This window comes from Magnetospirillum sp. 15-1, assembly GCF_900184795.1.
In the GTDB taxonomy this organism is placed as follows: Bacteria; Pseudomonadota; Alphaproteobacteria; order Rhodospirillales; family Magnetospirillaceae; genus Phaeospirillum.
Genome location: NZ_FXXN01000022.1, coordinates 1 through 56931, shown reverse-complemented (window position 1 = coordinate 56931; position 56931 = coordinate 1). Strand labels below are relative to the sequence as shown.

56 protein-coding genes (1 of these 56 only partly in view) are annotated in these 56931 nt (G+C 60.1%); 19 read left to right on the top strand and 37 right to left on the bottom strand.

Annotation, left to right across the window (positions count from 1 at the left end; genetic code table 11):
* Together CP958_RS26915 and CP958_RS08315 are read left to right on the top strand one after the other, a co-directional pair.
* Nucleotides 1-53 carry the end of an NAD(P)/FAD-dependent oxidoreductase gene (locus tag CP958_RS26915; protein ID WP_096701512.1) on the top strand. Its footprint begins 1015 nt before the window's first position, so the window shows 53 of its 1068 coding nt (coding positions 1016-1068); the start codon falls outside the window, past its left edge; the stop codon is at nucleotides 51-53.
* A 12-nt stretch (nucleotides 54-65) separates the two neighbouring features.
* Nucleotides 66-254 (top strand): YfhL family 4Fe-4S dicluster ferredoxin, encoded by a 189-nt coding sequence (locus CP958_RS08315; protein ID WP_096701511.1) that lies wholly within the window; start codon nucleotides 66-68, stop codon nucleotides 252-254.
* A gap of 28 nt (nucleotides 255-282) precedes the next feature.
* On the opposite strand, the gene CP958_RS08310 is transcribed toward CP958_RS08315, so the two are convergent.
* The 13 genes from CP958_RS08310 to CP958_RS08250 form a co-directional block, all read right to left on the bottom strand.
* Nucleotides 283-1260 (bottom strand): LysR family transcriptional regulator, encoded by a 978-nt coding sequence (locus CP958_RS08310; RefSeq protein WP_096701510.1) that lies wholly within the window; start codon nucleotides 1258-1260, stop codon nucleotides 283-285.
* 81 nt (nucleotides 1261-1341) lie between these two features.
* Nucleotides 1342-1530, bottom strand: a complete 189-nt coding sequence (locus CP958_RS08305) for a hypothetical protein (protein WP_096701509.1) — start codon at nucleotides 1528-1530, stop codon at nucleotides 1342-1344.
* A 32-nt stretch (nucleotides 1531-1562) separates the two neighbouring features.
* Complete coding sequence (locus tag CP958_RS08300; RefSeq protein WP_096701711.1) at nucleotides 1563-2414, bottom strand: SDR family oxidoreductase; 852 nt, start codon at nucleotides 2412-2414, stop codon at nucleotides 1563-1565.
* Nucleotides 2415-2442: 28 nt separating this feature from the next.
* Entirely contained in the window at nucleotides 2443-4332 is a 1890-nt protein-coding gene (locus CP958_RS08295; RefSeq protein ID WP_141400472.1) for a CocE/NonD family hydrolase, read from the bottom strand.
* Between the two features lie 5 nt (nucleotides 4333-4337).
* Complete coding sequence (locus CP958_RS08290) at nucleotides 4338-6104, bottom strand: acyclic terpene utilization AtuA family protein (protein WP_096701507.1); 1767 nt, start codon at nucleotides 6102-6104, stop codon at nucleotides 4338-4340.
* A 146-nt stretch (nucleotides 6105-6250) separates the two neighbouring features.
* Nucleotides 6251-7450: a thiolase family protein gene (locus CP958_RS08285; protein WP_096701506.1), complete on the bottom strand. Its 1200-nt coding sequence runs from the start codon at nucleotides 7448-7450 to the stop codon at nucleotides 6251-6253.
* Nucleotides 7451-7461: 11 nt separating this feature from the next.
* A complete protein-coding gene (locus CP958_RS08280) occupies nucleotides 7462-9003 on the bottom strand; it encodes an FAD-binding oxidoreductase (protein ID WP_096701505.1) in 1542 nt (513 codons plus the stop codon).
* On the bottom strand, nucleotides 9000-9713 hold the full coding sequence (locus tag CP958_RS08275; protein ID WP_096701504.1) for a hypothetical protein: 714 nt from the start codon (nucleotides 9711-9713) through the stop codon (nucleotides 9000-9002). Before CP958_RS08275 ends, CP958_RS08280 begins: the two co-directional genes overlap by 4 nt.
* Nucleotides 9710-10060 carry a cytochrome c gene (locus CP958_RS08270; RefSeq protein WP_197706380.1) on the bottom strand — a complete coding sequence of 117 codons (351 nt, stop codon included), beginning with the start codon at nucleotides 10058-10060 and terminating at the stop codon, nucleotides 9710-9712. Before CP958_RS08270 ends, CP958_RS08275 begins: the two co-directional genes overlap by 4 nt.
* An 18-nt stretch (nucleotides 10061-10078) precedes the next feature.
* Nucleotides 10079-12433, bottom strand: coding sequence for an MMPL family transporter (locus CP958_RS08265; RefSeq protein ID WP_347337837.1), 2355 nt, complete (start codon nucleotides 12431-12433; stop codon nucleotides 10079-10081).
* 37 nt (nucleotides 12434-12470) lie between these two features.
* A complete protein-coding gene (locus CP958_RS08260) occupies nucleotides 12471-13337 on the bottom strand; it encodes a YCF48-related protein (RefSeq protein WP_197706379.1) in 867 nt (288 codons plus the stop codon).
* Nucleotides 13338-13615: 278 nt separating this feature from the next.
* Nucleotides 13616-14935, bottom strand: coding sequence for a DUF1329 domain-containing protein (locus CP958_RS08255; protein ID WP_096701501.1), 1320 nt, complete (start codon nucleotides 14933-14935; stop codon nucleotides 13616-13618).
* A 22-nt stretch (nucleotides 14936-14957) separates the two neighbouring features.
* Nucleotides 14958-16646 (bottom strand): DUF1302 family protein, encoded by a 1689-nt coding sequence (locus CP958_RS08250; RefSeq protein ID WP_141400471.1) that lies wholly within the window; start codon nucleotides 16644-16646, stop codon nucleotides 14958-14960.
* 347 nt (nucleotides 16647-16993) lie between these two features.
* Between CP958_RS08250 and CP958_RS08245 the strand changes: the two genes are divergently transcribed.
* Complete coding sequence (locus CP958_RS08245; protein WP_141400470.1) at nucleotides 16994-17617, top strand: TetR/AcrR family transcriptional regulator; 624 nt, start codon at nucleotides 16994-16996, stop codon at nucleotides 17615-17617.
* Between the two features lie 41 nt (nucleotides 17618-17658).
* Here CP958_RS08245 and CP958_RS08240 read toward each other — a convergent pair whose 3' ends face one another.
* From CP958_RS08240 to CP958_RS08195, 10 genes are all read right to left on the bottom strand, one after another.
* Complete coding sequence (locus CP958_RS08240) at nucleotides 17659-18435, bottom strand: SDR family oxidoreductase (RefSeq protein ID WP_096701498.1); 777 nt, start codon at nucleotides 18433-18435, stop codon at nucleotides 17659-17661.
* 27 nt (nucleotides 18436-18462) lie between these two features.
* On the bottom strand, nucleotides 18463-18849 hold the full coding sequence (locus tag CP958_RS08235; RefSeq protein ID WP_096701497.1) for an ester cyclase: 387 nt from the start codon (nucleotides 18847-18849) through the stop codon (nucleotides 18463-18465).
* Between the two features lie 181 nt (nucleotides 18850-19030).
* Nucleotides 19031-19852, bottom strand: coding sequence for a universal stress protein (locus CP958_RS08230; RefSeq protein WP_096701496.1), 822 nt, complete (start codon nucleotides 19850-19852; stop codon nucleotides 19031-19033).
* 69 nt (nucleotides 19853-19921) lie between these two features.
* Nucleotides 19922-21886, bottom strand: coding sequence for a biotin carboxylase N-terminal domain-containing protein (locus CP958_RS08225; RefSeq protein WP_096701709.1), 1965 nt, complete (start codon nucleotides 21884-21886; stop codon nucleotides 19922-19924).
* 37 nt (nucleotides 21887-21923) lie between these two features.
* Nucleotides 21924-23075 carry an acyl-CoA dehydrogenase family protein gene (locus tag CP958_RS08220; RefSeq protein ID WP_096701495.1) on the bottom strand — a complete coding sequence of 384 codons (1152 nt, stop codon included), beginning with the start codon at nucleotides 23073-23075 and terminating at the stop codon, nucleotides 21924-21926.
* A complete protein-coding gene (locus tag CP958_RS08215; protein ID WP_096701494.1) occupies nucleotides 23072-24682 on the bottom strand; it encodes a carboxyl transferase domain-containing protein in 1611 nt (536 codons plus the stop codon). The genes CP958_RS08220 and CP958_RS08215 overlap by 4 nt, the downstream gene beginning before the upstream one ends.
* Nucleotides 24683-24700: 18 nt before the next feature.
* Nucleotides 24701-25426 (bottom strand): TetR/AcrR family transcriptional regulator, encoded by a 726-nt coding sequence (locus tag CP958_RS08210; RefSeq protein WP_170958899.1) that lies wholly within the window; start codon nucleotides 25424-25426, stop codon nucleotides 24701-24703.
* Nucleotides 25427-25684: 258 nt separating this feature from the next.
* Entirely contained in the window at nucleotides 25685-26851 is a 1167-nt protein-coding gene (locus tag CP958_RS08205; RefSeq protein WP_277948869.1) for an MFS transporter, read from the bottom strand.
* Between the two features lie 50 nt (nucleotides 26852-26901).
* Nucleotides 26902-27675, bottom strand: coding sequence for an enoyl-CoA hydratase-related protein (locus tag CP958_RS08200; RefSeq protein WP_170958897.1), 774 nt, complete (start codon nucleotides 27673-27675; stop codon nucleotides 26902-26904).
* A 30-nt stretch (nucleotides 27676-27705) separates the two neighbouring features.
* Entirely contained in the window at nucleotides 27706-28422 is a 717-nt protein-coding gene (locus CP958_RS08195) for an NAD(P)H-dependent oxidoreductase (protein WP_096701490.1), read from the bottom strand.
* Nucleotides 28423-28598: 176 nt separating this feature from the next.
* Here CP958_RS08195 and CP958_RS08190 point away from each other — a divergent pair, with 176 nt between their 5' ends.
* From CP958_RS08190 to CP958_RS08170, 5 genes are all read left to right on the top strand, one after another.
* Nucleotides 28599-29741, top strand: coding sequence for an acyl-CoA dehydrogenase family protein (locus CP958_RS08190; RefSeq protein ID WP_096701489.1), 1143 nt, complete (start codon nucleotides 28599-28601; stop codon nucleotides 29739-29741).
* A 120-nt stretch (nucleotides 29742-29861) separates the two neighbouring features.
* Nucleotides 29862-31724: a feruloyl-CoA synthase gene (locus tag CP958_RS08185; protein WP_096701488.1), complete on the top strand. Its 1863-nt coding sequence runs from the start codon at nucleotides 29862-29864 to the stop codon at nucleotides 31722-31724.
* A 20-nt stretch (nucleotides 31725-31744) separates the two neighbouring features.
* Nucleotides 31745-32515 (top strand): enoyl-CoA hydratase-related protein, encoded by a 771-nt coding sequence (locus CP958_RS08180; RefSeq protein ID WP_096701487.1) that lies wholly within the window; start codon nucleotides 31745-31747, stop codon nucleotides 32513-32515.
* Between the two features lie 45 nt (nucleotides 32516-32560).
* The gene (locus CP958_RS08175; RefSeq protein ID WP_242442802.1) at nucleotides 32561-33118 is read left to right on the top strand and encodes a TetR/AcrR family transcriptional regulator; all 558 of its coding nucleotides are present in this window, start codon (nucleotides 32561-32563) and stop codon (nucleotides 33116-33118) included.
* A gap of 443 nt (nucleotides 33119-33561) precedes the next feature.
* On the top strand, nucleotides 33562-36111 hold the full coding sequence (locus CP958_RS08170) for a LuxR C-terminal-related transcriptional regulator (RefSeq protein WP_170958896.1): 2550 nt from the start codon (nucleotides 33562-33564) through the stop codon (nucleotides 36109-36111).
* Nucleotides 36112-36123: 12 nt separating this feature from the next.
* Here CP958_RS08170 and CP958_RS08165 read toward each other — a convergent pair whose 3' ends face one another.
* Nucleotides 36124-37260 (bottom strand): epoxide hydrolase, encoded by a 1137-nt coding sequence (locus CP958_RS08165; protein WP_170958895.1) that lies wholly within the window; start codon nucleotides 37258-37260, stop codon nucleotides 36124-36126.
* Nucleotides 37261-37410: 150 nt separating this feature from the next.
* Here CP958_RS08165 and CP958_RS08160 point away from each other — a divergent pair, with 150 nt between their 5' ends.
* Genes CP958_RS08160 through CP958_RS08150 form a run of 3 tightly spaced genes read left to right on the top strand, consistent with a single transcriptional unit; the run spans nucleotide 37411 to nucleotide 40990 of the window.
* The gene (locus CP958_RS08160; protein WP_096701484.1) at nucleotides 37411-39246 is read left to right on the top strand and encodes an MCP four helix bundle domain-containing protein; all 1836 of its coding nucleotides are present in this window, start codon (nucleotides 37411-37413) and stop codon (nucleotides 39244-39246) included.
* 48 nt (nucleotides 39247-39294) lie between these two features.
* Nucleotides 39295-40044 carry an electron transfer flavoprotein subunit beta/FixA family protein gene (locus CP958_RS08155; RefSeq protein ID WP_096701483.1) on the top strand — a complete coding sequence of 250 codons (750 nt, stop codon included), beginning with the start codon at nucleotides 39295-39297 and terminating at the stop codon, nucleotides 40042-40044.
* Nucleotide 40045: 1 nt separating this feature from the next.
* A complete protein-coding gene (locus CP958_RS08150) occupies nucleotides 40046-40990 on the top strand; it encodes an FAD-binding protein (RefSeq protein WP_096701482.1) in 945 nt (314 codons plus the stop codon).
* A 104-nt stretch (nucleotides 40991-41094) separates the two neighbouring features.
* Here the strand turns inward: CP958_RS08150 and CP958_RS08145 are convergent, their stop codons facing one another.
* Both CP958_RS08145 and CP958_RS08140 read right to left on the bottom strand, forming a co-directional pair.
* Nucleotides 41095-42243, bottom strand: a complete 1149-nt coding sequence (locus CP958_RS08145; RefSeq protein ID WP_242442801.1) for an ABC transporter substrate-binding protein — start codon at nucleotides 42241-42243, stop codon at nucleotides 41095-41097.
* Nucleotides 42244-42270: 27 nt separating this feature from the next.
* Nucleotides 42271-43074 (bottom strand): SDR family oxidoreductase, encoded by an 804-nt coding sequence (locus CP958_RS08140; protein WP_096701481.1) that lies wholly within the window; start codon nucleotides 43072-43074, stop codon nucleotides 42271-42273.
* Between the two features lie 1043 nt (nucleotides 43075-44117).
* Between CP958_RS08140 and CP958_RS08135 the strand changes: the two genes are divergently transcribed.
* The 3 genes from CP958_RS08135 (at nucleotide 44118) to CP958_RS08125 (ending at nucleotide 45087) form a co-directional block, all read left to right on the top strand.
* Nucleotides 44118-44339, top strand: a complete 222-nt coding sequence (locus tag CP958_RS08135) for a hypothetical protein (RefSeq protein WP_096701480.1) — start codon at nucleotides 44118-44120, stop codon at nucleotides 44337-44339.
* Nucleotides 44340-44437: 98 nt separating this feature from the next.
* A complete protein-coding gene (locus CP958_RS08130; RefSeq protein WP_096701706.1) occupies nucleotides 44438-44878 on the top strand; it encodes a DUF3489 domain-containing protein in 441 nt (146 codons plus the stop codon).
* Between the two features lie 11 nt (nucleotides 44879-44889).
* Nucleotides 44890-45087, top strand: coding sequence for a hypothetical protein (locus tag CP958_RS08125; protein ID WP_096701479.1), 198 nt, complete (start codon nucleotides 44890-44892; stop codon nucleotides 45085-45087).
* A 169-nt stretch (nucleotides 45088-45256) separates the two neighbouring features.
* On the opposite strand, the gene CP958_RS08120 is transcribed toward CP958_RS08125, so the two are convergent.
* Nucleotides 45257-45526 carry an HU family DNA-binding protein gene (locus CP958_RS08120; RefSeq protein ID WP_170958894.1) on the bottom strand — a complete coding sequence of 90 codons (270 nt, stop codon included), beginning with the start codon at nucleotides 45524-45526 and terminating at the stop codon, nucleotides 45257-45259.
* Nucleotides 45527-45733: 207 nt separating this feature from the next.
* Here CP958_RS08120 and CP958_RS26310 point away from each other — a divergent pair, with 207 nt between their 5' ends.
* The 4 genes from CP958_RS26310 (at nucleotide 45734) to CP958_RS08100 (ending at nucleotide 46845) form a co-directional block, all read left to right on the top strand.
* A complete protein-coding gene (locus CP958_RS26310; protein ID WP_170958893.1) occupies nucleotides 45734-45898 on the top strand; it encodes a hypothetical protein in 165 nt (54 codons plus the stop codon).
* Nucleotide 45899: 1 nt separating this feature from the next.
* Nucleotides 45900-46115: a hypothetical protein gene (locus CP958_RS08110; protein ID WP_096701476.1), complete on the top strand. Its 216-nt coding sequence runs from the start codon at nucleotides 45900-45902 to the stop codon at nucleotides 46113-46115.
* Nucleotides 46116-46243: 128 nt separating this feature from the next.
* Nucleotides 46244-46516 (top strand): type II toxin-antitoxin system Phd/YefM family antitoxin, encoded by a 273-nt coding sequence (locus tag CP958_RS08105; RefSeq protein ID WP_096701475.1) that lies wholly within the window; start codon nucleotides 46244-46246, stop codon nucleotides 46514-46516.
* Between the two features lie 5 nt (nucleotides 46517-46521).
* The gene (locus CP958_RS08100; RefSeq protein WP_096701474.1) at nucleotides 46522-46845 is read left to right on the top strand and encodes a type II toxin-antitoxin system RelE/ParE family toxin; all 324 of its coding nucleotides are present in this window, start codon (nucleotides 46522-46524) and stop codon (nucleotides 46843-46845) included.
* A gap of 152 nt (nucleotides 46846-46997) precedes the next feature.
* Here CP958_RS08100 and CP958_RS08095 read toward each other — a convergent pair whose 3' ends face one another.
* The 8 genes from CP958_RS08095 to CP958_RS08060 all read right to left on the bottom strand — a co-directional run bounded on the left by CP958_RS08095 (nucleotide 46998) and on the right by CP958_RS08060 (nucleotide 54682).
* Nucleotides 46998-49679: a PriCT-2 domain-containing protein gene (locus CP958_RS08095; RefSeq protein ID WP_096701473.1), complete on the bottom strand. Its 2682-nt coding sequence runs from the start codon at nucleotides 49677-49679 to the stop codon at nucleotides 46998-47000.
* A complete protein-coding gene (locus CP958_RS08090) occupies nucleotides 49676-50068 on the bottom strand; it encodes a hypothetical protein (protein ID WP_096701472.1) in 393 nt (130 codons plus the stop codon). The genes CP958_RS08095 and CP958_RS08090 overlap by 4 nt, the downstream gene beginning before the upstream one ends.
* A 65-nt stretch (nucleotides 50069-50133) precedes the next feature.
* Nucleotides 50134-50388: a hypothetical protein gene (locus CP958_RS08085; RefSeq protein WP_096701471.1), complete on the bottom strand. Its 255-nt coding sequence runs from the start codon at nucleotides 50386-50388 to the stop codon at nucleotides 50134-50136.
* Nucleotides 50389-50538: 150 nt separating this feature from the next.
* Nucleotides 50539-51339: a hypothetical protein gene (locus CP958_RS08080; protein WP_096701470.1), complete on the bottom strand. Its 801-nt coding sequence runs from the start codon at nucleotides 51337-51339 to the stop codon at nucleotides 50539-50541.
* Nucleotides 51340-51355: 16 nt separating this feature from the next.
* Complete coding sequence (locus CP958_RS08075; protein WP_197706378.1) at nucleotides 51356-51742, bottom strand: type II toxin-antitoxin system VapC family toxin; 387 nt, start codon at nucleotides 51740-51742, stop codon at nucleotides 51356-51358.
* Between the two features lie 8 nt (nucleotides 51743-51750).
* Complete coding sequence (locus CP958_RS08070) at nucleotides 51751-51969, bottom strand: AbrB/MazE/SpoVT family DNA-binding domain-containing protein (RefSeq protein WP_096701469.1); 219 nt, start codon at nucleotides 51967-51969, stop codon at nucleotides 51751-51753.
* Nucleotides 51970-52043: 74 nt separating this feature from the next.
* Nucleotides 52044-53231, bottom strand: a complete 1188-nt coding sequence (locus CP958_RS08065; protein ID WP_096701468.1) for a site-specific integrase — start codon at nucleotides 53229-53231, stop codon at nucleotides 52044-52046.
* Between the two features lie 683 nt (nucleotides 53232-53914).
* Entirely contained in the window at nucleotides 53915-54682 is a 768-nt protein-coding gene (locus CP958_RS08060; protein WP_347337836.1) for a recombinase family protein, read from the bottom strand.
* Nucleotides 54683-54764: 82 nt separating this feature from the next.
* Here CP958_RS08060 and CP958_RS25860 point away from each other — a divergent pair, with 82 nt between their 5' ends.
* Nucleotides 54765-55046 carry an XRE family transcriptional regulator gene (locus CP958_RS25860; protein ID WP_141400468.1) on the top strand — a complete coding sequence of 94 codons (282 nt, stop codon included), beginning with the start codon at nucleotides 54765-54767 and terminating at the stop codon, nucleotides 55044-55046.
* 92 nt (nucleotides 55047-55138) lie between these two features.
* Here CP958_RS25860 and CP958_RS08055 read toward each other — a convergent pair whose 3' ends face one another.
* Entirely contained in the window at nucleotides 55139-55981 is an 843-nt protein-coding gene (locus CP958_RS08055) for a hypothetical protein (RefSeq protein ID WP_096701467.1), read from the bottom strand.
* Nucleotides 55982-56086: 105 nt separating this feature from the next.
* Nucleotides 56087-56931: site-specific integrase (locus CP958_RS08050; protein WP_096701466.1), on the bottom strand; the 845-nt coding region annotated here is incomplete at its 5' end.

Genomic DNA, 56931 nt, shown 5'->3' with positions numbered 1-56931 from the left:
TCGTGGCGCATGTCGAGCGCTGCCTCAAACAACTTCAGTTTTCGGCAAAATGAAGGAACCGGCCTATGGCGCTGCAAATCACCGGAGAGTGCGTCAACTGCGAGATGTGTGTCCTGGAGTGTCCGAATCAGGCCATCTCACGGGGTGACGACACCTTCATTATTGATCCTGGCTTATGCACGGAATGCGTTGGTCATTACGATAGCCCGCAATGCGTCAGCGTCTGCGCGGTGGATTGCATCCACCCCTTGTGATGTTGACCCGGATAAGCCTTCCGTACCGTCACGGTAATTCGTCCGCGGCACGTCGCAGGACGGTGCGGAACCAAACATGGGCCGCGTTGGTACAAGATGCGGAACACCAGAACGCGTCTATGACAAAGGACCGGCAAACCGGCCCGAACTCGGCAACCTTTATCTTGTATCTCTTGGAAAATTCGGTTGCCAATTTTCTTGGGACTAAAGAGACGCAACGTGTGTTCTCGACGATGTTCGCGATACCCATGAAATCGGGCAAGCTACAGATCGATGATTCGTCAAGGCTGTAGGTTGGCTGAACCGCGTCTCGCGCTTCACGGGACACGCGCTCATGGAGTTGCGGACTGACACGGGGAGCCGTGCGGTATTGCTCCTCGGTAATGACGTCAGAAACCGCATCATTGTTCTCTGCGGCGATGCACACGATATAGTCCCGCCACAGATACATCGAGTCGACTCGTTTGCCGAAGCTGTGGCCGAATTCCGAGGGCCCGATGGCGAAATCCACCCGACCAAGATCATCGGCGTTACGGAGATCTGCCTCGACGAATTTGACCACGATATTCGGCGCCTCGGCGGAGCAGATACGGATCAAGATCGGCGCCAAAAGCATCACCACATAGTCAATCGACGTGATCGTCAGCACCGCCCTGGCCGTGGAGGGATCAAAGTCCTTGTGCGAACGCATAAGGCCGTCGGCGTGGGCCAGTAGATTCTGTAGAGGCGGCAACAGTTCCTGGGCTCGATCGGTTAACCGAACCTCTCGGCCCACGGTTTTCAATAGCTCATCGTCAAGAATCACCCGCAGCTGCTTCAGGGCCTGGCTGACCGCGGGCTGGGTCAGGCCAAGCGAACTTGCCGCCAAGGTAACCTTGCGGGTGCGAAGCAATTCATGAAGGACGGGAAGGAGATTGAGATTCACCCGACGAAGGCGGCTTATCAATCCAGCTGCGCTCCCCAGTGATTGCCTGCCAAGATCTGTCTGGTCGCCGCTGTCTTCCACAACCGTCCTCCCGCAGCTTCTACCATCACCATGATGGCACCATTTTCTCGGGGCGTCGGTTCATTTTGTAGCGGTTGGTCATCAGGCGGCAGCTGCCTCGCGCTCCTCCATCCGCTGGGCGATACGTCCCATGCTTCTCCCGATTTCAGGATAAAGATGGGCCAAGCGCAAGGCCAGTTCGTGTCCAGCCCGCCAATTCACCGGATTTCCTGCCAGTTCCGCCTCCAGGATTTTGGCCAGCAGTTCGATCTCTTCCCAGGTGTATTTCATCTCCTCTCTCCTTCAAAACCGCCGGGCTCATCCTATTTGAAGTAGTCGGGTTTATCCGCCACCCAGAACTCACCCCAGAGAACGCCACCGCCATCGACCGTGAGGGTCTGGCCGGTGATAAACTTTCCGCTGGGAGCGCTGAGATAGACGGCGGCCTCGGCGATGTCGAAGCTGTCCCCGAAGCGCATCATGGGGTTCCCTCGCGCCGAGCGCTGGCGGGCCTCCTCGGTGTAGACGCGCTGTCCCTCGGTATCGATGGCACCGGGGGCGACGCAGTTCACCCTGATATTGTAGGGCGCCCATTCCACCGCCACGGTCTTGGTCAAGGCCACAACCCCGGCGCGGGCTGCGCAGGTATGGGCGACGCCGGGCTGTCCGCGATCGACCACCGTTACGATATTGACGATGGAACCAGGCTTGCCGCTGTCGCGCCAATATCGTCCGGCAGCCTGCATCATGTACCAGGTGCCGTTGAGATTGGTGTCCACCACTGCATTCCAGCCCTTGGCCGAGAAATCCATGGCCGCCTGGGGAAACTGGCCGCCGGCGCTGTTGACCAGGACGTCGAGGCCGCCCAGCGCCTCGGTGACCTTACTCATCAGGGCGTCCACGTCTTCCGGCTTGCGGATGTTGCAAACGAAGTGCTCGGCCTTCAGTCCGGCCTTGCCCATGGCGGCGCAAACGGATTCGAGTTTGGCCAAGTCACGGCCTACGATGGCGACTTTTCCTCCCAATCGGGCGAAAAGCCATGCCATGGCCTTGCCGAGTCCGCTGCCGCCGCCCGAAATCAGCACGGCCTTGCCATCGAACAGGCCGGGACGGAAGCTGCTTTCATAGGCCGCCAGCTCCTCGTCGGTAAATCCGAAACGTACGGTATAGGTCATGTCTTTCCCCTCCATTTCGGCAAGCCGACTAGGCCTTCGCCGGAATCAGCGGTAGCAGGATGTGGGAGTTACCGAAATGGATCTCGTGCATGACGGTCTGCATGAAGGGAAGCATGTAGACCCCCCAGGCTCCGAGGCGGCTGTGCAGGTCGTCCTGGTTGCGGATGATCACCTCGATGGAGTGCCCTTTCTTGAACACGTTGGCGGTTGGCATCAAGGCGATGGCGTAGGTATTGACCTCGCCGGGGACCACGGGCACCGGGTTCTGACGCGGGTGGATGGGGTCGAAAGGACGGGACTTGGCCTCGTCCAATGCCCGGAATTTGGCCTTGAGATAGCCATTGCTCAGTAGCTGTCGATTGCCGTCGGGATCGACATCAACCAGATCGACCATCCAATTGGTGTCGTCAGTGTCGATGGCCGCATCGATGTAGCAAGCAACCGGGCCGGTGACTTCCATCTCCTGATCCAAGGGGGCCGTGCGGTAACGCAGGCTGAATACCGTTGGGTCGAGATAGGGGGAGGGTTGGGTCAGAATATCAGGTCGTGGATTTCCTGATACGGGTTCGGCGGAGAGGCCCCCCTGGGGATGAAGGAAGAACTTGGTGTATTCCGTCCTCTTCAATGGCCACTCATTCTCGAAACGCCACTTGTTGACGCCCATGACGAACATCTTGACCGGCGGTTCGTCCATGATGCCGTTGTCGATGCCGGCGCCCCAGTATTCGTACCAGCGCACGATCTCGTCATGGTACTCGGCATAGGGGCGGGCCGGATATCCGGGTGGATAGAGGATCAGCTTCTTGTTCTCGGATGAAGATCTCTCAAAGACCTCGAATGTGCCCCAAATGTACAATCTCACTCCCCAGGGGGTGCCGATATACATGGGAAGCTTGACGTTCTCGGGCCTGGTGGGCACCGGCATGGGGTGGAAGGTCGACATCAGGATCTGATCGACGATCTGAGGCGACTTGAAGGGATATTTCAGGGTCGAATACCACTTGGTATTATACTTGATATCGGGGTGCTCGAGCGCTTCCGAGATCCAGGCATCCAGCACATCCTTCGGCAGCATCTTCATCAGCATCGACGGCTGCTTGGCTTTTGGGGTGTTGGGAGCGGGGAAGGTGCTGTCGTTCCCGTGGCGACCGTATTCGATGTGATACATCAACGCATCGAAAATGCCGTGGAAGTGATTGCCCCAGAATGGGCATTCGTCGGGATGAATGGCGACCAGTTCCGCCGGCACATCATCGGCAGAAGCCGCCGACACCTGCGCCCAGGAATACGACGACGGCCCCATCATGCCGACCTTACCGTTACACCAGGGCTGTGCGGCGATCCAGCGGATCACATCATGGATATCCTTGGGGTCGTGGACCGACATATTGTCGAAATGGTCCCCCTCGGAATTGCCCATGCCCCGGGGCTCGGGAATGACGTGCACGAAACCGCGCGGCACCGTGTAGGTGTAGTTGCCGGCCTCCATGGTGCCATCCCAGAACGGGCTGTCGTAATAGGGCTGGGGCTTGTCCCAGTTCCAGGCGACCGCTTCCTGACCATCCTTGCCCCAAATTCCCCAGGCAAGAATGGCGGGGAACTTTTCACCTTCCGCATCAGGACGATAGACATCGACGGCAATGCGCACGCCATCGCGCATGGCGACCATGATGTCCTTTTCTTTCTTGATCCCAAATTCCGGGCCCCTTTGGTCCGTCTTGACCAATTGTGGGTAGCCATCGTAGTAGACGCCATCGGTCTTACTCCCAAAGGGGACCGGCTGGCCGAATGCCTTGTAGCCGGGCACCATCAGGCGGATTTGATCGGCGTTATAGATGGTAATCGGCGTCGTCCCGGACTCCAGAGCCTGTTGCGGCTGATTTGCGTCCACTTTGTGTCCTCCGGATTTCTTGGTCACGACATCTAATCCTCGGTGATGACTAGGCCACGAGGGACCGTCACAGGCATGGAGAGAAGGAGTGGAGCCATAGTTTTTCCCCAGGGATCGTTGCGCAAGGAGGCCGCTACGCCGCCGGCCAGGGCCTCCTCGCACAAGAAATTGAAGGCATGGATTCCTGGGGCTTCATAACGCGTCACCTTGCCGCGTATCAGGTGACTTAAATACGTGGCGACGCGTTCCGCCGTCACTTGCGAGCGAACATAGGGCAAGTATTCCGGGCGGCGGAGAATGATGGCGATGTTGGCGGTGTCACCCTTGTCGCCGCTGCGACCATAGGCCAAGGCAACCAGCGGAACCGATTCCACATCCCCGTCAAGCATGATCGGAATATCCTTGCCGGCACTTTGACCTGGGCCTTGTGCTTCGGTGCCGGGCGGTATGTCCACGCCAAGTTCGGTATCGCCAATCCAGACCGAGGGGCTTAGACGCGTTTTCGGCAGGAGAAACGAGCAGGCATTGATTCCGGGGGAAACCTTGGGACGTCCTCCGACACCCGTGACGCCGGGGGCCCATGAGGTGCCTGCCGGCCCCAGCTCGCGAGCGAAAAGTTCAAGCGCCTGACGCTCCCGATGGGACACCGCCAGACGGAGCACCACCTCGCGGGCGTAGGCGGCTCTGGAGTGCGGGCCATACCCCGATTCCGCCCCGAGAATCTCAATCTTGGTGTCGGTGTAATCTGCGTAACCGTTGGCCTTAAACAAGGCGCGGGTCCGTCCGAGAATGGCTTCGCCTGTTTTCTGGGCCTTTTCCGCAGCGTCGTAACCCACGACCGTTAGGGTGGTGAAGCATCGATAGCCGTCGGGGTAGGTCGCGCACACCTTGTAGCTGGTGGTCGGAGGCAGGCCCATGACCCCGGAGACCTCGACCTGATCCTTGCCGACTTGACGCAGTTTGACCTGGGTGAAATCGCAAACCACGTCGGGAAGAATGTAGCGGGAGGGATCTCCCACCTCATAAAGGATCTGTTCCGATATTACGGCGGAATTCACTAACCCGCCGGTATTCTCCGGCTTGGTCGATATGAAGGTTCCATCGGCATAGGCCTCGACAATCGGGTATCCGATCTCGGACCAGCGTGGGACCTTGCGCCAGTCGGTGTGCAAGCCGCCGGTGGCCTGGCAACCGCACTCGATGATATGGCCGGCCAGGCTGCCGGCCGCGAGTTTGTCGTAGTCGGTTTCGCTCCAGCCGAATTCATGCATCAAGGCGCCCAGGGTGACGGCGCTATCGACGCAACGACCGGTGACCACGATGGCGGCTCCCTCATCAAGCGCCCGTTTGATGGGGAGCGCTCCCAGATAGGCATTGGCACTCAAGATTCGAGGGGGGATGGCGGCGCTGGGGTTCTCGGTCCGCAGGCCCTCGATCTGAGGCATGACATCGTCGCCAACCACAACCGCGATCTTGGTGTCGATACCCAATTCGGCGGCGACGGCTGCCAGGGCTGCAGCGCAACCACGGGGATTGACCCCACCTGCATTGGCGATAACCCGGATGCCCGACTGGGAGATCTCCGGAAGCATCGACTTCATGGTGTCAACGAAATCGACGGCGTAACCCTGCTCGGGGTTCTTGATCCTGGCCTTGGCCAGGATTGACATGGTGAGTTCGGCCAAATAGTCAAAAACGAGATATTTGACATTGCCTTGACGGACCAATTGAGGAACAGCAACACTGCTGTCTCCCCAAAACCCGGAAGCACCACCGATGCGAACGCCTTTCCTACTCATTCAGACACCTTGATGTTTTTTCGGTTGTCGCGGGTCGTTTATTTCCCAGGCATTAATGAGTAAACGTGACATCCATTTACCCGGCTATCCCGGAAATCCGTGAACTCCCCGCGCCACCGATCATTCAATTCACATCAAGGTTGGAATTATCCTCTGGATTCAGTCACCCGGAGCACGACAGCCATGGCCGAATCACCGGCGGCGCAGCCGTTGAAAAGCCCGACGCCACCACCTCGGAGTACGAGTTCCTCGATCATCTCGATCATGGCACGCAGACCGGTCGGTCCCTGGGGGTGTCCCCAGATGAGAGAACTGCCGAAATTATTCATCTTTTCAACGGGAAAGCCGGTTTCCATGGCGAAGGCGATATCGTTCACCGCGAAGGGATTGTGGGATTTGACGGCGTCGATCTGGGCGATCTTCAGCCCCGCGGCCCGAAGCGCGTTGTGTGATGCCGGGATTACGGCCTTGGGCATATGGGCCTTCTCGGTGCGGCCTTGGCCAAAACCCAGAATTTCCACCTCGATGGCGCTGTCGAGCGACAGCTTGCGAGCCAGGTCGCGGCTGGTGACGATCATTCCGGCGTTACCGTCGGCCGGGTGGGTCTGACCACCGAAGGTAACGCTGCCGCCCGGCTTCACCGGCTTCAACCTATCCAGCCCCTCGCGGGTGGTGGCGAAGATCCCTTCATCGGACGACAACACGCCGATCTGTTTGCGGAAGTTTGCATCCGTGAGGGGAACTTCAACCATGTATCGGCGTTGGAAGGCGCGGTCATTGGCCAAAGCCTCGGCATACTGCTCGCTGCGTCGCAAGACGACGTCGTGTTGCATGGCGGTGGAAATGCCGAATTGCCGCGCCACGTTGTCGGCGGTATCGACCATGGCGTTGCCGCCGAAGGGGTCATTGCCGAAATTGTCCAGGACCCAGGCCTCAGATACGCCGCGTCCGCCAGGGGCTGTTTCGTCAGGGTAATAGAGAACCGCGCCGTTGGAACACCGGTCCGCCGCGATCAGCAAGGCGCAGTCGGCACTTCCTTCGGTGATTTCTTGGTTGGCCATCTGCAGTATCCGCGCCGATGTGGCGCAGGCCTGTTGCACCGTGGGCCCGGTAACCGCCTCCAATCCCATCATCGCGGTGACCCAGGGCAGGCCGTAGAAGCTGCTGACCTGTGGGTTGGTGATCCCCAGGATACCGAGATCGATAACCTCGGTGGGAAATCCCTTCGAGGCCAAAGCCTGCTTGGCGGTGTTGGCGGCCAGTTTCAGGCTGTGCAGTCGGGACAAGGAGCCCTGCCACTTGGCGAAGGGGGTCGACCAGTACGCGCCGTAGGGTATGAAAGCCATGGATAGTGCCTCTAGACGGTGATGCCGGACTTGCCGGGGGCCAAAATGCCGTTGGGGTCCAATGCCTTCTTCAGGCGCTTGTTGAGCGAGCGCTGCGCGGGGCCAAAGGTCTCGGCGACCTGGTCCATGAAGGCGGTGTTGACGCGATAGAGGTTGTAGCCTTCGTCGGCGTGAACCTTGATCAACTTCTGGAAACAGGCATAGGCCCGCTTCATTTCGTCGGGGTCGGTGCGATCGAATAGCAAGTCATGGACATGGTCGGCATGGCGGCCGCAAATGATCACGCCCCCCAGATAATCGAAGCCGAATTCCGTAAGCACCGCCTTCGACAAGCGAAGTGACTTGACCAGTTCGCTTCCCTTGGCCGGGATGACCGGCGAGAACCACGCGGAACCGCCGCCGCCACGAAAGTTGTAGACTCCGAACTCGGTCAACGACAGCTTGCCGGTCTGCTGCATGTGCATGTGGTTGATGCCGGGATGCTTGTCGCCGGTCTGGGCCTTGGTGACGAAGCTGGCGCCGATGGCCTCCAGGGCATCCTTGGCGATGCGCAGATTGGTCGCCACCTGCTCTTCGGTGCCATAGATGGTCGATATCAATGTCCAGGGTGTGATCCCCAGGCTGTCATAAATCTTCCCCAGAACCTCGTCGGGAATCGCCCCCGGCCCCTTGTAGAGGTCGGATCGCCGGGTCGCCATTGCCAATCCGTAAAGGCTGTCGCCTAGGCCGGCGTTTTCAATGACATTGTTCAGCATCAACCGGCGCGTCACATCGACGCCCTTGGCCAGGATATCCATATCCTTGAATCCGGCGGCAAAGGTCATATTCGCCGGCGGCGCGGGCATCAGCCACAGGCCCATTTTGGTGACGATGCCCAGATTGGACTGGGTGAAGATGCCGTCGGTCCAGGGGCCATAGCCCCAACGATAGCATTGCCAGGAATTGGATTTTGGATTGCCGCCCATGCCGGTGCGTACAACCTGCCCATCCGCAAGCACGACCTCTAGCCCGCAAAAATTGTTCATATGGAGGCCGTTACGGTTGTAGCCCATGCCGCGATCAAGGGTGTTTCCCACCGGGCCGGCAATGGGCCCCGACGCTGGAAAGCTCAGCCAGAGCGGCAAATTGTGCTCGGTGATATAGTCGTATAATTGCTGGTAGGTTACGCCGGGTTCGACCAGGGCGGTGCACATCTCCGCATCCACATCAAGGATCCGGTTCATGCGACGGAGATCCAGGACCATTTGGCCTGCGGTCGCCGGGGCAGCGGAGCCATAGCCGAAATTGCGGCCGGTCGAGATGGTCCAGACCGGGATCTTGTACGTATTGCAAACCGCCAGGACTCGCTGAATTTCCTCGACGGACTTGGGTGCAATGACCCCCGAGGGCTGGTGCCTTGCCTCATCCTCGGGAATCATCAATTTGGTGTAGGGCGTCAGGCGCTCGACATCGACGATGACATGTTCCTCGCCGACGATCGCCCGATATTCAGCAACGGCCCGCAGGAATTTGGCTTTGGTGACCCCCTTGGGGAGTGCGGCGGAGAGGCTCATCCGAGGGTTCCTTTTTCGATCTTCAAGACAAACGAGACGTAGCTGGCCCCCTTTTGGGCGGGCGAATTCTCCATTGGTCGACCGGGACGTTCCGGAGGGGCGTGTCGTGGGGAAATTCCAGCAGCCAGATGCGCCAGCACCGAGCCTAGGGCCATGGGCCAGTTTGTCTCGCCCCCCAGATCCGTCCTCCCCATTCGACACGACCATTCGCCACCGCCGCTCAGGGGCAGTTCATGGATGTGGCCCTGACCGCCGCAGGCATCCAGAGCTCCGGCAAACCGCCCGCCGATCCCTTCCCCCTCGCCCGCACTCAGTGCCCGGTGCCGTCTACCCTCCGCCGAGTGATTGATCCGAGAAAGGGTGGTGGTGCCAAGATCGCGCGAGACCGCGTCAATCATCAGGGCACCGGCATTATCGACCAGGCAGATGAGGCTGGTACCGGCCAATCCAGACAAGCGCGCTCGAAGCCGGGTGAAGTCGAACAGGTCATGACGGAGCAACGTCGAACTGCTGGCGAGGCCGATGCCGTGGATCTGCAATCCCGCGGACACGCCGTCGACGAAGGCCGTGGCGACCGGATCATCCACGCCGAGCAGCAGATGCGGTCGCCCCGATTCGTGCCGCCCGGTCGTCGCGAGGGCAGGCCTGGAAACCAGGGAACAGCCAACAACGGCGGCGCCGATAAGGACATCGCGACGGGTCGCCATCATCGAGCCCCTTCAGGCGGAGGTGTCGGCTCGGGCTGGGGGCTGTTCTCGAGCATGTTGGCCAGTTGCTCCAATTCCGCCGGGGTGAAGTCGGTAGGGCGGAAGGCCGGCATCGCGAGTCTGCCGTGCTTGACGACGTCGGTGATGTAGGCGGTCGGAAGTTGCCGCCCGCGCAATTCGGGAGCAATGCCAGTGGTGTGGCAATAGGCGCAGACCTTCGCAAAAACCTGCTGCCCGGATTTCCATTCGCCGGCGGCCTGGGCCACCGCCTCCGATACCATCGCCACGTTAGCGATCAAGATGGCGATCGCACAGATCCAGGTTGATGAGGGGAGAGATTTCGGTGCCAAGACGGGATACTCCACGGGTCACTTGGATTTTGGAGACAGCAGGAAGTAGGCAAGAGAGGGCATCAGAATCAAGGCGCCCGCCATGTTCCAGACGAACATGAAGGCGAGAAGTATTCCCATGTCCGCTTGGAACTTGATTGGTGAAAATGCCCAGGTCGATACCGCGATGCCCAGGGTGATGCCCGTAAGAATTACGACTTTCCCGGTAAACAGCAGCGAACGGTAATAGGATTCCGAAAGACTCTTTCCTTGACGGAGATGCGCCAGAGTGACCGACAAGATGTACAGCGCATAATCCACGCCAATGCCAACTCCGAGGGCGATAACGGGCAAGGTCGCCACCTTGACCCCGATGCCGAGGGCAACCATGAGCGCCTCGCACAAGGCCGAGGTCAGCATCAATGGTAGAACCGCGCAAATGACGGCGCGCCAGGAACGGAATGTAATGAAGGCAAGAATAATCACGGCAAGATAAACCAATGCCATCATTTGGCTATTGGCCTTCTTCACAACGATGTTTGTTGCCGCGTCGATCCCGGAATTTCCGGCTGCCTGGATGAAGCTTACGTTGCTGGTATTCGTTCTGGTCGCGAAAGCCTCGACCGTCCGAACCACCGAATCAAGCGTGTCTGCCTTGTGGTCCTTGAGATAGGCGTAAACGCTGAGCAGATCACAGTTCTGATTAATCAGGTCCCGTGGCACCCGTGTAACGATCGCATTCAGCATGTCTTGCGAACGCGGAATTTCGTACCACTTGACGCTGCCCTCGTTGAAGCCCACAGCCATGCGCTTTGCCAAAGCCGCCAGAGAATTGGTCGACTCCACCCCGGTTAGTTGCTGTAACTCAGTTTCAAGGGCGTCCACTTTGACCAGCGTGTCGAATTGGCCACACTGGTATTGCGGAGTCCTGACCATCACGACGTAAATATCACTGCTGGCAGCGTAATTTTCGGTCATGAAGGCATTGTCGTGGTTATACCGCGAATCCGAACGCAACTCGGGGGCCCCGGGGTCAAGATCGCCGATCTTGAGATTCAGGCTTGCGCCAAATCCAAGAATGCCGATCAAGACCGATCCGCCAACGGTAAGCGCGGCGGCCCTGCGTTGGGTGAAGTGGTCGAGAAATGTCCAGAAGGCATGGCGTTTATGGCAGGAGGCCTGGCTGTCGGGCATCTCATGCTTGACGCTGCGTTGTGCTGCGGTGGCGCTGACTCCGGTGTAGGACAGCAGGATCGGCAGCAGCACCAAATTGGTGAAGATCAGCACCAATACGCCGATGCTCGCGGCGATGGCTAGTTCCTGAATGACCCTGATATCGATCACCATCAGCACCGCGAACCCGACCGCGTCGGCGAGCAATGCGGTCATGCCGGCGACAAACAGGCGACGGAAGGTATAGCGAGCCGCCACCAAGCGATGGGTGCCTCGCCCAATGTCTTGGGAAATGCCGTTCATCTTCTGAGCGCCATGGCTCATCCCGATGGCAAAGACCAGAAAGGGCACCAGAATGGAATATGGGTCCAACTCGTAGCCCAAAGTTGGCAGTAACCCAAGTTGCCAAATAACGGCGACAAGTGAGCAGGTCACCACCAGCAGCGTACTGCGGATACAACGCGTATACCAAAGCAGGACAGAGGCACAAATTAGGATGGCAAGTCCAAAAAAAACCAGGACTTGTTTGAGCCCGCCAATGAGATCGCCGACGATCTTGGCGAATCCAGTGATGTAGATTGCCACTCCGTGAGACTGATATTTCAGTCTGATTGTTTCAAGGCGGTCGGAGAATTCTTGGTAGTCCAGGCGGCGACCGGTCTGGAAGTTTATTTCCAGCAAGGGAACCAACATGATGCTCGAGCGCATATTGGCCGCGACCAATTGACCGATTTCTCCCGACCGCTCCACATTGATCCGAACCTCTTCCAGCGCTCTCGGCGACCCGTCGTAGGTATCCGGCATGACGGGGCCGCCGTCGAAGCCGTCCTCGGTCACGGCGGCCCAGCGCGTCGCGGGTGTCCACAGTGATTTCATGAACGGCTTGTCGACTCCGGGGATCAGGAAAATCTCGTCATTGATCTGGCGGAGAGTCTCGAGATAGTCGCGATCAAAAATGGTCCCGGAGGGGTTCTCGATGGCGATCCGGATGACATTTTCCATCCCGACGAGGCTTGATTTGTTCGCCATGTAGTTGATGATGAACGGGTGGCCCGTTGGAATCATCTTTTCGAAGCTGGCCGCGAGATGCAGTTTTGTCGCCTGATATGCAAAAAGAATGGTTGCGATCAGACACAGTGCGATAATCGCCGCACGATTGTTAAATAAGATTCGTTCAGCAAATATTCCTGATTTCTGATCGAATTCAGAGATATTAGTAATTACGGGGTGCTCATCAAGTTCTGTTTCTGCGGTCACGCTAGTTACTCCGCTTATCAAGCGCGATGGTCAGTCGAAGGTTCCCGCGTCCCCCGGCGCCGACAAGCGTGCCATCGGGGGCCTGAACCAGGCTGGCCAGCGACATCGCTTGCGGCCCGACCACGACCGCGAACGTATGCCCACCATCGATGCTTCTAAGGACACTTCCGAACTCGTCTATCAGAACGACGGAATTGTCCGTCAGGCGCTGGCCTGCAACCAGAGATGCGCCGGAAATCGCAATCTTCTTCCATTCTCCCGTCTGCAATCGAAGGTAGGCGTTCCCTCTCAATCCAAAGACGACGACATCCCCAGCGGAGGTTCCGACCATTCCGAAGAAAGTACCGCGGGTCGGCGACGGAATCTCGGCAAAGCTGGCGCCGCCATCAGTGGAATGGAAAAACAACCCTTGTTCCCCTGCCAGATAGATACCGCGTTCGTTGGTCAGGATTGAAACAAGATGCTTGCTCGTCGGGTTGTTGATCTTCCCCATGATAGAGCGCCAGCTCGCGCCGCCGTCGCTGGTCGCGAAGGCGAGGCCGTACGCGCCAACGGCCAAACCGTCCTTTTCGTTCATGAAATGCACATCGAGAAATGGCTTGTCGGGGCCATCGCCAATCAATCTCTCGGCTTCTGCCAGGCGGTGCTCCGCTTGCGAAGCCTTGGCCGCTGTGAATTCGATCTCGGCTGCCTTGCGTCCGTCAAATTGCTTCGTCCAGGTTTCTCCACCATCGGTTGAGGCTAGGATGACGCCACCGTGCCCAACGGCCCAGCCGTGGGTCTTGGAAGGAAAATGAACGCCGGTTAGGGTGACTGACACGGGTGTCGGTGCTTGTCGCCAGTTCTTGCCATTGTCATCGGACAGCAAGAGTATTCCCCGCTCTCCAACGGAGACGAGACGATCCCCCGCGCGCGTGATTGCGGTCACCACCGACTGGAGGCTGCGAACTGAGGGGCGGGAGGGGATGTAGAGTGGATCCAAGCCATCATTGGCGCGCGATGGAGACGCTGTGCCATCAATGCCAATTACGGCTGAAGCAATGAGGAAACTCAGGCAGAGAGTTCGTAAACGTGGCACCTATTCCTCCGCGATCATGAGTTCATGGGAGCCCAACGGATCAGGCTCCCACTCTTTCTCGTTTCTGGCTACCGGACGCTGCCAGAGGCCAGGGAATCGCCGGTAAAGTGTGCATCCGGCTTCTGTGGCACGGACTTCCACGCATCAAAGATGTTGCTCCAAGCGACAGTCTTGGACTGAAGATTGTAGACGATCGTCGGCATGGTGATGACCACCGGAACCTCGGGGGCGACGAAGGGCATGGTGTGATTGAAGCGCCACAGCTTGCCCTCGGCATCGAACCCATCAACCATCACGATTGCCCAAGTGTCCTCGTCGAAGTAGAAACGACGCTTCGGCACGGCATGGCGTTTGCCAGGCGCCACGGTCGCATCGACAATCCATACCCGATGCAGTTCCCAGCGCAGTTTGTCTGGATTGGGGTGATTGCCGGTGGCCTGACCGTCCTGAGGTGTTGAGAGAAAGCCGTTGGTATTGTAGGGAATGTACATTTCCTTCTTGCCGACCAGTTTCCAGTCATAACGGTCGGGCTGCCCCCAAAATCCAAAGGCCTCGTCGAAGTAATCAGCGCCAGATGCAATGAAGTCGGGAGTGTCATATCCGACCGTGGGCGCACGCCTCACCCGACGCTGTCCCACCAGATACTGCCAGGCTTGACGGGAGGAGATATGGTCTCTGGCGACCAGCGCCTCTCCCGCCTTGAAGGGCGGTTCGGTCGATGTGGTGCGGCCATAAAGATATTCGCCGGTCCAGGTCTCCGGAGTGCCATTGGGGTAGTAGTAGGGATGCTGATCGGTTGTCTCGCCCCGGTTGGCCAGGGTTCGCTGTCCATCTGCTGTTCCGACCCAGTTGTAGAACGTAAGCTCCGAAGAGACATTCCGGGGCCGCAGGGTATGATTCCAATAAATCTCGATGCCGGATTTGGGGATGGGGAATGGCACTCCCCCGAATGCCCCTTCAATGTTCTGGCCATCCGCGCTGACCTTGGCCCGCGTGGCGTTCTTGACGGTATTGTCGTAGACATACTGAGGCGCGGCTGCCGTCCGATGGGTCGGGTAGACATCAATCCGATAGGTCGGATAGAGCTTCAGCAGGGCCACGGCTCCCTCGGCCAATTTGTCGGCGTGCTGCCCTGCATTCTGGGCGGTAATTTGGACCAGGGGTTTTTCCGCGGTAAACTGATCGGCCGGCAGTTTATCCGTCCGACTGGACGGCGTGGTCAGCCCGCCGGTCCATGCCGGGATCGTGCCATCCTTGTTGCCCGCCCGTTCGGCGCCAAGCGGCGTTAGCGTGGTCTTGAGGGTGGCCGCCTCCTCGGGCGATACACCGGCATTGGCACCGCCAACCCACAACGCCAGAACCGTTCCAGCGATAACATACTTGTACATTTCCTGTCCTCCCGTCACTGGATTAGAAAGTGCGCTGGACGTTAAAGGCCACGTAGTCGCGATCTGCGTAAACCTGGTCGAAGGAGTAGTTGCTGTTCCGGTCATGAAGCGATCCGGCTGGGCCGAAATAGTGGGTGAATTGCAATCCGGCCTTCCAGGTGTTTTCCCAAACCCCTTGCAGGGCAATCGTTATGTCGCCGCTGTCGCCGCCGCCAAACACGGTGGGGCCTAGAGATGACCGCCCCCATGGGTTGTAACCGATGGTGATCGGTAGCGTCAGGTCGAGTCCGGGCGTAACCTGATAGTATTCGGGTGTGAAGGTGCCGCGTAAACCCACGGCATCAACGGTCACGTTCGGGTCGAGTGCCTTGCGGTTGGTTACCTCAAGACGTCGGTTGTAGGCCACTTCTGCGACGAGATTTGCGGCATTCCAGATCCGCGTCTCATTGAAAAGCGTGATAGCCGAGAGATTGGCATGGAAGGTCTTGCCCACCGGATAAAGCCGGTTGGGGCCAATTCCTGCTCTTCCACCTGTATCCGCCACGGCCCCACCAGGGGAAGCCAGGGGCTGATTGGTCCTGATCGAGGTCTCGCCGGACACATTGGTGTCGCCGATATTGGTGGCAAAGCTGGCTCCATAGAGACTGATTCCCTCTGGATAGGCCAGGGCATATTCACCCAGGTCCTGACCATATGTGGTGGCGCCGGAGCCATTGACACCGGGGCGCACATAATTCACGAAGTCCTTGGCATGAAACCGGGAGTAATAGAGGCCAAAGTCCCAATTCTCCGCTGGCTTGAACCTGATCTGAAGGCCACCCTGTCCAAGATTGCTCGGCTCGATATCCTTGACGCGATGGAGATATGAGTTGGCCGGCAGGCCTCCGCCGGGGGGAAGGAAGACATAATGTCCTCCTGGTCCAACTGAATCGTTGGCGCTGAAATAACTGCCTGCGCTCGGCACGCGATTGGGACGCCATTCAAGTTGATAGTAGCCGCCAAATGAGAGTCTCGGGCTAATCTGATATTGGAAAGAGGTCTGCGTGACCGGCACTCCAATTTCCTTGAATTGAGCCCCCGGGAGCGACAGCGCCTTCACGATGTCGATGGGCGTCTGGGCGCCCGCGATGCCGTTGGCGCCGAAAAACAGGCTTTCGCCGTAGAGCAGCGTATAGCGTCCAAGTCGGACGGATAGGCTCTGCTCCTTTGGAAGCTCAAACGTTTTGTAAACAAAAGCATCCAAGAGTTCAGCTTGTTTGCCATGCAAATCAGCGGTGCCCTTGGGGAACTTGTCGGAAGCGTAGCCGAGATTGTTGTTGTTTCCGGTCCCGTCGTTATTGTTCCGCCCTTGATAGATCGGATCATACCAAGCGGCGGCGCTGACTCTCATGCCCATGCTCTTCCTGAAGCTGACGTCAAGCTCGGTAAGAAGGTCCATTCGACTAGTGATCAAGTCACCCTGCTGGAAACTGAGATCGCCATCCTCTTCGCCGCGCCGACCAGATGTGTAACCCATCACCTTGCCCGACTGGTGCCCGACACGCTGTCCCAACGTGTACTTGAAGGTGTTGTCCCACCTCACTTCGACGTCGGGATTTCCGACGTCGATCGTCCCGGCACGTGCCCCGGACATGGCTGCGAACGTGCAGACGGCACCAGCCAGCATGATGCCAGCCTGGCTGCAAAATTGACGTTTCATCCGATGACTCACGACAACCTCCCCATTGAGCCTATTCTTAGACTGAAGATTGGGGGAGATGGTCGGCGCCAGAACATCCCGGAAATCCGGTAGTTGCTGAAACAATATAGTATCGGCGGCTTTTATCTTGTCGCGGCGCTGTAATTGTGCAGCGCAGCAACGTCATTGCTGCGCTGCTTATGGATGTATTCTAGACTTGCTCTTGTCATTTCCGATCAAGGTTGGGGGGGCGTCTTGGGCGCTGAAGGTCGGCAAAGAGCGCTGGTTCGTTCAAATTCCTTGAAAAAATCCGTGTGTATGGCTTTATTCCGGACGGGCATAACGATGGTTGCAGCGATGCCTGCGGCGAAGGAGTGGGTGTGACGAAGAATTTTGGTTTGATGGGAAAGCAGGAGGCAAAAAGCCTCAAGGCGCAGGACATCATTTGTCGTGCCGCAATCGCCTGTCTGTGCGAGCTAGGTTATGCGGAAACCTCGATCAATCGTGTAGTGGAGCGCGCGGGCGTATCGAAGGGGGCCCTGCAGCACCATTTTCCAACCAAGGAAGACCTGATCACAACGGTGGCGGACCGACTGATTCAGCGCTCGGTTGAGCGACACAACCAATTCAGGATGGAAGCCGCGAAATCATCGGCCGATGACCTGGGGGCTTATCTGCGTTCCATGTGGGCGGATCTGATCAATACCAAGCCATATCGGGCCATGCTGGAGATATTGAACGCGGCGCGGACCGATCGGAAATTGCGCGAGCGGTTGTCACCAAGGCTGCTGCATTGGAATACCGAACTCGATCGGCACTGGGGCTCGATCTTCGAGGCGGCTGGGGGGGGGGAGAATGATGTCCAGCTTATCATGGTGATGAGCAGGTGCCTGATGCGTGGTCTCGTGATCCAGGGATTGTTCGGAGACGACACCGGGCAGTCGGAGAAAGTGGTCGAACGGTGGATCGAAATGGTCGCACCGCTTCTTCGTCGTCGCAGCTAGCTAGGGCGCGCCGACGGGGTGCCGTCGGCGCGCCCATCGTCTTACGGCCCACCCGCCTTCAGGGCATTGGCAACGATGGACCGGTCGCCAGCTGAAGCCCCGGAATCGATGACCAGTGTCTGGCCGGTAATGCAGCGTGCCACCGGAGACGCAAGATAGGCGAATGCCTCGCCGATTTCTTCCGGGGTCACCACTCGGCCGAGTGCCTGCATGGCGGCGATGACTTCGACGGGTACCGGCGCCGACCGCAACAGGGGGGTGTCCGTTGCGCCGGGGCAGACGACATTGACACGAATATTTTCATGGGCGTGGTCAAGGGCCAGGGTGCGCGTCATGTTGACCACGGCTCCCTTGGAGGTGGCGTAGGGAAGGGCGCCGGCGACGCCCTGTATGCCCGCGACCGAGGCGGTGAAGAGGATTGATCCGCCGCCGGCGTTGCGCAGATGCGGGATGGCGTATTTCGCACACAGAAAGCCGCCCTTCACGTTGATGGCTTGGCAGCGATCCCAGTCCTCCTCCGAGGTTCCCTCGGCAAAACTGAGCACGCCGACGCCGGCGTTGCTGACCATGACATCCAACCGGCCAAAGGCCGAGATGGTGGCTTCGATCATCTTCTGGACGGAATCCGAGCTCGACACATCGCAGCGGACGGCAATGGCCTTGCCCCCGACCTTGGTAATCTCCTTGGCGACCTCGTCCTGATTGGCGATATCGGCCACCGTCACCGAGGCGCCGTCACGCGCGAAAATCCGTGCCGTGGCGGCGCCGATGCCAGAACCGCCACCGGTCACGATGACCACCTGATCCTTGAACCGCATAGTACATTTCCTCCAATGTCGGCTGGGTTAGAACATGCCGTTGTTGTTGAGTGCCGTTTCGGGAATCGATTGAACAACGTCCCAGTGCTCGGCAACCTTGTCACCTTCCAGGCGGAAGATATCCACGACGGCTTCCCCGCGGCTGCCGGGGGCCAGAACCGCATGCGAGTGGATGACAACGTAGTTGTCGGACACGAAGACGCGCTTGAACTCAATTTTGAACTCGGGAAGGGCTGTGAATAGTTTGCGACAGAACTCCAGGAGCCCATCTACTCCATCGCCACAGGCTGGAGTATGCTGTTTGTAGTTCGGCGACATATATTTTGAAGCAAGCTCAAACTTCTGCCCAAGGACGACCTCGCGGTAAAAATTCAACACGAGGTCTCTTTTCTGATCATGTGTAAGTTCGGGCATTTTGCACCTGCACTATCTATGGATTATGCCAGCACATCGCACAGCAAGGGTGATACTAGCGTACCCAAGTGGTCGTTCTTTAAACGAACTGCCGAATGCCTAACATAGATATTTATTATGGCCGGTGTGTGCGCGTCTCATGCCGAACCTATGATGTATAGGCTTCCCGTGCCGCAGGTTCTCAGAACGACAGAAGAATAGGGACCGTGCTGTTTTCGACCACTGACTTGGTGACGCTTCCCAGTGCGATCTCACGGATGCGCGGTCGTCCAAAGGCGCCCATAACCAGCAAATCGGTCCCCGTCTTGGCGGTGTCGATCAGCATATGATTGGCGCCAAGGGCCGGGTGGAACACGGTGATCCTGGGGGTCGACTCGATGCCGTGGCGGAAGAGATGGCCGCGGATCGCCAAGGCGATTTCCTTGTCTAGAGACTTGGTGGCGGTGGCAGCAACGATCAGCAACTCGACAACCTTGGCCTTGCGCAAGATCGGCAGGGCATCATGAACCGCCCGAGTGGCGCCACGGCTGCCGTTCCAGCCGATCGTCACCGAGCTGCCGGGAATCCCGTTATAGCTTGGCGGGATGATCATGATGGGGCGGCCAGCGTCGGTGACGAGGCGGGCGAAATCCCTGCTGGAAAAACCGTTCTCGTCCTGCGGGCCCCATCGCCTCACCACCACGATGTCGCTGCAGTGGGCATGCCATACCAGGGCATCAATGATATCGCCCGTTGCCTCGATCCACTGAAAGTCGATCCCCAGGGACGACGCGAGGGATGAAACATACTCACGGGCCTGGTCTCCCAGGACGCTGCGGTCGTGGGCGACCTCATCGACGAGAGCGGGGCCGGCAGCATGGATGGCAAGAGGAGAAATCTGCTGGCTGGGAGGGATATAGAGAGCAGTCAAACGGGCGCCGTGAACCCTGGCCAAATGCGCCGCAACGGTAATCGCGCAATTCGATGACGGGGTCCGCCCGATGGCGACAAGAATGTCCTTCATGAGTTTCACTCTCCTCGGATGGGGGCATGGGCCGCGCGTGATAAGAACGGCCGCGCCCGTGGGAGGCTGTTACTCCGCCGCGCTGTCGGCGGGCTCGATTTCGACCAGGACGTGGCGCATTCCCACCTGTTGCCCAACGGATACGTGAATGGTTGCTACCTTCCCGGCGATGGGGGCGGTGATGGGGTGTTCCATCTTCATGGCCTCGAGGATCAAGAGGATCTCGCCTTTCTCCACCATCGCCCCGAGATCGACCCGTAAGCCCGCGATGGATCCCGGCATGGGGGCGCAGGCGAAGCTGTCGCCGCCGTCTTTCGATGATCCGCCCTCGGCGGTGGGGATGGCAAAGATGAAGGAAGAACCGCGATGGGACAGATGCAGCACATCCGCGTCCCAGGCGGTATCGACAGCCTCTTCCAGTCCGTCGATACGCACCCAAAGCCGAGGTGTTCCGCCCAGGATGGCGACCTCCAATTCGGCTTCATCGACCTTCACGCCGTAGCGCTGGTCACCCTTGGCTGCTATTTGAACAGCCTTGGTCGTATCGCCGAACTCCAGGGTCATGGATTCCGCCTGCCAGGGGCGGCTGCGCCAAGCCCCCAAGGCGGAATGCTTGGCTGCCTGCCTGCCGTAAAGCAAGGCGGCGCCAAGTGCGATAGTGGCCGGAGCGGGGCCCCTCGCGCCGCCCTCGAAGACGTTGCGGTCCAGGAAGGCGGTGCTCAGCTCGCCGAAGATGAAGGCGCTGGACGACAGGCAATCCAGCAAGAACCGGCGATTGGTCTTGATGCCACCAACGACGAAATCCTCGATGCCGCGAACCAGACGACGGCGTGCCTCATGCCGGTCCTGGCCGTAGCCGATGATCTTGGCCACCATCGGGTCGTAGAAGGTGGACACCGTGGCGCCTTCACCCAGGCCGTGATCGATGCGGATGCCCTCACGGACAGGAGGGCGCCAGGCTACGATGCGACCAGACTGGGGGAGGAAGTCGGTGTCGGGATCCTCGGCATAAAGGCGAACCTCGATGGAGTGACCGGTGATGGCGATCTGCTCTTGGCGCAGAGGGAGGGGATCGCCGGCGGCGACCCGGATCTGCCATTCCACCAGATCGAGACCCGAAACCATTTCCGTAACCGGATGTTCCACCTGGAGCCGGGTGTTCATTTCGAGGAAGTAGAAGTCGCCGGCATTGGTCGCCAGGAACTCCACCGTGCCGGCACCGCGATAGCCGACGGATTTGGCGGCGGTAACCGCCGCCTCCCCCATACGGGCGCGCAACTCCGAGGAAAGGCCGGGAGCGGGAGCCTCCTCGATGATCTTCTGGTGGCGGCGCTGGATCGAGCAGTCGCGATCGCCCACATGAACCACGTTTCCGTGGGCATCGGCGAAAATCTGAACCTCGATATGGCGGGGGGCGATGATCGCCTTTTCCAGCATGAGGTGGCCGTTGCCAAACGCTTTGATCGCCTCGGAACGAGCCTGGCGGATGCCCTCCGCGAGATGGACATCCCCCTCGACAAGCCGCATTCCCTTGCCGCCACCGCCGGCAACGGCCTTCAGCATGACAGGATAGCCGATGCGGCTGGCCTCGCGGGCCAGAGCTTCGTCGCTTTGGTCTTCGCCGTCATAGCCGGGGATACAGGGCACGCCATGCTGAAGCATGATCCGCTTGGCTTCGGCCTTATTGGCCATGGCCCGCATGGCTTCCGGCGGCGGCCCGATGAAGGTGATGTCGGCGGCATGGCAAGCGTCGGCGAAGATATCGCTTTCCGATAGGAAGCCATAGCCGGGATGAACCGCGTCGGCCCCTGACAGCTTGGCGGCATCAAGCAGCTTCTGGATGTCGAGATAGGACTGGGCGGCGGGAGCCTCCCCGATGTGGACAGCGAAGTCCGCGGCGCGCAGATACGGCATCTCGGCATCGGCGGTGGAGTAAACCACGACCGTCCGATAGCCCTGGGCTTTTGCGGTTCGAATGACGCGGGCGGCGATTTCACCGCGATTGGCGATTAGGATGGTCGTGAACGGTTCCACATCCAGCTCCACTAGTGGCCGATGGCAAGGTCGATGGTCATTGACCCCCGATACCCATGCGCTTGGTGATGATCTCCAGCATGATCTCGTCGGTACCTCCGCCGATGGAGGTTACGCGGCAGTCGCGATAGAAGCGCGAAATCGGCGTTTCGTTCATGAACCCCATGCCGCCGTAATATTGCAGGCAGGAATCCGCCACCTCGCGCATCAGCCGTCCGGCGGTCAGCTTGGCCATGGAGGCCAAGGTGGTGACGTCTTGGCCGGCACAGTATTCCTGGGTCGCGCGATAGATCAGCGAACGCAGAAGCTCGATCTTGGTTTGGAGTTCGCCCAGCTTGAAGCGCACCACCTGATTGTCGATGACCCGACGTCCGAACACCTTGCGGGTGTTGGTGTAGTCGATGGTGTCAAGAATGGCCTTCTCCATGGGGCGCACATGGGCGGCGGCGGCAAACAGGCGCTCGCCCTGGAACTGTTCCATCTGATAGACGAACCCCTTGCCTTCCTCGCCGATCCGATAGCGCTGAGGAATGCGCACATCGTCGAAGAAGATCTGCGCCGTGTCGGAGCTGCGCATGCCCATCTTGTCGAGCTTCTTGGCGACGGTGACACCCGGCGTCTTCATGGGAAGGCAGATCAGCGACTTGGACGTGTGGGGCGAGCCCTCGTTGGTGTTGGCCAACAGGCACATCCAATCCGCTTGGACACCGTTGGTGATCCAGATCTTGCCGCCGTTGATGACGTAGTCGTCACCATCCTTGCGGGCGTTGGTCTTGATCTGACTGACATCCGAGCCGGCACCGGGTTCTGATACGCCGAGGCAGACCACCTGCTCGCCGGAGATAGTCGGGCGCAGGAACTGTTCGCGCAGTTCGTCGGAGCCGTATTTCGCCAGAGCCGCCGTGGACATCACCGCCTGGATGCCGATCGCCATGTGCAGGCCGACGGCATTGATCTCACCCACCGTTTCAGCGAAAGCCAGAAGATAGCTGAAATCCAGCCCCATGCCGCCAAAGGCCTCCGGCATGGTGATGCCGAGGAATCCGGCCTCGCCCAGTTTGGGGAACAACTCATGAGCGGGAAACATTCCCTCGTCTTCCCACTTGTCCACACAGGGGTTGATCTCGGTCTCGATCAGCTTCCTCAGGGAGTTCTGAAGGGCAAGGTGATCTTCGGTGTAGATGCTCATAGACGTCCCACTCCAAACGTATTCGGGTTGAGGGCGACGCGGCTGCCCTCACGGCAGGTCGCCAGACAGAAGGCCAAGACCTTTCGCGTGTCGCGGGGATCGATGATGCCGTCGTCGAACATGCGCGCCGTTGCATAAAGCGCCGTCGATTCATGTTCGAACTGGGCGATCAGCTTCTTCTCGGCGGCGTCGAGCGCCGCTCGGTCCACGGTCTTGCCGTCACGGGCCGCACGGTCCTCGGCGATGATGGTCATGACCTTGGCCGCCTGCTCGCCCCCCATGGTGGCGGTGCGGTTGTTGGGCCATGCGAAAATGAAATCGGGATCAAAGCCGCGTCCGCACATGCCGTAATTCCCGGCGCCAAAGCTGGCCCCCATCATCAGGCTGATTTGCGGCACGGTGGCGTTGGATACCGCCTGGATCATCTTTGAACCGTGCTTGACGATGCCTCGGCGCTCGGCGTCGGTTCCGACCATGAATCCGGTGATATTGTGCAGATAGAGGATCGGGCTGTTCGCCTGGCACATCAGCTGGATGAACTGGCCGCCCTTGGCGGCGCCATCGGCGTCGATGGGGCCGTTGTTGCCGATGATGCCGACGGGGTAGCCCTCGATATTGGCCTGCCCGCAGACGGTGGCGATGCCGATATTGGTCTTGAACTCGTGGAAGTCGGAATTGTCCACCAGCCTTGCGATGACCTCGCGCACATCATAGGCGCGGCGGAAATCGACCGGAACCACACCGGCCAATTCATCGGGGGAGTAGCGCGGCTCCTCGTAGGGACGGTGGGGGGCCTTTCCGTCCCACACCAGGGCGGCGACGATGCGCCGGACGCAATCCAACCCCTCCCGGTCATCCTCCACCATATAGTCGCACACGCCGGAGACCATGGCATGGAGTTCGGCGCCGCCCAGTTCCTCGTCGGTCGCCACCTCGCCTGTGGCCGCGCGCAGAAGCGGAGGGCCGGCCAGAAACACCTTGGCCCGATTGCGGACCATGATCAGGTAGTCGCTGAGACCCGGCATATAGGCGCCGCCGGCGGTGGCTGAGCCGTGGACCACGCTGATCTGCGGAATTCCCGCCGCCGACATGCGCGATTGGTTCTTGAAGACACCGCCACCGATGGAAAAGGCTTCGAATTGGTAGCGAAGATTACCGCCGCCGGATTCCACCAGATAGACCACCGGAAGCCGGTTGGCCTGGGCGATTTCCTGGGCACGGATGGTCTTGCGCACGCCGATGGGCATCAAGATGCCGCCCTTGATGCCGCTGTCGTGGGCGATGACCATGCAGCGCACGCCGCTGACATAGCCCATTCCGGTGATGATGCCTCCACCCATGGGATTGTGGTGGCCGTCGTCGTCATGAATGCCAAGGCCCGCCAGGGTGGACAGTTCGAGGAACGGACTGCCGCTATCCAACAGATAGGCGATACGCTCGCGCGGGAGCATCTGCCCGCGTTCCTGGAACTTGCGGCGACTTGCCGCGGAAAGCTCCACCACGCGGCGCTCGAGGGTTCTTACCCCATCCAGCAGGGCAAGCATTTCGGCGCGATTGGTCTGGAACCCTTCGCCGCCGACATTGATCTGGGATTTCAGTATGGCCATGTCAGTCCCGTTCGAGGCTCAATTGGACTTAAGGGGCTGGCCCGCGGGCGCACGCTCGACGATCTCGTCGAGCCGGTCGGCCAGGCGATCAAGACGGCTCAGAGCCCCCTCCAGCGCGCCGGCCCCCGCCTGCGAAACAGCAATTCCCGTGGACAGAAGGTCGATGATCTGGTCGGCGATACGTTCCGCATCACACTCTCGCCCCTGATACAGTGAGCTGGATACGTAGTGATCCATTCCGCCGAAGATGAGGTCGCGAAGGAGCGGTATCGGAAGATCCGAGCGGAACTCTCCGTTGCGCATCCCTTCCCGGCAGACTTCGCTAAGAACGTGGGCATACTTGCGATTTAGCGCGTAGATATCGCCGTGATAGTAGTCACCATCGTTGCGCACCTCGTTGGAGCACAGCCGCATCAGATCCGGATTTTCCACCAAGGACCGGATGTGCCGCCAGACGATGAAGCGCAGCTTGTTCCGGGCCCCGTGGATTTCCGGAATCCGGGAGTTGAATTCGGCCAGCATGGTGTCGTACCAGCCCGCCAGCACGGCAAGGACCAGGTCTCGTTTGGTGTCGAAAAATTTGTAGATGGTGCCCTGGGCCACGCCGGCCAGGGAGGCGATTTCGGCAATGGAGGCGCCGGCGAATCCGCAGCGGCAGAAGACCTCTCGCGCGGCAGCCAGGATATCCCTGACGCGGTCTTCGCGCGGTAAGCGGACAACGGTCTTTTCAGCGGGCTTCGGCATGCGGCGGTCGTCCCTGGGGTAACTGATCCGCATAATAGTGAGTGACGTTCACTAAGTCAAGCCCGATAGAGCTAATGCCGATGGTTGTGTACTACCGGCCAGTACGAGTGGAGTCGATCCTCTGATCGAATTTCAACAGGGGTGCTGGGAGGTCTTTGTCATTATTGTTCTGTAAAATCAAAATAATAACTGATAATAAAACAATCTGGAATTCGAGCGGAGCGTGAAGCGAGGGATGCGGGCGTCGGGGCCGGATCGCTAGTGAGTATTGCTCACTTTGCTGTTGGTTTCCGTCAAATGCGTGGACAGCAGGGTGGCGATGGTGGCGCCCACGGTGGCGATCCACAGCGGCGCGAGAATCCCAAGGTGATCGGCGGCCATTCCGGCAAGGATCGGAGAGGCGAAGCCGCCGAACAGTTCCGCGCAGCCGACGGTAAGTCCAATGACGTTCGCGATCCGGTGCAGGGGAACCGTTTCCGATGGGATGATGGTCATGACCAAGGGAACGACGCCGACGCCGAATCCGCTCAGGAGATTGATGGCGGCAAGGGGGCCGAATGGCCATGTGTGAATGGTCATCGCCAACGGCGAAAGGATGCCCAGGGCGGAGGCGCACACAACGACCGGTTTGCGTCCCAATCGATCCGAAAGGGCCGGCAGCAGGATTCCCGCCGCCACCGCCGAAAAGCCGCGCAGGCTGATCACGATTCCCATCTCGGAAGGGGTTAGTCCAAATGCCTCCACCAGCAAAAGCGGCAGGAAGGTGATGTGAAGGAAATACCACATCAAGCCGAGGGCGCTGAGTGCGACACATAGCAGGATGTTGGGATAGGCCAGTAACTCCCCGGCGGAAAGATCATGGCTCGACTCTCCTCCAGGCGGTTTCCCATCGTCGCCGGGTCTGAGAGAGCGATAGAGAAGCACCATAAAGACCAAACCAGGTGCGGCACAGGCGGCGATGGCAATCCGCCATCCCCAAATGTCGGACAGCGTGACCAGGATCACCGGGGCGAGAATCCCCCCCAGGATGCCACTGCCGACATTTTGAACCAGCCCCATGTTCAGTCCGCGCCGCCCCGGCGATGAATTCGCGGCCATCATGGATTGAGCGATGGGCATGACCGATCCCTGCGCGCCGCCCATGATGGCTCGGGCCAGCAGCAGGGCAAGAAAGGAGCCGGATAGGCTGGACGCCACCGAACAGAGGGAGAAGAGGGCGATCAGACCGAGCAGCAGGGTCTTGCGCGTGACCCTGCCGCCGATCGCCGATATCAGAAACAGCCCGGACATGGCCCAGGTCAGGGCGACCGCCGAGCTCAGCATGCCGGTCTGAGTATTGGTGAGCTGAAGCTCGTTGACGATGAAGGGCATCAGATAGTTGGCGGACAGCCGGTTCATGGACGCCAATCCCAAGGTGAGACTCATCATCACCAGGAGACCGTTTTCATAAACCAGCAGCCGCCGGCCCCTCATCATCACTCAGCCTTGCCCTTGCTCACGAATTTCTTGACCCTGGGGGCGAATTCCTTGTCGCCGACCGCGGCCGAGAAGCCTTCGATTTCGCGGTAAAGCTGGGTTTCCAGCGAAGTCTCCAGGCTGGTTGCAACCAGGCGCTTGATGTTCCTCAAGGTCACCGGCGGCACTTCCAAAAGCCTGTCGACCATGGCATCCACGGACGAGTGCAACTCGGCAACCGGCACCACCCGGTTGACAAGCCCCCATTCCAACGCCTTCTTGGCATCGATGGTTTCGCTCAGGGCCAGCATTTCGAAGGCTCGCAAGGGGCCGACCAGACGCGGCAGGGACCACGAAGTGCCGGCGTCGGGGCTGGCGCCGATACGGGTATAGGCAAGATTGATCTTGATGTCGTCGGCGGCGATGATGAAATCGCCTGCGGCCATGTAACCAGGGGCGCCACCAGCGACCAGGCCCTGCGCGCCCACCACGATAGCGGCGTCAAGTCCCTTCAGTCGGGCGATGGCCGAGTTGACCGCCAGGCCGCCATGGCGGAGCCACTTCTGGATATCGTTATCCAAATTCTTGACGAAACTATCCACATCGCCGCCGACGCTGAAGGATGGCCCCTCGGCAATGATCGAGACCACCCGGCAAGGCCGATCGGCCACGTCCTGGGATGCCTTGGCGATGGCGAAAAGTTCCGGGTGGCCCAGGGCATTATGCTTTTCAGGGCGGGCAAGAACGATGCGGGCGTGGCCTTCTTTCGGCCATTCCACTCTAACGGTGGTCATGATCATCTACCTCTTCGAGTGTGATGGTGATTACTGGGCATGGGCCTTCAAGGTCCGAGCCATCGCTTCCTCATGATCCGCAAATCGCGGCATCGGCAGGGGCTGGGCTGTTTCAAGTGCGGCCAGATGGGCGCGGTAGCACTCCAGCATTTCAGCCCGTTCGGCATCGCCGGCATAGGGAACGTGGTTGGCCATGAAGGGCGGCATCACGGTCATTCCTGTGAAGGCGAAAACACCGCGATGCAGGGGCGTCAGCACGTCGAGGATGTCCCCGTTCAGCGCGTCGGGGCCGAAGCTTTCAGCCGGACCGCCGGTGGTGAGGCTGACCATGGCGCGCTTGCCCTTCAACTTGCCGCGCTCGTACAGAGCGCTTCGTCCATAGACCGCGCCCGATACAAAAACCCGGTCGATCCAGCCTTTCAGGATAGCTGGCAGACCGAACCACCAGAGCGGAAATTGAAGGATGACCAGATCGGCACGCTGGAGCTTGGCCAGTTCGGCCGCGATGTCGGGGGCCAACCCGTTATTGGCCAGGGCGTGACGCTGTTCCAAGGTGACGTTGAAGCGCTCGGCATCCTTTACCGTGGTGAAATCAGCGCGATCCAGAATCGCCTTGAAGTTCATGGCGTAGAGGTCGGAGACCTCGACCTGATATCCGGATTCGGATAGCGCCGTGATGGCGGTGTCGCGTAATGCGGCGTTGAACGAGGTCGGCTCGGGATGGGCATAGACGATAAGGGCTCGCATGGGCGGACGCTTCCTTTTTTCTTGTGCGGTATCGAGACACTATGGCAGATTGCAAAAAAAAGCAAATCGGATGGCTTGTTTTTTCGCAAGGCCTCCTAATGCGACGAAACCCGCGGTGTCCATCGGCGCAAGTCGTTGGCATCACGCACTTGCAACCTAAACGGGCCGGGAGCGCTATGTCTTCGACTTCTCTCTTCTATACCGCCGACCACGAGGCATTTCGCGATCAGGTGCGCCGTTTCGTGGCCAAGGAAATCGAACCGAATGCCAATAAGTGGGAGGATGCCGAGGAATTTCCTCGCGATCTGTTCCGCAAGGCGGCCGACGTTGGCATCCTGCAAGTTGGTTACCCCGAGGAGTATGGCGGTGTTCCGACCGACAGATTCTACACCATCATCGTGCAGCAGGAACTTGCGCGATGCGGTGCCGCGGGCGTCGCCAACGGCCTGGTGACCCACACCTTGGCGATGCCTTCCGTCGCCAAGCACGGTTCCGAGGAATTGAAGAGCCGGGTGCTGCCGGACGTTCTCGCCGGCGAGAAGATCGCGGCGCTGGCCTGTACCGAGCCCAGCGGAGGCTCCGACGTGGCCAACACCAGGACCACGGCGCGCCGCGACGGTGATCATTATATTCTAAGAGGCGAGAAAACCTTCATCACCTCGGGCATGCGGGCCGATTACTTCACCGTGGTATGCCGGACCGGCGGTCCTGGTGGAGGCGGGATCTCCCTGCTGTTGCTGGATGGCGATACCCCTGGCCTGGCACGGACTCCACTGAAGAAGATGGGGTGGTCCGCGTCCGATACCGCAACGCTGTATTTCGACGATTGCCGTGTCCCGGTAGGAAATTTGATTGGCGAGGAAAACAAGGGTTTCAAGGCCTTGGCCTCCACCTTCAACGATGAACGCATCAGCCTGTCTTCCTCGGCCATTGCACTGGCTCGCTGTGCCTATGACGAAGCAAGGGCCTATGCGGAGCAACGCATTACCTTCGGCGTCCCGCTGATCCAGCATCAGGCCATCCGCCACAAGCTGGTCGATATGGCGCAGCGCATCGCCGCCGCCCAGGCATTCCTGGAACTCACCGCCTGGAAAATGGATCAGGGACTCAATCCCATCGCCGAATTGTCCATGGTGAAGAATCAGGCCTCTCAGACCCTGGCTCATTGTGCCTCGGAAGGTGTTCAGATCTTCGGCGGCGCCGGTTATCTGCGCGGTGCGAAGGTGGAAAGAATCTTCCGCGACGTCAAACCCTTCGCCATCGGCGGTGGCGGTGAGGAGATCATCAAGGATCTCATCGCAAAGCAGCTTGGGCTTTAAAGATCGCACTGATCTGCATGGCCCCTTCACGGATTTCCGTGATTGTCCCGTGGGGGGGGGCTGTTCGAAAAATCACTTGAAGCGCCAAGAAAAATACGGCCAACGGAGGAGCCCGTCTCAATGACCGAAATCCAGAGAATCAAGCTTGGACCCCGTGGTACCAAGATTGTGAGGTTGGCAGACGGAAGGGTTTTCCTCCGCTCCCCCGAGGAATTGGGAGCCTATCCCAAGCGCTATACCGAAAGGCTTGAATACTGGGCCAAGGAGGCGGGTGATCGTGTGTTTCTCGCCGAGAGGGACGAGACCGGCGGGTGGAAAAAAATTACCTTCCGGGAAGCCTTCGCCGCGGTTCGTTGCATAGCTCAGTCGCTCCTCGACAGGGGGCTGTCGCCGGATCGCCCCGTACTCATTCTCTCGGGCAACCATATCGATCATGCCCTGCTTGGCCTTGGCGCCATGCATGTGGGCATTCCCTACATCCCGTTGTCTCCAGGCTATTCTCTGCTGTCTACCGACTATGCGAGGGTTCGCCACGTGGTGAACCTGACGACTCCGGGGCTGGTCTACGCGTCAAACGGGGACATCTATCAAAAGGCAATCGCCGCAACGGTGCCTGATACGACCGAGGTGGTGGTCAGCCACTCCCCGATTCCCGGACGGGCAACGACGCTCTTTTCCGATCTCGTCTCCATGGTTCCAACCGAAGCCGTGGACGCCGCCGCCGCGAGGGTGGATGGAGCTACCATCGGCAAGATTCTGTTTACCTCGGGCTCAACGTCGATGCCCAAGGGCGTGATCAACAGTCACGGCATGATGTGCTCCAATCAGCAAATGACCGTGCAGGCGTGGCCCTTCCTGACCGAAAAACCTCCGGTCTTGGTTGACTGGGCGCCTTGGAACCACACTCTGGGCAGCAACAAGACGTTCGGAATTGCACTTTACTGCGGCGGGTCGATGTATATCGATCACGGTCGCCCGACACCGGAGGAGTTCCACGTCACGGCCAAGAATCTGGCCGAGATTGCTCCCACGGTCTATTTCAGCGTTCCGATCTTCTACCAGATTCTGGTGGCTCATCTCGAAAAGGATCCCCTGCTCCGGCAAAATTTCTTCAGCCGTCTGGACATGATGTTCTATGCGGGTGCCACTCTTCCCGTCGGAGTGTGGAACGACTTGCAGCGGTTGATGCGGGAAGGCGGTGGCAAGCCTGTCATGACCATCAGCGCGTTCGGGGCCACGGAAACGGGTCCTCTGACGATTGCCGATACCTGGGACGCGGGCCAGCCTGGCGTACTTGGTCTTCCGGTTCCGGGGGTCCATTTGCAACTGGTGCCAAATGGCAGGAAGTTGGAGCTCCGAATCCAGGGGGCCGCCATTACTCCCGGCTACTGGCGGCAGCCCGAGCTGACCGAAAAGGCCTTTGACAAGGACGGCTGGTACAAAACGGGCGATGCGGTTCGATTCGTGGACCCCGATAACCCCGACAAGGGGCTGATGTTCGACGGTCGCCTGACCGAGGACTTCAAGCTGATCACGGGGACTTGGGTCAGTGTCGCGCCGTTGCGCACGCTTGCCAACAGCATCCTGTCCCCGCTCGTGCGGGACGTGGTTGTGGTCGGACACGACCGCGAGGAAGTTGGGCTGCTGATTTTTCCGGAACTTGAAGTTTGCCGGGAGTTTGCATCCTTGCCGGTCGGCATGACGGCTGCCGATATCTACGCATCCATGCCGGTACGCCGTGAATTCCAAAATCGTCTCGACCAGATCGCCGCCGCCGGCACATCCTCCTCAAACCGGATTGTTCGCGTTTACCTGATTCCGGATCCAGCCGCTGAAGGGGAGATGACCGACAAGCGTACCATTAGCCTTGGCTTGGTTCTCGAGCGGCGGACTGCCGAGATCGAGGAGTTGTACTCGCCACACCCATCGGTCCGGGTATTGCTGACCCACACCCATCCTCTCCATCGCCCCCCCGAGGGCTGATCTATCCGTTAGGAGTTACCATGTCGGATGAAGTGCTGATTGAGCTTCGCGACGACCAGACGCTGTGGCTGACAATCAATCGGGAGAAGCAGCGAAACGCCATCAACGCGCAGGTCCTGGAAGGATTATCCCAAGGGTTGGATCAGGCGATGGCCAATCCCGATATCCGCGCCGTTGTTCTGACCGGAGCCGGGGCGAAGGCGTTCTGCGCCGGAGGGGATCTTCAGTCAAACAGTCCGTTCTCCGTGGATTACTCCTCGCCCTATGCGGGGGCCGCGCAGTTGTTCCGCAAGGCCAAGCAAACGACGGTTCCTCTGATCGCACGGGTCAATGGGGCCTGTCTCGCGGGGGGGATGGGGTTGTTGTCCATGTGCGACCTTGCCGTGGCCGTCCGAACGGCCAGCTTTGGCTTGCCGGAGGTCAAGGTCGGTATGTTTCCCGCTCAGGTGCTAAGCCTGTTGCAGCACCAGATTCCCCGCCGGAGTTTGAACGAGCTCTGCCTCCTGGGGGATACGATCACGGCGGAAATGGCATACGATATCGGCTTGGTCAATGGCGTCACGGATAATCTCGACGATGAGTTGAACGGAATTCTCGCAAGGTTGTCGGAGAGATCTCCTGCCGCTATCCGCCGAGGGCTGTATACCCTGAAGAAGATGGAGGCTATGCCGTTCGAGGAAGCGATCTCGTTCGCGGAAACGCAGGTGGCACTGTTTGCCTTGACCGAGGATGCCAAGGAGGGTGTCCGGGCATTTCAGGAAAAACGGAAGCCCGTCTGGACTGGAAAATAAGAGTCGGCGCTTTTCCCGCAGAAGGCAGTGAAACGGATTGCCCCCTTGTCCACCGCAGACAAAATCCTGGATGCAGCAAGCGCGATTATCCGAAACGAAGGAACTCTCAGGCTTACGCTTGAGAAGGTTGCTCAGGAGGCTGGGGTCAGCAAAGGGTGTCTTCTCTATCATTTCGCCAGCAAGGAACATCTGGTCAAAGGCATGCTGGAAAAGATGATGGACCAGTGGGAGGCGCTTTTGCTGTCTCATTGGGAACGTCTGGACGAAGGCCCCTATCGGCTGCTCCGGGCCGCTATTTCGGCTCTTAACGATCCCAGCAGCCATAGTAATGATCCTGTCGGCGGGGCGGTTCTGGCGGCTTTGGCGACCAATCCAGCCCTTGTGGCTCCGGCAAGGGAACGTTGCCTGGCCATGCTGGAGCGGATGCGTGACGGTGACGATCCGGATTTGGTCAACCTGATCGCACTCGCTCTGGATGGGTTGTGGCTCCAAGGGGTGGTGGGGCTCAATCTTCACGATGCAGCCGCGCGACAGCGGATCGCCGAAAAGGCTCTGGGATTGCTTGGAATGCCCGGTGCCCTGGGTTGCCCTGACGCAGGCTAGCTAGCACGCGCCTTGTTGCCCTCATGTGCTGGGGCCGGGTCCTTCGCTTGTGGGCTACCTCTCTGGATAGGGCAGCGGAGTACTTTTACCGAATCAGCCAGACGGATGGGCGCGGATGGCCGGGACAAGCCCGGCCAAGACGATGAAATTAACCAATTCGAAATCTGGATTCGGAGCCCTATAAAAAAGTCCGTACGTATTGCATTTTTATGTGGGCCGCGCTAGGGTTCAAAAAACGAAGCCTGGGAGGGTGGAGGCCATGGGACTCACACAGTCTTATTCCCACAATTATCGACAGGTCGGCGGATTCGGTGGCCCATCAGATGACGTTGTGCGAAATGAGCAAGGGGGGGGGGGGGGGGCTGCCTCGGCAGCACCATATCAGAACCACTCCGCCGCCTCTTCCTGATGACGCAATCGTTCGCTCCCACCTGCTCGAGCGGATGATCGAAGACCGTAACTCGCTGGTGACGTTGGTGGCTCCGGCAGGATTCGGCAAGACAACGGTGATGCGCCAGTTTTATGACGCTCTTGCCAGGGATGAGCAGCCTATTGCCTGGCTGAACCTGGATTCAAGGGACAACGACTTCACCAAGCTGCTCAGTCACCTTCATCGGGTCCTGTCTCATTTCATTCCGCTTGGAACCATGGCGGTCCTTTCGGCGAGCAATGGTAAGCGTACCTATGCTGGCCATGTCCATGAGGCCGCCCAGATGTTCGACGCGGTCGCATCGTCGACGGCGACGTTCACATTGTTTGTTGATGATTTGGATAGTGTCGAGTCTCCAAGGGCCATACGCCTGATTCACGACCTGATCTCGGTGCTGAATCCTGGGCAGAGGGTCGTCATTGGTGCGCGCAGCTTGCGTTCCTTGCCGCTGATGTCCTTAGCCACTTGGGATCGTCAAACCGTTCTTGGGGTGGAGGCGCTGCGTTTCGACAGTGCTGAAACCGCCCGATTCCTCGGATGCCAGCGCGGTTTCGATCTATCCGACTCGGATGTCGAGAAATTTCATGCCAGAACCGGGGGGTGGCCCGCAGGACAACGCCTTGCCCTCATGGCGCGTTCTCCGGCGCTTGCCCCGACCGCGTGGATTGACGGTCTTTCGGGGCGGGCGCCTGTTTTCACATCCTATTTCGCGGGGAAGGTTCTGGGGCGGTTGCCGCAGAACCTTCGGCGGTTTCTCGTCAGCATAGGCGGGTTTGATCGAGTCAGCGGGGCGATGTGCGACCATGTGTTTGACCGTGAAGGCAGCCACCAGATCCTTGCGGAAATGGTCGAACGTAATCTCTTTATCAGCCAGGTTGGGGTGGGCGCTGAGTGGTTCGCGGTTCATCCGTTATTCCATGATTTCCTGAAGGGAGAACTTCGGTGCGTTGCCCCTGCTGCCTTGGCGAGCGTTCGGCGCAAAGCCGCCCAATGGTTCTGGTCGATGGGCATGATAGACGAAGCCATCGACCATGCTCTAGCGGCCGAGGACTGGACTCTGGCCGCCAACATCATTGAAGAAAGTGCCCTGGCCCAGATTCGCGTTGGCTTGGTTCAGAAGGTTTGCTGCTGGATGGGGCGATTGCCGTCCGGAGAGTTCGTCTCTCGCCCCAATCTGCAGAGGGCTCGGGCTTATGCCATGACGGCCATCTATCGCTTTTCGGAAGCCAGGGAGGCGCTGGCGCACAGCGTCGAGGATGAAGTCGAGGCTCATGTCCAGGCGGCGATGCTGTGCGAGTGGAATGATCGCCACGACCATGCGGCCGCCGAGATCGCCAAGGTGGCTGATCGACTGAGCAGCGGCGATGGCTTGATGTATAGTGCCTGTCAGATCCTGCGGGGCAATCTCGCGCTGATCTCCGGAAATTTCGAGGCCGCGCGGCAGCTACTTGATACTGCCAAGGTCGGGTATCGCAAGGGACGGAGGGGGCTGTTGGCTTCGACCTTCACCTTGTGCTTCGAAGGCGTTCTCGAAATGATGCAGGGCCATGACAAGGATGGCCTCGAGCGTTTCGAGAAGGCGTTCGCGCAGGCAAGCGGGGTCGGTGCCGCCCTCGCGGCATCGTATCTGGCCGATGCGCATTATGATCGCGACGATCTTGTCCAGGCCGGGGCGCTGGCTCGGAGGTATTTGCACCAAGTCCGGGATGGCGCACCCCCGGACAACATTATCCTGGCCTATCGCACGGCGGCCCGGATCGCGTTTGTCGCCGGCGACAACAGTGGCAGCGAGGAACTGCTGGCCGAACTAAGCGATCTTGGCGACGACAGGGATTTGCCCCGTCTTAAAGCCTCGGCCTGGATCGAGCGGTCCCGCCAAGCCTTGATCCTTGGGAACAACTGTGCGGCACGAAAGTTCTCCAGACCCTGGATGGTCGAAGGGGCGACCGGAATGCCCGAGTACCTCTACCCGCAGGAGATCGACGACAGCCAGATCGCCTCGTTCCGGCTGGAATTGGTGTTGGGTGACCCAGAGATTGCCGCGACACGGTTGGAAGAATCTCTGCGGCAGGCGCGCATCTCCGGCCGGAAAAGGCGTGAGTTGCGTCTGAAGCTTCTGCTTGCGCAGGCCTTGGCGATCACGGGAAAACGTGGGCCGGCGATGCGGATGCTCGAGGAGATTCTTCTCGTCGGAAGTCGGAACTGGATGATCCGTATCTTCGCCGATGAGCCGTGGCATCTTTCCCAGCTCCTTGACGAGTTTTCCCGGACCAACCGGTTCGTCAACGAGACTTACCTTCAGCATCTCAAGGCGGCAACCGCCCAACGCCTTTGCCCAGGGGGAGGCGGCGTGACCGTCTCACCGTCCGAGATGCTGACCGCCAAGGAGTTGGAGGTGATCACCCTGGTGGCCGAAGGGCGAGCCAACAAGGAGATCGCCAATTTGCTGAAAATAACCGACAATACAGTGGAAACGCATTTGCGGAATATCAATCAGAAGCTGGACACCCGCAAGCGAACGGAGGCGGTGGCTCGCTTGCGTGAAATTGGAGTGCTGCGCTGAATAGAGACGGCATTAAGCCTGCTCTGTGATTTTCGACGCAAAGGTCAGGAAGTCCTCTGCCAGCAAGGCAGGCTCCTCGAGCGCGGCAAAGTGGCCGCCGCGCGGCATATCCGTCCACTGGATGACCGAATATCCCTTGGCCACCAGTGAGCGTGGCGGCAGCGGAAAGGCTGGATCGGGAAACGCGGCAACGCCAACCGGCACCGTGATCCGACTTCCCGGCGGCAGACTGGCGGAGCCCTCGGAAAACATCCCCCGGTAAAGCCAGGATGCACTGGCAAAGCACTTGGTCACCAGATAGAGCATGATCATGTCCAGCATGGCATCCTTGGAAAAGCGGGATTCCAGTGTGGGGGCGCCAGTGTTGTCCAAGGGCACATCCGCCCACCGTGCGATCTTGTCAATAATCCAGGCTGCGATGCCAACCGGGCTATCCATCATGGCGAAGGCCAGGCTTTGCGGGTTGGTTGCCTGGACCTGGTAGTAGGCCCCCTCTCTTCGGAAGGAGCGCTTCTGCTCGATCTTGTAAGCACGCTCTTCGCTGGATTCAGCCACCATCAGGTCAGAATGGGCGCTGACTAGGTTTAGGTGCAGGCCGAGGACCGAGGTTGGATTGTCCAGCGCCATCCATGCTCCGATCGAGCTTCCCCAGTCGCCTCCTTGAATAAAGAAGCTGGAGTGCCCCAGTCTTTCCATCAGCCGCTGGAAGTGCCGCGCTACCGCTCGCGGCCCCATGGGTGAACTAGGCGGGGCGGAGAAGGCGTAACCGGGCAGGGATGGAATGACCAGTTCGAACTTGTCTCTTAGATGGCCGGCCACCTCGATGAATTCCATGAATGAGCCAGGCCAGCCATGAAGCAGCAAGAGGGCTGGGGCATCGGAATGTTCAAGATGGACATAATGGGTGGCCAGGCCGTCAATATCGACGCGGAAATGGGGGAGCGTATTGAGCCGTGCTTCGGTTGCTTTCCAATCATAGGTGTCAACCCAGTACCGGCAGAGATCTTTCATGAACGATTTGCTGGGGCCAAGCTTCCAATCCTCACAATCGGGGAAGGATTCCCAGTCAAAGGCCTTCACCCGTTGCTGGATCGCCGCGAGGTCCTCGTTACTTGAATGCAATTGGTAGGAAGTGGGGGAGCTGATCATGGCGGTAAACCTCACGTCAATAGGTATGGGCCACATTATAAAGCCGTCCAGATGGCTTTATAATGTGGAGGTAATTGATTGTCCACGCCCGATTGGGCGGGGGGGGGGTATTCACGGTTTTCCGGGATTGCCGGTCGAGAGGGCGGGGATATGATCGACCCCATCAAGGGAAGTAACTCAACGCAAAATGCGAGAGCCCTGGAGGACCAAGGGGGTGATATGCCCATTCTCTCAAGATTGTATATGAAGAGCAGAATGCTTATCTCCGAAGATCGTCTTCGCGGAATTGTTGGTTTGGGCCGGGCCATAGATAACGCTGGCATATCAAAGAAGTTGATGTATGCCTTTGCTACAATTCTTCTTATAAGCATGCTGTCTGGAGTGTTTGCAATTTATGAGCTATCGACCGTAAATGCCGTTTCAGATGAGATGCAAGACAAGTGGCTGCGCAGCACATTCTCTCTTGGGCAGATAAGTTCCGCTATGGCAGAGCATCGTTCAAACGTGTTGAGTCATATCGTTATACGTGATCCAGTCGGTCAGTCGGAGGCCGAGGATACTGCTTCTCAGAATATGGATGATATTATTGCTCAGAGAAAAGAATACTCTAATATAATTAATTTCCAAGAAGAGCGTAGGAGATTTGATTTAATTGGTGATGAGCTGAGCAAATATTTCAGCAATTGTAATGATGTTATGGCGCTTTCAAAATCTGGAAATGTCGAGGCAGCAAGTGAGCTCTTAATGGGTGAGGCCTCGTCTCATTTTATCCTGGCTAAGTCAAACTTGGATGCCAGTATAGACTATAATATGCGAGGTGCCGTTGTCGCTGGCGATACCGCCAAGGAGATCTATCTCAAGGGGCGCGCTGTCATTATCGTCGCCTCGACATTGCTTCTGGTCCTGACGTTGGCGGCCGGTTGGACGGTGCGCCGCGGGATTGCCGTTCCGATCCAGACTATGACCTCGGTCATGCACGGATTGGCTGACGGCGATACGGCGGTCCGTATCCCCCACGCCGACCGCCAGGACGAGGTTGGGGAAATGGCGCGTGCGATCCAGGTCTTCAAGGATGGAATGCTGCGCACGGAGCAGCTGGCTGCCGAGCAGCAGCTTGCGCGGGCCGCCCGCGAGAAGCGGGCGGAAGCCATTGAGTCCTCGACGCGCCGATTTGAAAGCAGCGCCATCGACTTATTGCACGCTGTCGCCCAGGCCTCCGGTCAGATGGACCAGACCGCCCAATCAATGGTGACGAGCGCCGAGCTGACGAACCGCCAGACTCAGGAAATGACCACCGCCACCAATCTGGCGTCAGAGAATGTCCAGGCCGTGGCGGGAGCCACGGAGGAGTTGAGCGCCTCCATCCTTGCCATTAACCAGTTGATCGAGCACTCCACCGAGACGGTCAAATCCGCCACCGCCGAGGCGCAACAAAGCGATGCCACGGTCGCGCAGCTTGTCGAGGCGGTGTCCCGTATCGACGAGGTGGTCAGTTTGATCAATGCCATCGCTCGACAAACAAATCTGTTGGCGCTTAACGCCACGATTGAAGCCGCGCGTGCGGGCGATGCCGGCAAGGGCTTTTCCGTGGTGGCGAACGAGGTCAAGGGATTGGCCAACCAGACGGCCCGTGCGACCAGCGATATCAGTGCCCAGATTGAGGGAGTCCGAGCCGCGACCGTCCAGGTTGCGACGGCCATCAATGGCATCCGGGCTCGCATGGGGGCGATCGATGAGGCCTCCACCGGAATTGCCTCAGCGATGGAGCAGCAATCGGCGACCACCCTTGCGATATCCCAAAATGTCCAACAGGCGGCGGTCGGGACACGGCAGGTCACCGAGATGCTGCAATCTGTCGCGGAGGCGGCTGCCCGGTCGGGGGAGGCTGCTGACCAGGTGCTCGGTTCCGCGCGGGCTCTTACCGACCAGGCCAAGGGATTGGAGGTCGAAGTGGGGCGATTCTTGGACGAAGTTCGTCAAGCCTAGATGGAAAGACTCGCCGAATGAAATCAGTCAGGCAGAGGACGTGAGAACATGAAGGTGCTGGTGGCCATCAAGCGGGTGGTTGATCCCAACGTCAAGGTGATGGTGAAGGCGGACAAGTCCGCGATTGAAACGTCCAACGTCAAGTTCGCGATGAATCCGTTTGACGAGATTGCTGTGGAGGCGGCGGTTCGCTTGCGCGAGGGCGGCCTGGCCTCGGAGGCGGTGGCTGTCTCCATCGGTTCTGATACGTCGCAGGAGACATTGCGGACGGCCTTGGCCATGGGGTGTGATCGCGCCATTCTGGTGCGGAGCGATGCCGATGTGGAGCCGCTGGCGGTTGCCAAGCTGCTGGCCGCGGTTTGCCGTCGGGAAGGAGCAAACCTTGCGCTTCTGGGCAAGCAGGCCATTGACGATGATTGCAACCAGACCGGCCAGATGTTGGCGGCATTGTTGGATTGGCCCCAGGGTACTTTCGCCTCGGCGCTGTCGCTCGAGAACGGCAGGGTTAAGGTGACCCGCGAGGTCGATGGCGGTTTGGAGATCGTTTCACTTGCGCTCCCCGCCGTGGTGACCACGGATCTGCGCCTCAATGAACCGCGCTACGCCAGTCTTCCCAATATCATGAAAGCCAAGAAGAAGCCGCTCGATGTGCTGACGGTTGATCAGCTTGGGGTTGACGTCACGTCTCGGCTATCGACACTCAAGGTCGAAGAGCCCTCCAAGCGCAAGGCAGGAATTCGGGTTCCCGATGTTGCCACCCTGGTCGAGAAGCTCCGGAACGAAGCGAAGGTGATCTGACATGAGCGTCCTGGTTCTTGCGGAGCACAACGGATCGGTCATTAATGCCGCTACCCATCATGCCATTGCCGCTGCCCGGAAAATCGGAGGCTCGGTGGTGGTGGTGATCGCCGGTGAGAATGTCGGCTCCCTGGGCAAGGCTGCTTCCCGTATTCAAGGGGTTGATAGGGTTCTGATCGCCGACGATCCCATTTACGCCCATGGTCTGGCGGAGCCTTTGGCGGCTCTATTGGCGGCTTTGGGAACAAGCCACCGGGCTGTGATCGCCGCCGCGACCAGTGTCGGCAAGAACACGATTCCCCGCGCAGCCGCCTTGCTGGATGTTCAGCCTCTATCCGATGTGGTGGAGATACTTGGGGCCGACACCTTCATCCGCCCGATTTATGCCGGTAATGCCTTGGCGACGATACGGAGTAGTGACCCCATCATGGTCATGACGGTTCGAATCACTGCGTTCGAGGCATCCGCCTCCGACGGCGGGAGCGCCGAGATTGTGACTGTTGCGTCCATCCCCGTAGTCCAGCGGTCCCACTTCGAAGGGCGACAGGTTTCTGTATCCGGACGTCCCGACTTAATGGCCGCCAAGGTTATCGTCTCGGGAGGCCGCGGCATGCAAAATGCCGAGAACTTCAAGCTTCTCGACCCTCTGGCCGACAGTTTGGGGGCTGCCATTGGTGCTTCCCGCGCGGCGGTTGATGCTGGCTTCGTTGCCAATGACCTGCAGATTGGCCAGACCGGTAAGATTGTTGCCCCCGATCTCTACATCGCCATCGGCATTTCGGGCGCGATCCAGCACCTGGCCGGCATGAAGGATTCCAAGGTCATCGTCGCCATCAACAAGGACGAGGAAGCCCCCATCTTCCAGGTCGCCGATTACGGCCTGGTTGCAGATCTCTTTCAAGTCCTGCCAACGTTCCCTGAGGCCCTCAGAAATCCTCCCTTATGAGGCCCTCCAACTGATGGGGCGGGCGCTAAGATGAACCTAGGCGTCCGCCCCACTTTTTAAATTCAAACCGCGCTCTAACCGAGAAGCCGAAACGTCACGGCCAACTACGGGCTCACCCGGAATTCCCCATTTCGGATCTCGACCATGCGAAAGGCCGATAAACTGAGGCCCATATGGTCGCTCGGCGACATCGAGAACACTCCACCCGTTCCGGCAAAACCCTTGGTCCGCTCGATTTCGTCGCGGACTTTCTCCCTGTCGGTGGAGTTGGCACGCTTGATTGCCCCAAGGGCTATCTGGAGGGCGTCGTAGGAATGGCCGGCAAAGGGGGTTACCTCGAGCTTGTAGGAATCCTCATAGGCCTTCTTGAAAGACATGAGCACAGGTTTCTGGGGATCAGAATCGGACAATTGTTCCGCGATGAGCAGGCCGGTCACCGGAATTCGAACGCCTTCGGTGGCGGGGCCCGCCAAGCGGATGAAGTCCTTCGAAGCGACGCCCATGGTATGGTAGAGGGGCGGGGTCATGCCAAGTTGCTGATAGTTCTTGGTCACCAGGGCCGGTCCTTGCCCAACCCCGAAGACCAAGATCGCCTGCACGGCGGAATTGCCTCGGATATTGGTCATTTGGGCGGTCATGTCGGGATCCCGGTTCCCGTAGGTTTCGTCGGCCACCACCTCCAGCCCCAATATCTTGGCGACTTCCAGGCTCTGCTGGCGCCCCGATTTGCCAAAGCCTGAATCTTCCGTCATCAGGGCAATCTTGGTCAGTCCCCGCTTGGCCATGTCGGTCATCGCGGCCTCGGCGAACATGCGATCGGTATGCAAGGTCTTGAACACCCATTTTTTCACAGGATCGATGATCGCCACTGCGCCGGCCAGTGAAATGAACGGAATCCCGGCGGCTTCCACGGTCGGGATGATGGCCATGGTGGTTCCAGTATTGGTGCCGCCAATAATCAGATCGACGTCATCTGTTTGGATCAGCCTCTTGGCCAGAACTGCCGCCTTTCCCACATCGCTGCCATCATCGTAGAGGACGATCTGAATCTTGCGACCAATCACGCCTCCATCGGCATTGGCACGCTCAGCGAATAACTCCAGTGCCTTTTTTTCCGGGTCACCCAAATAGCCAGCAGGGCCGGTGGTGGATAATACGGCGCCGATCTTGATCGGAGGCTTTTCGGCCCAAGCCCCCCCCGCACCGAAGATTGCTGCGGCGAAGATGCCAAGAATTCCTGCAATTTTGATCACGGCCAGCCTCCATGTTCAATTCTTCGCTCACGCCATCCCGCGATCCAACTCAGCCAACTGTGCAAGGAGTGAAGCGCGAAGCGCCTGCTCTGCATAAGCCCCGACCGCCAAGCGCCGGGGCGGGTCCTGCATATCGACCACCTTGATGATTGCATCGACGACCTCGGAAGGAGCGCCGAATGGCATGGCGGCGAGTGCCTTGTCTATGGATTGCGCCAATTCCCGGTAGGGTTCGCTGGGCGGTATCGTCTCCATCGAGCGACTGACGAAATCCGTGGTGAACGGGCCGGGTTCGATTATGGTGACCCGAATGCCGAATTTGGCCACTTCCCCCGCCAGCCCCTCGGAGAACCCCTCCACGGCGAACTTGCTGCTGCCATAGAGGGCCAGCATGGGGAGGCCGATACGACCGGCCACCGAGGACAGATTGACGATGTGGCCGCGTCCCTGAGCGCGAAGCGTTGGCAGGACCGTACGAGTCAAATCCATCAGACCGAATAGGTTGGTTTCGAATAGCCGGCGAATTTGGTTTCTCTCGGCGTTCTCGGCGGGACCCTGCAGCCCAAGGCCGGCGTTATTAACCAACACATCGATGCGGCCGAACGAAGCCAGGGCCAGACTCACCGCCTCCCGAGTCTGATCGGGATTCGTGACGTCCAGGCTGACGATCAATGCCTGGTCGGGATAACGCTTCCCAAGCTCGACAACGGTGTCTGGATTACGAGCGGTGACGACGACGCGATCGCCACGAGAGAGCGCGGTTTCGGAAAGATTTCGCCCAAACCCTGAACTACACCCCGTAATGAACCAGACCAAATTTTCGTTTGACATTCCGACTCTCCAATGACAACCGAATGTAATGATTCATCCTGGGCTGGGGGCGGCCATTGATGAAGGTAAATTCCGCAGCCATTCAACAAATGGATATGCCGGGATTTACTTGCTGGTAATTGCGCTGCTATGTAACCACACAACGCGGTAAAATCCCTCAGCTTTCTATTGTCTGCCTAAGGGGGGGCGGCTCAATCCCGGAAAACCGTGAGGGCACGGTCTTGCCGCCTGAATCGATCATTCAAGATTCGTCAGGGCATCCCAATTCGGCTGGGGCCCTTCTCGCGACAGAGCCGGCCCGCCAACTCTGCCGGAGATCAAACGGTAACAGCGTCGTTACACCGTAAGCGTCCTGTGGCGGCTGCCTTGTTCGGCGGCCTTCGGGCGGCTTCTGCTGGATTTGCCTGTCGTGTGTGTGTTTCCTCCGAATAGATCGATTCCCACCCGTTCAGGTGGTTTCCACGGTAACTACCCTTTCGGGGTGAGTGCGGGTAGTTAACAGTGGGTGGTTTCCACCCTAGAAGGCGCGGAATTGCTGTGATTTTTGTGGTAACCGGTAACCCAAGTGGTAACCCAGAATTTCGGGCTGTCGCTAGCGAAATGGCGCGCTGCTGCCTCCCGTATAGCGAAAGTGCCAGGGAGGACCCGTGCTTTTCCGGCGCGGGGTAATCCATGGTGCCGAGGGCAGGACTGCTCCATCCGCTTCGGTCCGTCCCATTCCGGTGCCGTGACCGTGGTGGGTTTGGTGGACATGGTGGGTTTGCCGCCATACCCCGTAGGAAACTGTCAGACGACAAATATTTCTACAAAGAGACATGCATGCCATGTGTGGAGAAAAAGATATGCATGACAAATATAAGGAAGGAGCGGGGGCAAACCCACTACTCCCACCAAACCCACCACGGGGGAGTCCGCCGCGACCTCTTCGGGGACAAGGGGGCCGGGAGAATGACGCATGGTGGCGGCTACCCCGCGTGATCGTCGATAGTCGTTGATGTGTCCGGCGATCAGAGCGATGGATGACCCCAGGAACAGAGGCCATCATGAGCAAGCACATCGCCGAAACCGCCATCGCCGCCAATATCGACGCCCTGGCAGCCCTCTTGCGCGACATGACCACGCGCATGGACGAGGCCGTCGGCTATGTCCGCGACGGCCAGCGAAAGGCTGCCATCGGCACCATCATCGATCTCGACCGCATGCTGGCGGATGCGGTTGCACTGCACGGGGCGGCACTGGCCCTGCATCGGAACACGCCAGCCTGATCGATCAGGTTCCCGTATCGCCCCGACCGGGTCCATCCGGCGGGGCCCGGGGTGGTACAGGCGTGGAGCCGCCGCGTCGCCAACCCGAGGGAACCGCCATGATCCAACTTTCCGACACCCAACGCGCCTTCCTGTCCGCCGCCTGCGCCCGCGAGGGTGGAGAGGTCCTGCCGCTGCCGGCTCATATTAAGGGGGGAGCGGTCACCAAGGTGATCGCCAGTCTTGCCGCCAAGGGGATGGTCGAAGAGGACGGTGCCGGTACGCTGGTGGTCACCGCCGCCGCCTTTGCGGCGCTGGGCCTCGAAGTCCCCGGCACGAATCCAGTCCGCAAGGCCCGCGTCGGCACCAAGCAGGAGGCGCTGATTGCCTTGCTGAAGCGGCCCGAGGGTGCCAGCATCGCCGAGATCATGGCGGTGACGAACTGGCAGGCGCATTCGGTGCGCGGCTTTATTTCCGGTTCCCTGAAGAAGACGCTGGGCCTCGTCGTTACCAGCGAAAAGGTCGAGACTCGTGGGCGGATTTACAGACTGCCCGCCTGAAGGAGTCCAGCATGCCCCGCTACAGCGTGATCATCACCCGTGATGTGACGGAAAGCACCGTCGTCGAGGCCGAGGCAGAAACGCCCGAGCAGGCCGAGGTGGCCGCCTTCGAGAAACTATCCAACAGCACCGACACCGAGTGGGAACTCGACGAAGGCTCCTGGAACAAGGGCGATTCCTACGTCACCTGCGTGGATGAACTTCCCTGATGGCGCTCGATTTCGGTCAGCACCATCAGGGCTTGATCGAGGGCCGCATGTCACCGGCCCTCGATGCGCGTTCAGCTCGCTTCCTGGCGACATCGAGAGCGGCCTGACCATAGTGATCCATCAGATCACTCGCGGCGCGGGCCGCATGCTCGGGATTAACGGCCATAACTTACAGCGACTTCTTCAAAGCCACCGAGGTGCTGAACTTGATCGAGGTCGAGGCGGCAATGTCGATGGCCTCGCCGGTCTTTGGGTTGCGCCCCTGACGCGCCGGGCGCTCGGACTTGGAGAAGGAGCCGAAACCGATGAGGCTGAAGCGGCCCTCGGTCTTGACGCCTTCGACGATGGTGGCCAGCACCGCTTCGACGGCGGCGTCGGCCTGGGCGATGCTGCAACCGGCGGCTTGGCGGATGGCCTTGGACATGGCGGATTTACTCATGATGCTCTTCCCCTCGGAAAATATGGCCCGAAAGAGTAGATTCAGAGACGGGCGAAGCCAAGCCAACATTATCGCTGCCGAAGACGGATCGTCGGCCGGGGACATCCGGCGAGACTGGTGGAATTCCTCGTTGAAATTCCGTGATGATCCGACTTGATCCGTTCCCGGCTCGGAGCGTGTATAGGGTTGCAACCGGAGGCGCCGACCATGACGAACCGCGACAAGATCCTGACCGAGATCGCCACCAAGATCCTCGACCTCGAAACCCTGGACAACCGCAACAGCGACCGCCTCGACTTCCACGAGCTTTCGGTCTGGAGCATCAAGGCCGCTCTGGAAGTTGCATTTGCCGCCGGTCAGAAGGCGAAGTGACATGGCGGCCCGGTTGACCGTCCGCCCCTGCGCCTCGCTGAACGCCCATCCGCAATGGTCGCAGGCCGACTTCAAATACTTCCGGGGCCGGGGCTATTCCAAACAGCAGATCCTGGAATTCTGGAACCGTAATCTGCGGCTCGGCTGTCGGCCGCTGCACTGGCATCCCGACAACCCGAAATACCAGGATGCGCTGCGCCGGATCACCCGGCGCTGACCGCCTTGGCATCGGCGATCTCGTCGAAGGCTCGGCCATAGCCATCTCTGTCGCCATCTCCCATGACGGCCCTTTGGCTTGGACTAAATTCGGACTATATTCTGGTCTGAACTCTCCGGGAGTCCGACATGAAGCTTTCTGATCAGGTCAGGCCAATCAGCTATCTCAAGGCGCACGCGCCTGAGGTGATCCGCGACCTCACCGAGAACCAGCAGCCGGTGGTTATCACCCTGCACGGCGAGGCCAAGGCGGTGCTGCAGGATATCGCCAGTTTCGAGGAGACGCAGGAAACCCTGGCGCTGCTGAAGGTTCTGGCGCTGACCGGCAAGGCCATCGCCGATGGCAAGGTCGAACCGGTAGCGGGGGCCTTCGCTCGTATCCGTGACCGGTTGAAGAACTGAGCGCCATGACGTTCGAGGTGCTGTTGTCCGAGGATGCCGCGCGCGACATCGAGGACATCTATCGTTACATTGCCGAATACGATGTCATCGAGAATGCCGACCGTGTCCTGCTGGCACTGGAGGAAATCTGCCTTGCGCTGTCGGAACTCCCTGATCGCGGCAACGTGCCGAAGGAGCTTCGGTCGCTCGGCATGACCGAGTTCCGCGAGGTTCACTACAAGCCGTACCGAGTCATCTATCGGATCGTCGATCGGCTGGTCGTGGTCTACTGTGTCGTGGACGGTCGCCGGGACATGCAGGGGTTGCTGCAGCGCCGTCTTCTCCGCTGATCACGTATTCGTCGGATTGTCGAAACATCGGCCGTCGCCATCGAGCATCGCCTCAACGGCGGTTCCGGAGACGGGAAGCCGATGATTATCGCCAGTTTTCGGTAATGAAGCCTTCCCGTCGGGCTGTTCCGTCCTATTCCATGCCGCCAGGATCAGCCCTGGTGATGGGGAAATGGGCGGATATTGGAGACGGGCGGCATGGATTGCGCCGCTTCGTCGCTGCTTCCCCGCAGCCGCCACCGGGAGATCCCGGAGACGATGCCGTCGGGGGTGATCCGCATGGTGTTGACGATGCGGCCCTGGTTGGCGGACAGCCACTTGCCCAGGCGCTTGCCGCTGATGGCGCCGCCGTCGCCCGCCACCGCCAGCAGGGCTTCCCGGAATTCGGGGTTGATGAAGTCCGCCCGACCGTGGAAGCTGGCAAGCTGATCGGTGGCGACATCGATCACTTCCTTGACCGAGACGCGGCGGCTGCCGAGATGGGTGTGCCATTGCTCGATCACCGTGGTCAGCGATTCCAGCTTGGGGTCGGCGCCGCGCACCTCTTCCATGGTGGCGCAGGGGTCGGCCTCGCCCAGCCAGATCAGGCCGTCGCGGACCCAGCGCGACCATTCGGTGAAGGAGCCCAGCGGGGTGGTCTGCTGCGGGCGGCCGGCGAGGTGGAAGGCGCGCAGGATGGTCAGCGCCGCCGCCACGTAATCGCCACGGGTGGCGGCGACCGTGGCGACCGGGTCCCGGTCGAACTCGCGCAGTTCCGGGCGCTCGACCCCGGCATCCAGGGTGCAGCGGATGGCGCGTCGCGTCATGTCGCCCACCACGGTCAGGTTGTTGCCGGTGGCGAACACCATTGCCGTGCTGGGCACCTCGATATTGAGCGATTTTCCCAGCAGGCGCACCTTGAGCATGGGCTGGGTCAGCACCTGGCACAGCAATTCTCCGCCGAGGCCGATCTCGCAATTGTCGATGGAGATCAGCGGATCACCGGCGATCAGGGCGGCTCCCAGGCGCTTTTCCATTTCTTCCTCGGTCTTGCCCTGGGCGATGACCGCGGCGGGGCGGCCCGAGGCGATCATGCTGGCGATGTCGACCAGCAGGGATTTGCCCGACCCGGCGGTGGGAGCGTTGAAGCCGTGCAGCGGTGCCGCCGGCAGCGAGCGGCGGATGGCGGCGGTCAGCATCCCCGACAGCGCCACTGCCCGGTCGGCCCCGGTGACGAAGGGAAAGGTCTCGATCACGCCGCGCAGGAAACGCAGGGCGGACAGCGCCAGACCGCGATCCGGATGGGCGGGAATGGCGGGAAAGAAGCCCCCTTGCGGATCGTACAGCAGGCCGGTAGCGGCATCATAGCCGGGCTGGTTCAGCAGCGAGCCATCGGCGCGCAGCGTCGGAGCGTTGATGATGCCGGTCAGCACCGGCAGCTTCCACATCCCTTCGCGGGCGAGATAGGTGTCGGCGATGCGCAAGGGGCAGTCGGTCGAGACCCAATCCTCGGCGCGGGCGTCGAACCGCTCCCAATTGGCGGCGAAGGTCATGGCCTCGGAAATATGGTGGCGGTTGACGACGACGAGGCGCAGGGCGTTGACCTTGTGCCCGTCGGTGATGGTGACGGCGGACGAGGCCGGGCGCACCACCATGCTGCCGCGCTGATAGAGCGGCAGGTCGGCATTCATCATCGCCATCTCGCCTTCACCGACGACGCGGGGCAGATCGCCGGCGATGATGCGGATGGTGGGACGGCTCGCGGGCGTAGGCCCGCAATCGTTCAAATTGCCGGCGAAGCCGGCAGGCGGTGCCCAGTCGCGCTTCATGCCCTCGTAAGGATTCTGGCGGGGTGTGCGGGGTCGGGCGGTTTTGGGGCGTTTCCAGCCGTTCTGTTTGGCCATCCAGAACAGGGTGGCGATGCCGATGCTGCGGCCTGCCGCGAAGCTGGGCCACTTCTCCATGGTGGCTGCGGGATCGTTCTTGGCCGACTGTGCCGACCAGCTTTCCCACAGATCGGCCCCGTCCAGCCCCAGGCCGGCATAGAGGGCAAAGCCGACTTTCACCCAGTCGTCATAGGGCAGATCGTCATTAGGGATCTGGGCCAGGGCGGAGGCGACGGTCTCTCGGTCGGGTGCGGCATCGATTCCGGCGGCGATGGCGCCCACGGGAAGCCCTGCCGCCTTGCGCCCGGCGCGTTCGACGCCTTTGATCTCGGCCCGCGTCTGGCCGCCGAGGCCGCGCAGCACCGTCTCGGCCTGGGCGATGAAGTCCACGCATTGCTCGGCGCTGACCACCGGCAGTTCGCTGGCGGGCACCTCCAGCGGTGAGCGGTTGGGCCAGACATAGTCGGCCTGGGTATCGGGATGGATGCCGAAGCCCACGAACTGCTGACCGGTGGCCAGGATCTCGACGCGCATGCTGGTGCCGTCGGGCAGCAGCAGTTCCGGGGTCTGGATCTTGTCGAATGCCTGGGCCGCCCGCATCACCAGCAGCAGCTTGGGGGCGCGGCCGATGCGCTTCAGCGGCGTGTCGCCCAGCATGTCGCGGGCCAGCTGCTCGATTGCCGCCGCCGGTTGCTCGACCGGCACGTCGATGTCGATGCCGACGATCCCGCCGCATAGCAGGCCGGTATTGGTGCATTCGGGCTGCTTCTTGGCCCACCGACCGATCTCGGCCTCGTCCGCGGTGGCGCAGATGGTTTCCCAGCCCCGCATCAACGGCCGCTTACCGGCGGCCTTGATGGACAGGTGGGCACCCGAGATCGGCACGGGATGGTAGCCGTTGCGCCGCAGGGTATGGCGCAACTCTGTCAATGCCGTGGTTTGGTCGATGGTAGGGAGGACATCCGTCATGCGTGGCCTCCGTGGACGGTGGCGACGATCAGCGGCAATTCCGGCTGGACGGCGCGCAGGGCGTTGATCCAGGGAATTTCCTGTTCCGGGCGGGTTTCGACGATCACCGTGTTGACGCCGAAGACCACCGGCATCACCGTCATGGCGGCATAGGCGTCGACTACCGGCGCACTGGATACCACCGCCCCACCGCCGATGACCGAAGCCAGATGGCGCAGGGAGTCCTGGTGGTAATGCCCCGGTCCGACCGCCCGGTCGGTGTCGTCGGCGATCAGCGCGACGAACGGGCGGGCCGGTTCCGTCAGGGCCTCGAGGAACGGCTCTCCCGTCTGCGGGAGGATGATCAGGCGCAGACCGTTGTCGCGGACCGCATGGAGGAGGGGGAGCATGTGCGGCGCCCTGCTGCCGCTGCGGGCAATAACCGCATCGAGTCGCTCCCGAGTCATGGGGGCGCTCATTTGCGGCCTCCCGCGCGCGGCGCGGACGCCTTGCGCTCGACTTGGCGCTCACGCTCCAGCAGCCAGGTGCGGATGCTGTCGATGCGGTACATGACGCGCTGGCCGACGACCGTGTAGGGCGGGGACTGGCGAAGCTGGCGGTCGCGCTGGGCGGTGCGCAGTGAAATGCCGCGCTGGCGGCAGTATTCGGCCTCGTCAATGTAGCCGAGAAAGATGTTGGTTTCCGTCGGGGCGGGGAGAGTGTCCGTCATTGTCGATTCCCTTCATGCCAAGCGGCGCAACGCCGCGTCGGCGATCCAGATATCGACAATCAACCCCATGAATTAGAGGCATTAAAATGCCCACGAAATCATAATTTAATGGGGGCTTTAATGGGGTGTTTGATGGCCCCGCCGGGGTAGTCAGTGTTTCGTGGGGGCACTCTTCAGTTCGCGGTGAAGCTGACGCAGGCTGTTCTCCAGCGAGAGCGGTTTTATCTGGTGTGCGGCGGGGTGATTGCTCCGCAGCCACTCGGAAAGATACCTGCATTCCCTGGCAAGGCTGGGTTCCATGATGCCGGCGGCGGCCCGGCGGCGCAGTTCCGGCATGATCAGCGTTTCCACCGAGGACGGGCGTCCCTGGGTGCCGCTGTACAGAGTGACCGGCGATGGGGGCGGGGCGGCCTCCCCGATGGGACGGTTCTCATCGGCTGATGCCGGCTTGTCGCAGGCAGGGGGCGTGTCGGGTGCCTGCGGATGGATCTGCTCCAGGATAGGATGGTCCGCCGGAATCTCCTCTGCCAGCAGGCAGCGAATGCCCCGGAACAGCAAATCGTGGCCCTTGGCGCTGTCCTCCTCCATATCAATGTCGAGGAAGGGCCAATAATATGGTGGGATTGTCTCCTCGGGCGCGTCGGGATGGCGGCGGCCAAAGGCAACCCAGCGGCCCGCTTCCGCATCCTTCTTCATGGCCCGCTGAACGCTGGTCATGACCGAGGCCAGCAGGCGGTCAAACTCAGCCAGATTGTGGTCGTAGGTTTGCCGGTCTTTCGCCGAACCGTCCGTGGTGGCGGTGAAAATCTCTGTTTCCCTGTCGCGGTGGCGCCGTATCCGGTCCATCGCCTCGGCAAGGGTATGCCCTTCCGGAACGGTCGTGGTGGCAAGCAGAACGTCGGCAATGTCTTGCAGGGTCCGCCATCGGAGGGGCAGGGCGCGGCTGGCCATGCGGTCGTCTTCCTGATTATCGGGGGGCGATCTTGGATACGTACCGGACGCCCGGCAAGCCATCGAAATGCTGGTCGCAGGTGAGCAGGTCGGCGCTGTGGGCGAGGGCGGAGGCATAGATGACGGCATCCGCTGTCGCCAGCCGGTGGCGAGCACACAAATCCGCCGCCGACAAGGCGATGGTGGTGTCGAGATCGATGACGACGCAGGTCTCGGTGAACGCGATCACCTGATCGGCCTTGTCCTCGCCCACTTCTCGCGTCAGCCATTTGGCGAGTTCCAATTGCACGATGGTCGGGACCAGCCAGTCGCCACGACCCGGCAACTGGCTGGTCAGAGCGGTGCCCACCGGCGAGCCGATCAGGCATTCGATCCAGGCCGAGGTATCGACGATGCGCATCATGGGCCGCATCAGAACCGGTCCGTGCGATCACGGTAGTCTTCCGGATTGGCTCCCCGCGCCAGTCCGAACAGCTCTTCGGGTTTCGGAACCGGCACCAGCATCACTCCCTCGCCCTTGGGGATGAAGGCGAATACCTGTCCAGCTTCCCAGTGCCGCGCCGTCCGCACAGCCTTGGGGATGGAGATCTGGAATTTGCTTGAGAGGGTGGCGATATCCTTTGTCGGCATGGCCGGTTCCCATCGATCAGTGATTGGTAAGACGATAGCGCGCTGTGGCGCAGATTGAAACCACCCGCTGCCGATTACACCGATTTTCCGCTTTTCTCGGGCGGGCTCTTCTTTCCCGCCATGTCGATGGTTTTGCCGACATGGTCGGCGGCGGCCCGCAGCGGCTCGTCGTAGAGGTGGGCGTAGCGCTGGGTGGTCTGCACCTGGGTGTGGCCCAGCATGGCGCCGATGATCGGCAGCGACGCGCCGCCGCTGACCAGCAGCGAGGCGAAGGAATGGCGCAGGTCATGGATGCGGGCGCCGGTGATGTCGGCCGCCTTGCACACCGCCGCCCAGGACCGCTTAACGTCGGTCAGCGGCTGGTCGCCGCCCTTGCCGGGGAAGACGTATGGCCCTTCGGCGGTTTCCCTGATCCGCTTCAGCAGTGTCAGGGCGTTGGCCGAGACCGGCACCCGGTGTTCCTTCCGCTGTTTGGTGTGGGCGCTGGGCTTGGTCCACACCCCGGCATCCAGGTCGAACATCTCCCAGGTGGCCCCCAGCACCTCGCTCTTGCGCGCGCCGGTCAGCATCAGCATGCGGATGGCATCGGCCGAGACCGGCTCGTGGTGGGCGGCCAGCGCCGCCGATAGCCGGGACAGTTCCTCGGGCGACAGATAGCGCTGGCGCTTCTCTTCCGGGTTGCGCAACTGGCCCGAGGCGGGATTCTTCTCGACCCATTCCCAGCGGATCGCCAGATTGAAGGCGCGGCGCACCACCTCGATGACGCGGTTGGCCCGCACCGGCGTGCCGCGCTGGGTGGTGATGTCGCGGTGCAGGGCCTCGATGTCGGTATGGGTGACGTCCGTCACCTTGTGCTTGCCCAGGGTGGGCAGCACCAGCTTTTCCCACATCATGGTTTCGTCGGCCTGGGAGCGGGCGGCCTTGCGCGGCAGGTGGTCGCGCTTGTAGCGGTCCCACAGGTCGCGCATGGTGGGCGCGGCGCGGTCGGCATGGCGCTCGCCCATGGGGTCGTTGCCCAGGTCCACTTCCCGCTTCAGGTTGCCGGCCTCGGTGCGGGCGGCGGCCACCGACCAGTCGGGATAACTGCCGATGGTGATCCGCCGCTGGCGACCGCCGACGCGGTAGTCCAGGATGAAGGACTTGGCACCGCGATTGGTGACGCGCAGGCCGAATCCCTTGACGTCGGCGTCCCAGAAGAAGACCTGTGGGCGGTCGCCCGCACTGGCCCGTTTGGCGAGGGCATCGGTGATGCGTTCCGACATGGCGCTTTTCCTGTCAACACGGTGTCAGCACGCTGTGTGGTGCCGTTTGACGTGACATTGCGTCGATTTACAGATGACATCAACAGAAAAGCGCTGAAATACAGGGGTTTAAGGCGACGCTGGAAAAATATGTCAACGGATCAATGTGCTAGATATAGGGCGTCACATGGCTCATAACCTGAAGGTCGCAGGTTCAAATCCTGCCCCCGCAACCAAATTAAGCCCGCAATCTCAATAGGTTGCGGGCTTTTTGATTCTTGGTCCCACTTCTTCATCGTCCCCGTGGAAGCATTATGGAAGCAAGAGGTGACCTGTTGCCGAACTTGTTACCACTCAGTGTAGCGCGCCACATGGTTTTGCAGTAGCAGACACATGGTTTTGTACCACGGCTGTTTTTAGCCAAACGGCGTCCCGCCTCCCCTGATGATGACCTCGCCGACCGTTCCTCGGCTCACCTCGTCATCCGGAAGCTCTGCGCGGCCATGCTGGACGCCGGCAACAAGTCTTTCCCGTCCATCACCTACACCGCCCAGCGCTTCCCCGGCTTGGCGCGGTGACCAAGGCGGGCTGCTGCCCGTACCCGCTCGGGTGCAGCCCCAAAGGGGCAAACGACGCCGTAGGCGGGCCGAAGGCCGAGCGGAGCGAGCTTGCTCGCCTCCGAACCTCCCTTTCTTTCGAGGTTCTCATGCACTGGGCAAGGAGGAACTGGGTCGACCGCAAGGTTGCCAATTATGTTGAGTGCGCGCGGTTCGGCCATCGCCGACAAAGGCGCGATAGATCGATTGAACAACCTTCACCTCGTCCGGCGGCCCTGGAACCAGCACGACGCGGTCGGTGTGGATGCTCTTTTGCTCGCCGCGGCCGAGTTCGTTCTTGGGAAGGCCTGTGTGGTCGATCAGCTGACGCCGCAGCCCAAAGCCCGCAGGTCCGCCCTGGCGGTATCCCAGTGTGATCAGGCGGCGCTGGCCGGTGAAGACCTTTACCGATAGCTCCCGGCAATACTCGCCGGCCATCATCCGCTTCAGGGCTTTGACGACATGGGAGAAGGGGCTGCCGTCGTTATCGAACTGCTCGGCGCAATAATGAACCTTGATCCCGCCGAGATGGCAGCAAAGCTCGTAATAGGCACCTTCGTCCGGGTTCTGGAAGCGGCCCCAGCGGCTGATGTCGTAGACGAGAATCGCCGCGAAATCGGCCCGTTGATTCTCGACATCGTCCAGCAAGCGCTGCAACCCTTTGCGTCCGTCCAGTCGCAGTCCGCTTTTGCCTTCGTCGGAATAGGTCTCGACGATTTCAAAGCCATGCTTCTCGGCATACTCGCGGATCGCGTCGCGCTGGTTCTCAGTTGAGTATTGCTGATGCTCGGTGGACATCCGTACATATTGAGCGGCACGAATCAGCAGCGTGGCTTTTGATACTTCGGCGTCTGTGGGCGCTTTCTTTTCGACCAAGCCATCGATCTCCGTAGCAACTGGTCTGCGCCCGGATTTTTTCAGCAGATCACGGCTTCAACCATACGGATGGAGAACGCCGATGTCTTGGTCGGAAAAGGGCACAATTATGCCCCTTTCACGAGTTGACAATTCGGAAGAGGCTGAGTTTGCGAGGGCTATTGCTATCGCGCTGCGACACGAATTGGACGGGCGACGGTCCATCATAAAAATCATTGGCCGTTGGACGGGGGCCAGTGATCGTGCGGTCAAAAACTGGCTGGCTGGAAGATCCGTCCCGAGCGGCTTTCATTTGGTCGCCCTGATGCGCCGATCGGATGCGGTGCTGAAGGTGGTGATGGTCACCGCCGAGCGGCCCCCCTGATTCACGGGCAGCCACACGGGGACAAAACCAGCCGTGGTCTGGACAGGGCAAGTATCATTAGCTGGGAGCTTTTGGGGACGGAGCGGGGGAGTTTATCCCCCGTAGACATGCGGCCTAAAGACAAAACCTTTATAGCGCTCATCGTCAGGGCGGTGGAATTTCAGCAGTCTCGGGTTGTGGCCGGGATCTGGTGCGCTGCCGTGCCAGAAGATAGTTCCTTCTGTTCCTGGTGTAATTTCCGTCAGGCTAGCGGGAAGGGGCCCGCGGCCTATGGTGAGATGGAGGGGTTTCTTAATATTTTGGTGAATGAATTTCTTGAGGGACGTCAGGAAGAAGAAACCGTTCACATCCCCGCTTTCAAATTTGCACCCACCAAATACAATCCGAGTATCCCACGCGATTGACTCGAAATCGTCTCCGGCCCACGCCAGGAATACGAACGCATCTCGGTAGGTTAGGTGGTTCTCTCCGATCATCAGAGGGGCAATCATCCGCTCTTGGTGGGACATTTTCTCCCAGGCGGAAACCACCTCGTCCAGCGTACCGTGAATGGCAGGAGGGCGCTGAGACGCGGCCTTTACCAACAACAGCAGCTCTTCGCGGGTTGGCTTTCGAAGCTGTCGTTTTCGATGATGGGGGCCGAGGACTGTCGGAATTAGCGGCACAGGGTCCGGCGTTGGTTTCGGTTTGGGATCGCCATTCCCTTCGTCATCCTTAGGCTCCTTGAAATAGCAGCATTCAGGATGATGGAGCGCCCCCTTCAGGGCTCGGAAGAAATAATTTTTCACCCCATGGATTGGCCTAACCTCGATCAGGCATATTTCCTCGGTGCAGTAGAACCAATCATCTGCATGGCGGTGAGCTACTTCAGCGGGCTCGAGAGAATCGGTCTGGCGGCAGTAGGCCGTCGTCAGCATGACCTCATCGTTCGACATGATGGCATCCCGAATGAACGACTTTCTATCCCATTCCCATGAACAGAATATCCGTATTGGTGGGGATCGAGAAAGTGCCATTTTTCGCAATTTGGCAGCAAAAAATCACTCGGCCGCGGCTGATGGCGTTACCACGGCCACGCCGAGTATTGTGGCTATTCCACCCGATATCTGATCCGCGGCCGCCCGCACCGGATCGGCGGCGAGATGGGCGTAGCGGGCCGTTGTCTGTACCTGGGTGTGGCCCAGCAATTTGCCGATCATCGGCAGGCTCTGGCCGGCGGCAACCGCCGTCGAGGCGAAGGAATGGCGGAGGTCATGGATGCGGACATCCTTGATGCCAGCCCGATTCCGCAGCCGCTGCCAGAAGGGCTGGAGGTCGGTGAGGCGGCCGCCATCCTTGTTGCCGGTGATGACCCAGGGATTGCCGTCGAGCTTCGGGATGGCCACCAATATATCGAGGGCGGCTTTGCCGAGATGGACGATCTTGGCGCCGGTCTTGGAATCGGGGAGGCGCAGGGCAGGGGCGTCGGCATCGACATAGGCCCATTTCAGCGTCATGATTTCCCCCAGTCGGCAGCCGGTAAGCATCAGCAACCGTATTGCCGCGATGGCCGAGGGCAGTTCGACGTTCTCGGTTTCCATCTCGACCAGCACCTCGCCGACTCGCTTGATCTCGGCGACGCTCAGGAACCGCTCGCGTTTCTCTTCGGGGTATTTGCGGATGTGCCGCCGCGGGTTGCTACCGTCGGCGCGCAGGCCCCACATCTCAGCCAGATTGAACATCTTGGAGACAACCTCCAGGCACCGGTTGGCCTGATAGGGGATGTGGCGGAGGCCGTGGTGGAATTTGGCGATGTCGGCTCGCGTCACTTCCTCGACCCGCAGGCGCCCCAGCGCCGGAAGTATAAATCGCGTGAGGTTGCGGCGATATTCCTTGGCCGTGCTGG

What these genes read in the sequence shown, in the direction of transcription:
- CP958_RS08315 (WP_096701511.1), top strand. Translation starts at nt 66, where the DNA reads ATGGCGCTGCAAATCACCGGAGAGTGCGTCAACTGCGAGATGTGTGTC.
- CP958_RS08305 (WP_096701509.1), bottom strand. Translation starts at nt 1,530, where the DNA reads ATGAAATACACCTGGGAAGAGATCGAACTGCTGGCCAAAATCCTGGAG.
- CP958_RS08300 (WP_096701711.1), bottom strand. Translation starts at nt 2,414, where the DNA reads ATGACCTATACCGTACGTTTCGGATTTACCGACGAGGAGCTGGCGGCC.
- CP958_RS08290 (WP_096701507.1), bottom strand. Translation starts at nt 6,104, where the DNA reads ATGAGTAGGAAAGGCGTTCGCATCGGTGGTGCTTCCGGGTTTTGGGGA.
- CP958_RS08285 (WP_096701506.1), bottom strand. Translation starts at nt 7,450, where the DNA reads ATGGCTTTCATACCCTACGGCGCGTACTGGTCGACCCCCTTCGCCAAG.
- CP958_RS08280 (WP_096701505.1), bottom strand. Translation starts at nt 9,003, where the DNA reads ATGAGCCTCTCCGCCGCACTCCCCAAGGGGGTCACCAAAGCCAAATTC.
- CP958_RS08275 (WP_096701504.1), bottom strand. Translation starts at nt 9,713, where the DNA reads ATGATGGCGACCCGTCGCGATGTCCTTATCGGCGCCGCCGTTGTTGGC.
- CP958_RS08255 (WP_096701501.1), bottom strand. Translation starts at nt 14,935, where the DNA reads ATGTACAAGTATGTTATCGCTGGAACGGTTCTGGCGTTGTGGGTTGGC.
- CP958_RS08240 (WP_096701498.1), bottom strand. Translation starts at nt 18,435, where the DNA reads ATGCGGTTCAAGGATCAGGTGGTCATCGTGACCGGTGGCGGTTCTGGC.
- CP958_RS08235 (WP_096701497.1), bottom strand. Translation starts at nt 18,849, where the DNA reads ATGCCCGAACTTACACATGATCAGAAAAGAGACCTCGTGTTGAATTTT.
- CP958_RS08230 (WP_096701496.1), bottom strand. Translation starts at nt 19,852, where the DNA reads ATGAAGGACATTCTTGTCGCCATCGGGCGGACCCCGTCATCGAATTGC.
- CP958_RS08220 (WP_096701495.1), bottom strand. Translation starts at nt 23,075, where the DNA reads ATGAGCATCTACACCGAAGATCACCTTGCCCTTCAGAACTCCCTGAGG.
- CP958_RS08215 (WP_096701494.1), bottom strand. Translation starts at nt 24,682, where the DNA reads ATGGCCATACTGAAATCCCAGATCAATGTCGGCGGCGAAGGGTTCCAG.
- CP958_RS08210 (WP_170958899.1), bottom strand. Translation starts at nt 25,426, where the DNA reads ATGCCGAAGCCCGCTGAAAAGACCGTTGTCCGCTTACCGCGCGAAGAC.
- CP958_RS08205 (WP_277948869.1), bottom strand. Translation starts at nt 26,851, where the DNA reads ATGAGTCTCACCTTGGGATTGGCGTCCATGAACCGGCTGTCCGCCAAC.
- CP958_RS08200 (WP_170958897.1), bottom strand. Translation starts at nt 27,675, where the DNA reads ATGACCACCGTTAGAGTGGAATGGCCGAAAGAAGGCCACGCCCGCATC.
- CP958_RS08195 (WP_096701490.1), bottom strand. Translation starts at nt 28,422, where the DNA reads ATGCGAGCCCTTATCGTCTATGCCCATCCCGAGCCGACCTCGTTCAAC.
- CP958_RS08190 (WP_096701489.1), top strand. Translation starts at nt 28,599, where the DNA reads ATGTCTTCGACTTCTCTCTTCTATACCGCCGACCACGAGGCATTTCGC.
- CP958_RS08185 (WP_096701488.1), top strand. Translation starts at nt 29,862, where the DNA reads ATGACCGAAATCCAGAGAATCAAGCTTGGACCCCGTGGTACCAAGATT.
- CP958_RS08180 (WP_096701487.1), top strand. Translation starts at nt 31,745, where the DNA reads ATGTCGGATGAAGTGCTGATTGAGCTTCGCGACGACCAGACGCTGTGG.
- CP958_RS08170 (WP_170958896.1), top strand. Translation starts at nt 33,562, where the DNA reads ATGATCGAAGACCGTAACTCGCTGGTGACGTTGGTGGCTCCGGCAGGA.
- CP958_RS08165 (WP_170958895.1), bottom strand. Translation starts at nt 37,260, where the DNA reads ATGATCAGCTCCCCCACTTCCTACCAATTGCATTCAAGTAACGAGGAC.
- CP958_RS08160 (WP_096701484.1), top strand. Translation starts at nt 37,411, where the DNA reads ATGATCGACCCCATCAAGGGAAGTAACTCAACGCAAAATGCGAGAGCC.
- CP958_RS08155 (WP_096701483.1), top strand. Translation starts at nt 39,295, where the DNA reads ATGAAGGTGCTGGTGGCCATCAAGCGGGTGGTTGATCCCAACGTCAAG.
- CP958_RS08150 (WP_096701482.1), top strand. Translation starts at nt 40,046, where the DNA reads ATGAGCGTCCTGGTTCTTGCGGAGCACAACGGATCGGTCATTAATGCC.
- CP958_RS08140 (WP_096701481.1), bottom strand. Translation starts at nt 43,074, where the DNA reads ATGTCAAACGAAAATTTGGTCTGGTTCATTACGGGGTGTAGTTCAGGG.
- CP958_RS08135 (WP_096701480.1), top strand. Translation starts at nt 44,118, where the DNA reads ATGAGCAAGCACATCGCCGAAACCGCCATCGCCGCCAATATCGACGCC.
- CP958_RS08130 (WP_096701706.1), top strand. Translation starts at nt 44,438, where the DNA reads ATGATCCAACTTTCCGACACCCAACGCGCCTTCCTGTCCGCCGCCTGC.
- CP958_RS08125 (WP_096701479.1), top strand. Translation starts at nt 44,890, where the DNA reads ATGCCCCGCTACAGCGTGATCATCACCCGTGATGTGACGGAAAGCACC.
- CP958_RS08120 (WP_170958894.1), bottom strand. Translation starts at nt 45,526, where the DNA reads ATGAGTAAATCCGCCATGTCCAAGGCCATCCGCCAAGCCGCCGGTTGC.
- CP958_RS26310 (WP_170958893.1), top strand. Translation starts at nt 45,734, where the DNA reads ATGACGAACCGCGACAAGATCCTGACCGAGATCGCCACCAAGATCCTC.
- CP958_RS08110 (WP_096701476.1), top strand. Translation starts at nt 45,900, where the DNA reads ATGGCGGCCCGGTTGACCGTCCGCCCCTGCGCCTCGCTGAACGCCCAT.
- CP958_RS08105 (WP_096701475.1), top strand. Translation starts at nt 46,244, where the DNA reads ATGAAGCTTTCTGATCAGGTCAGGCCAATCAGCTATCTCAAGGCGCAC.
- CP958_RS08100 (WP_096701474.1), top strand. Translation starts at nt 46,522, where the DNA reads ATGACGTTCGAGGTGCTGTTGTCCGAGGATGCCGCGCGCGACATCGAG.
- CP958_RS08095 (WP_096701473.1), bottom strand. Translation starts at nt 49,679, where the DNA reads ATGACGGATGTCCTCCCTACCATCGACCAAACCACGGCATTGACAGAG.
- CP958_RS08090 (WP_096701472.1), bottom strand. Translation starts at nt 50,068, where the DNA reads ATGCTCCCCCTCCTCCATGCGGTCCGCGACAACGGTCTGCGCCTGATC.
- CP958_RS08085 (WP_096701471.1), bottom strand. Translation starts at nt 50,388, where the DNA reads ATGACGGACACTCTCCCCGCCCCGACGGAAACCAACATCTTTCTCGGC.
- CP958_RS08080 (WP_096701470.1), bottom strand. Translation starts at nt 51,339, where the DNA reads ATGGCCAGCCGCGCCCTGCCCCTCCGATGGCGGACCCTGCAAGACATT.
- CP958_RS08075 (WP_197706378.1), bottom strand. Translation starts at nt 51,742, where the DNA reads ATGATGCGCATCGTCGATACCTCGGCCTGGATCGAATGCCTGATCGGC.
- CP958_RS08070 (WP_096701469.1), bottom strand. Translation starts at nt 51,969, where the DNA reads ATGCCGACAAAGGATATCGCCACCCTCTCAAGCAAATTCCAGATCTCC.
- CP958_RS08065 (WP_096701468.1), bottom strand. Translation starts at nt 53,231, where the DNA reads ATGTCGGAACGCATCACCGATGCCCTCGCCAAACGGGCCAGTGCGGGC.
- CP958_RS25860 (WP_141400468.1), top strand. Translation starts at nt 54,765, where the DNA reads ATGTCTTGGTCGGAAAAGGGCACAATTATGCCCCTTTCACGAGTTGAC.
- CP958_RS08055 (WP_096701467.1), bottom strand. Translation starts at nt 55,981, where the DNA reads ATGTCGAACGATGAGGTCATGCTGACGACGGCCTACTGCCGCCAGACC.